This is a genomic window from Streptosporangium sp. NPDC002544, from assembly GCF_040295965.1.
GTDB lineage: Bacteria > Actinomycetota > Actinomycetes > Streptosporangiales > Streptosporangiaceae > Streptosporangium.
The window spans coordinates 1-41,014 of the sequence record NZ_JBEOWJ010000058.1 but is presented as its reverse complement, the minus strand read 5'-3'; the positions used below and the strand labels follow the sequence as shown (position 1 = coordinate 41,014).

Below are 41,014 nucleotides of genomic sequence, written 5' to 3'. Positions count from 1 at the left end.
TGTTCCGCACCGTCTTCCATGAAAGACGGTGCGGAACACGACCAGTCGGGGCCGGGCACAGTTCCGGGCTCGGCAGGGCCGCGATTGTCCGCCACATCGTGCTGCCGTCGGCGGCACCGCAGATATCTCCACAGGGCTGCGGATCGCGGTGGGCATGGCCGTGCTCGCGCCGGCCGGTGCCGGATTCGTCGCGGCGAAGGCCGGGCCGGGCTGTCCGGATGCGCCCGGGAGAGGAAGACGCGGTGGGCAACTGGATGGTCGAGTCGTCTTCATCACGGGAGCAGCACACGGGCAGGGTCCTACGACAGCGTTAAAAATCCTGACAGGAGAGTGAGACATGTCCGCCGTAGCCGCTACGCCGCTACCGGCCTTCCTTTCTGGGCCCGCCAAACAACTGTTCATCGACGGTGCGTGGCGCCCTGCGGCCTCAGGCGCCACATTCACGTCGATCAACCCCTCGACCGGGCGGCCGATCGTCGAGGTGGCGGCGGGCGACGCGGCCGACATCGACGCCGCCGTCGCGGCCGCACGACGCGCGTTCACCGGCCCCTGGAGCCGCTTCACGCCAGTGCAACGGCAGAACGTGCTGCTCAAGCTGGCCGACCTGCTGGAGCGCCACCAGCACGAGATCGGGCTGATCAACGTCGTTGACATGGGTGTGCCGGTTTCGAAGCAGCGGGGCGGCGCCGCCGTCGAGACGCTGCGCTACTTCGCGGGCTGGGCCACCAAGCTGCACGGCGAGACGATTCCGAACTCGTTCCCCGGCCGGTACTTCAGCTACACGGTGCGCGAGCCTATCGGTGTCGCGGGCGCGATCACCCCCTGGAACAGTCCGCTTCCCGCGACGATCTGGAAGATCGCACCCGCCCTCGCGACCGGCTGCACGATTGTGCTCAAGCCCGCCGAGGAGGCGTCACTGACGCCACTGCGGATCGGCGAGCTGATCGCCGAGCTCGACCTCCCGCCAGGGGTGGTCAACATCGTGACCGGATACGGCGAGACGGCCGGCGCCGCGTTGGCGGCGCACCCCGACGTTGACAAGATCGGGTTCACCGGCTCATCCGAGACCGGGCGCGCGATCCTTCGATCGTCGGCCGACAGCAACCTGAAGCGCATCTCGCTCGAGCTGGGCGGCAAGTCGCCCGACATCATCTTCGCCGACGCCGACCTGGGTGCCGCGATCCCGGCCGCGGCCGAGGCCGTGTTCGGCAACTCCGGGCAGATCTGCGTCGCGGGTACGCGGATCTTCGTCGAGCGCCCCGTGTACGACGAGGTTCTGGCGGGCGTCGCCCGCTATGCCGACGCGCTGGCCGTCGGCGACAGCCTCGACCCGACGACCGAGATCGGTCCACTGGTCTCCCAGGCCCAACTGGACAGGGTGTCGGGATATCTGGAGCTCGGTCGCGCCGAGGGCGCCGCCACTGTCGCAGGTGGCGCGCGGCTGACCGACGGCGCACTCGCCGATGGTTACTTCGTCGCGCCGACGGTGCTCGCCGACGTCCGCGACGACATGCGGGTTGTGCGCGAGGAGATCTTCGGGCCGGTCGCGTCGGTGCTGCCGTTCGACGACGTCGACGAGGTGGTCCAGCGGGCCAACAACACTTCCTACGGGCTGGCGGGCGGGCTGTGGACGCGCGACCTGGCCCGCGCACACACGGTCGCGCAGGCGCTGCAGACGGGGATGGTGTGGGTCAACGGCTACGGCGCGGTCGACCCCGCCGTGCCCTTCGGTGGTGCGAAGACCAGCGGCTGGGGCAACGAACTTTCCGGTGAGATCCTCCACGAATACCTGAACGTGAAGTCGATCTGGATCAACACAGGAGCGTGAAAGATGAAGATCAATATCGGTGCGCTGCGCCTGACCAGCCCGGATTTCGAGGCCGACGGCAGACTCCCGGACTACGCGACGGCGAACGGCGAGGGGGTCTCGCCGCCGCTGAGCTGGTCGGACGCCCCTGCGGAGACGCGCTCGTTCGCGCTGGTCGCGACGGACCCCGACGCCCCGCTCATCGACGGGTTCGACCACTGGGCGGTCTACGACATCCCCGCCGACGTGAAGGAGCTGCCCAAGGGGGGCGACCCGGAAACGGGCGTGCAGGGCGTCAACGGTCTCGGCAAGAACGGGTGGTGCCCGGCCAGCCCCCCGCCCGGGCATGGGCAGCACCGCTACTACTTCCACCTGTTCGCGTTGGACACGGTCCTGGGCCTGAAGCCAGGACTGACGAGGGCCCAGGTGCTCGCCGCGATCGACCCGCACGTTTTGGTGCAGGCCCGACTCGTCGGCACGTACGAGCGCTAGTTCGTGCGATCAGGTGACGCCGACGCCGCGTACCCGTGGCGGGTGCTGAGCATCACCTCTATCGGGGTGATGCTGGCCGCCCTGAACACGTCCACGATGGACGTCGCCCTGCCCGCGATCGCGCGGCACTTCGACGCGAGCCCGGCGCAGGCGAACTGGATCCTGCTGTCCTACCTGCTCGTCAACACCTCGTTGATCCTGGTTTTCGGCCGGGTCGCCGACATCCTTGGGCGGCGGCTGGTGTACCTGTGCGGGCTTGCCCTGTTCACCGTCGCGGGGTTGGCGTGCGGCTTCGCGCCCGATCCTGAATGGCTGGCGGCGTTGCGCGGGGTGCAGGCCGTGGGCGGTGCGGCGCTGGTCACGAACGTGACGGCGTTGCTCGCCGACGTGTTCCCGGTCGGGAAGCTCGCTACCGCGGTCGGGGTGAACGTCTCCGTGGTGTCGACGGCTCAGCTGCTGGGTCCGGTGACCGGGGGTGCGCTGGTAGAGGCCTTCGGTTGGCGGTCGGCGTTCTGGTTCAACGTCCCGATCGGCATCATCGGCCTGGTCAGCGCGGCCCTGGTACTGCGCCGGGTGCCACGCTCGGGCGCGCGGGAGCCGTTCGACGTGCCCGGTGCGCTGCTCTCCGCGCTGGCGCTGGTCGGGCTGGCGGTCGCGCTCTCGGAGGGCGGCAGCCGGGGCTGGGGGAGCCCGCCGGTCGTGGCGGGGGCGGCGGGGTTCGTCGTCTTCGCCGGGCTGTTCGTGCTGGTGGAGCGGCGTCGGCGGCATCCGCTGCTGGATCTGGGCCTGTTCGGCGACCGGCCGCGCGCGATGGCGCTCGCAGCCAACTTCCTCTCGTCGGTGGGCCGCTACGCGGTGGTCCTGCTCGTCGGGCTGTACCTGCAGGCCGCGGTCGGCATGTCGCCGTTCGAGGCGGGCCTGCACGTCATGCCGGCGGCGATCGGGCTCGCCACGGCGTCGGTGCTGGTGGGTTCGCTGGCGCGGCGCTGGGAAGCAGGGATGCTCGCGACGGGCGGGCTGATGCTGCTGGTGGCCGGGCTCGTGGCGTTGGCGCTGATCGTCGAGCCGGGGGTCGACGGTACGGCGTTGGGCGCCTGCCTCGTGGTCGTCGGGGTGGGCACGGGCCTGTTCATGGCGCCCAACACCAGCACGATCGTCGGGGGCGTGGCGACGACGCGGCGCGGCGTCGTGAACGGGCTGCGTGCGACCTTGCAGCAGAGCGGTTTCATGATCGGCGCCGCGCTGGGACCCGCGCTCGCGACAAGCCTGCTGACCGAACCGGAGCAGCGCGCCGCGTACGCGGGTACGTTCTCGTCGTTGCCGGGCGCGCGCCTCGACGCGCTCACGCACGGCTATCGGGTGGCCTTCTGGGTGCTGGCGGCGCTGTGCCTGCTGGCCGCTGCCGCGTCAGTGCTCGCAGCGGCTTATCGCCAAAGTTCAACATAACCGTTGACTGGGCGCACCGCCGCGGATAATCTCGCCTGTAATCCGGGTCTCACCTCGGCATTCCCCTTCCCGTGAGGCGGATACATCGTGATTACGCAGTCAGACGTCGCGATCCTCGACGCCACCCCCAAACGCCTGCTCATCGACGGCGAATGGGTTCCGGCGCTCGTGGAGAAGACCTTCGACACGGTGAACCCCTCCACTGGCGCGACGATCGCCTCGATCATCCCGTGGAACTCGCCGCTCGCGGCATCGGTGTGGAAGATCGCGCCCGCCGAGGAGGCGTCACTGGCGCCGCTGCGCCTCGGCGAGCTCCTTCGGGAGCTGGACCTGCCGCCAGGCGTGGTCAACATCGTCACCGGCTACGGGGAGACCGCAGGCGCGGCGCCGGCCACGCACCCGGACGTCGACAAGATCGGCTTCACCGGGTCGACCGCCACCGGCCAGGAGATCATCCGGGCGTCGGCGGTCAACATGAAGCGTGTCCACCTTGAGCTGAACGGGAAGTCGCCCGGACATCGGGCGGGCCCACCGTGTGATCTCCGCTTTACAAGCAGGAGTTGTGTGGGTTAGCACCTACGGGGCCACCGACCCCTCCATGCCGTTCGGGGGTTCGAAGATGAGCGGATTCGGTAAGGAACTCTCGGGTCACGTCCTCGACGAGTATCGAGGCACGAAAGCAGTCTGGATCCGCATGGACGACGACTGATTCCTCGTTTCCCAGTAGCGCGCACCGAGGATGTCGCCACGGTGTCGCGAACCCTCCAGAAAGTTGGTTACTGCAATGAGGCATGTTCGAGTGCTTCTGGCGCTATTCGCCGGAACATTGTTGGTGGTGACCACCGCGTGTTCGTCGGCGCCGGAGTCCGCCGAGAAAGGCGCGCCCATCACGTTGAAGGTCGGCTCGCAGCCCACTATTTCGAGCGGGAACCTGTACGTCGCGATGGCGAAGGGGTATTTCGCCGACGAGGGGATCACGGTCGAGATCGTCGAGGGCATGTCGACCGACGCCCAGACGCTCGTGGCGACCAAGCAGCTCGACGCGTATTTCGGCAGTCTCGCGGCGAGCTACTTCAACGGCGTGGCAAACGGGCTCGACGTGACCTTGGCCGGCGAGATCGGGCAGATCGCCGAGGACAAGCGCCCCAACATCGAGCTGCTTGTGCGCAAGGACGGGCCGATCAAGACGGTCGCCGACCTGCGCGGCAAGAAGATCTCCATACCGTCCGGGCCGGACTCGTCGACCGGCTGGATGGTCGACCTTCTGCTGCGGCAGGCCGGGCTCTCCCTCAACGACGTCGAGGTGCTGAAGCTCGGGCCCTCCGACGGCGTGGCCGCGCTGCTCAACGACTCGGTGGCGGCCACCATCAGCTATTACCCGCTGCTCGTGTCGCTGTTGGAGAAGGGCGACATCGTTGCGCTCGACGGTATGAGTGAGGCGTACTCGAACAGCGCGAACGCGTTCTCGATCGGCCCGAGCCTGACCATCGACAATCGGGACGCGGGTGTGCGGTTCCTGCGCGCGCTCTACCGTGCGGTCGACGACCTCAAGGGTGACTACCTGCAGGACCCGGAGATCAGCAAGATCATCTCCGACGCGACCCAGATCCCGATCGAGACGGTCAGGAAGAGTCCGTCGCCCGCCTACCACAAGAACCTGCCGCTCAACGCCAAGTCGCTCAACGCCCTGCAGGATTTCTTCCGCAGCCGCGGAGTCCTGAAATACCCGACGAACCTCTCGATCGAAGAGCTCAGCGACCAGGCGCTGATGGACGAGGCGGCTAAGTCGCTCACCCACTGACCAAATCGGCAATCAAGAGAAGGGATCGGCAATGACCACAGGAGACGGGACGTACCGCCTCGACTGGATGATCTCCGTCGACGACCACATTCTGGAACCGCCGGGCATCTGGCAGGACCGGGTACCCAGCAAGTACAAGGATGCCGCGCCCAAGGTCGTGGTCAAGGACGGCGACGAGTTCTGGCAGTACGAAGGCAAGCTGTTCCCGACGTCGGGGCTCTCGGCGGTGGCGGGCAAGAAGTACGAGGACATCACGCCGCACGCGCTGCGCTACGCCGACATGCGCCCCGGTTGTTATGACCCGGTGGAGCGGCTGAAGGACATGGATCAGGCCGGGGTCGTCGCGTCGATCAACTTTCCGAGTTTCCCTCGGTTCGCGGGCCAGACGTTCATGGAGGCCGACGACTCGGTGCTCGGCGAGTTGTGCATCAAGGCGTGGAACGACTGGCTGTTCGACGAGTGGTGCGCGGCGAATCCGGGCCGGTTCATCCCGGCCACGCTTATCCCGTTCTGGGACGTCGAGGCGTCGGTCCGAGAGGTCGAGCGTTGTGCGGCCCGCGGATCACGTGGGGTGATCTTCTCCGAGAACCCGGCGAAGCTGAGCTACAAGGGTGAGCGGATGAAGTCCATCCACTCCTCCGACGGGCATTGGGACCCGCTGTGGGCGGTGCTGCAGGAGACCGGCTTGCCGCTACTGATGCACTACGGGTCGTCGTCGAATATGACGAAGACGTCGGAGGACGCGCCCTATCTGGTCTCGTTGGCGTCCAACAGCTTCATCCTGCCGATCTCCACGACCCTCGACTGGATCTTCAGCGGCATCCTCGGCCGGTTCCCCGGGCTGAAGGTCTGCATGTCAGAGTCGCAGATCGGGTGGATCGCACCGACGCTGGAGCGGGCCGAGTACGTGCTCAAGGTCCAGGGCCACTGGAACAAGAAGTACCACCGCCAGGGCACCATGGCCGACCATCAGCGTGGCGATGGCGGCCTCGTCGAACGCGACGAGCTGCTGTACCTGGACGATCGGTCCCCGACGCAGGTGTTCAAGGAGCAGATCTTCGCCTGCTTCTTCGAGGACTTCGTCGGCATGAAAGCGGTCAAGGAACTCGGTGCTGTCGACAACGTCATGATCGAGATGGACTACCCGCACACCGACTCGACGTGGCCGAACTCGTTGCCGCGCGCGCTGGAGCAGGTGGCAGGACTCAGCGACGAGGACAAGTGGAAGGTGTTGGCGGGCAATGCGATCCGCCTGCACAACTTCGAGCCCGCCTACCCGGAGTTCGTCGCCCGATGAGTGAGCGTCAGCGAGCGAATCATCAGCGCAGGGCGTGCGATGAGTGAGGAACTGCGGTTCGACGGCCGCGTCGCGATCGTCACCGGTGCGGGGCGTGGCATCGGCCGGGCCTATGCGCTGCTGCTCGCGCAGCGGGGCGCCGCGGTCGTGGTGAACGATCTCGGCGCGGCGGTGGACGGCACCGGACACGACGCGGGGCCCGCCGCCGACGTGGTTGCGGAGATCATCGCGGCGGGCGGGTCGGCGATCGCCGACACCAGCGACGTGTCGAACGCCGACGGCGTGCGGTCCCTCGTGGCCGCCGCCGTCGCCGCCTTCGGCAAGGTCGACGTGGTCGTGCACAACGCCGGCTTCAACATCGGTGAGTTCGACCCGGTCTTCGACGTGCACGTGCGTGCCGCATGGCTGCTGGCCGACGAGGTGTGGGCGGGAATGGTCGAGCGCGGATACGGGCGTATCGTGCTCACCACGTCGTCGGCGGGGCTCTACGGCGACGGCACCGGACCCGGACCGAACCCGAAGCAGGCCTACGCGACGGCGAAGGCGGCCGTGCTGGGCCTGACGAAGGCGCTCGCGGTGCGCGGGCGCCCGGCGAACATCGTGGTCAACGCGGTGTCGCCGTCGGCTTACACCCGGCTCGTCGGGCTCAACAAGGGCATCGTCAACACGCGGCCAGGTGCCCCGCTGCCCGACGCCGCGATCGCCTTCTCGAAGGCGAACTCGCGGCCCGAGCTGGTCGCGGCGGGCGCGTTGTTCATGATGCACGAGCGCTGCCCGGTCACCGGGCGGATCTTCAACGTCGGCGCCGGCCGCGTCGGCGAGGTGTTCGTCGGGGTAACCCGCGGGTTCGTCGCGACCGACGGGTTCACGCCCGAGGACGTGCTGGAGCACTTCACCGAGGTGGGCGACCGCAGCGAGTCGAACGTGCCCGAGGATATCGGGGCGCACGGGGTGTGGGTGCGGTCGGTGCTGAGCGGGGCGGGCGAACGCGCTGCGCACAACGCCACGGCCCTGCACCAGGCGCTGCTCGGCGCGCCCGCCGTCGCGCAGGCCCAGCGGGCGCTGCGGCAGACGACGATCGCTCTCGACGCCCGTGAGACCGAGCTGGTGATCCTGCGTCACGCCGCCGTTTCCGGCAACGACTACTGCTGGCGTGAGCACGTCGATCCGGCGAAGACCGCGGGCCTGACCGACGCCGAGATCGCCGCACTCCGCACCGGTGACCTCACCGGGCTGGCCGAACGCGACGCCCAGCTCGCCGCGTTCGTCGAGGCCGCGGTGAGTGGCGACGGCACCACGAAGGCGAGGGCCGCACTGGAGACATGGCTCTCCCGCGAGCACGTCGTGAAGCTGGCGATGCTCGTGGGCTACTACTCGATGATCGGAGTGGCGCGGACGGCGCTCGGCGTCTCCTGACCACGATTCTCAAGGAAGAAAACATGTCTGAAAAGCTTACGTTGGGCGTGGTCGGCGACGTCACCGCATTTCATCGCGAGCCCGAGTCGGGTTACGCGTTCGTCGGGAGCTACCTGCAGGAGCTCGACATCGTGTTCGCGCAGAACGAGCGGCTCTACACGACGTCGGAGGACATCATCCCGGCGGTCGGCTGGACCGAGGTGACCCGGCCGGAGAACGTCGCCGGGCTCAAGCTCGGCAACTACGACGTGATCTCCTGCGCGAGCAACCACAGCGGCGACCTGGGCCCCGACATCCTGATGGAGACGATCGCGGCGCTGCGCGACAACGGATTCGCGGTGATCGGCGCGGGCGCGAACATCGCCGAGGCGCGCAAACCCGCGTTCGTCGACCGCGGCGACACCCGCGTCGGGTTCCTCGGCTACTGCTCGCTGCTGCGACCGAACTACGAGGCCGGGCCGCAGCGGCCGGGGGCCGTCCCGATGCGGGCGCACACCCACTACCAGCAGGTCGACTATCAGCCCGGTACGAAGCCGAAGATCCTCACGTTCCCGGTCGCCGAGGACCTGGCGGCGATGGTCGCCGACATCCGGGCCGCCAAGGAGCAGTGCGACGTGCTGGCCGTCTCGTTCCACTGGGGCGTCCACCTCGTGAAGGGGGTGCTGCCCGACTACGAGCACGCGGTCGCGCGCGCCGCCATCGACGCGGGCGCCGACGTGATCATCGGGCACGGTCCGCACGTCATCAAGGCGATCGAGTTCTACAACGGCAAGCCGATCTTCCACAGCCTCGGCAACTTCTGCTTCGACCTGCCCAGCAAGCTGATCGAGGAGGCCAGGGCCCGCAACAAGGAGTTCGACGAGCTCATCGCCAGCCACCAGGAGATACACGAACCGACCGAGTACGACGAGTGGTACCACCCCTACTCCGTCTCGCCGGACCAGGTGCTATCGCTGATCGGGCAGGTCGAGATCGTCGACAAGCGCGTCGGGCGGGTGTCGTTCCGGCCGGTGGTCATCAACAAGCGGGCCCAGCCCGTCGTGCAAAAGCCCGACGACCCCGGCTTCACCCAGGTGCTCGACTACCTGACCGAGGTCACGCAGAGCGAGGGCATCTCCACCAGCTACACCATCGAGGGCGACGAGGTGGTGTGCCGATGAACGTCCTCGTGACCGGCGGCGGGCTCGTCGGAGCCCAGGTGGCGCGGCTGATGCAGGAGTCCGGGCACACTCCGGTCGTGTTCGACCTCAACCCCGACCGCGCGTCACTGGCCGACCACATCGACATCGACGCCGCCGTCATCGTCCAGGGCGACCTGCTCGACCTGGCCTCCGTCGAGAAGGCGGTGAAGGACAACGAGGTCCGCCGGATCGTGCACACCGCGGCGTTCCCGGGCCTCACCGCGGGCGCGCTGGCGAACCCGATCGGCAACGTGCAGGTCAACGTGCTCGGCACCGCGCACGTGCTCGAGGCCGCACGGCGGCACGACGTGGAGCGCGTGGTGCTGTGCAGCTCCAGCGCCGCGTACAGCGTGATGGGCGGGAAGGACAACGGACAGGCCGACGCCGAGGACGCCTACCCGCGGCCGTCGTCGATCTACGCGATGTCGAAGAAGGCGGCCGAGGACCTGGGCATGGTGTACGCGAAGTCGTACGGCATGGAGGTGATCGCCGTCCGGTTCGCCCGCGTGTTCGGGCCGTTGCGCCGGGGTGGGGGCGGGATGGCCACCGTGGAGATGGAGGGCTATCTGCGCGACGCGCTCGCCGGGAAGCCCGTCGAGGTGGAGCCGTCACGCCGGGAGTGGATCTACTGCAAGGACGCCGCGGGCTCGGCGCACCATGCCTGCTGGGCCGATCTCTCGGGATTCCCCGACCGGGTCTTCAACGTCGGCATCGGGGTGGCCGACAGCGGCGACGACCTCGCGGCGGCGCTGCGTTCCGCCGTGCCTGACGCCGCGGTGACCGTGCGCGCCACCGGCATGCCCGACACCGTGCCGATGAGCCCGCACCGTACCCGCACGGTGCTCGGGTTCACCCCGCGTTATCCACTGCCTGCGGCGTTCGCCGACTACCGGCAGTGGATCGAGTCAACCGCTTCCTGAGGAGTTCCCATGCCGACTTTTAACCCTACCGCCGAGGGCATCGCCATCGGCGGCGAGATCGTCGAGCCCACCGGCGACCAGGTCGTCGACCTCGTCGCGCCGTCGACCGAGCAGACCTACGCGACAGTGCGGCGCCCGTCGGTCACCGACGCCGATCGCGCCGCCGCGGCTGCGCGCGAGACCTTCGACAGCGGGGTCTGGTCGGGGCTGCCACTCGTCGAGCGGGTCGAAGTGCTGGACCGGGCGCTGAGCCACGTCGAGGAGTCGGTCGAGGAGATCGCGCGGCTGTGCGCGTTCGAGATCGGGGCACCGCTGCGCGTGACCCGCGCCAGCGTGCACGGCTCGCTGAAGGTCATCCGCGCCATGGGCGCCATGGCGTTGGAGACCTCGGACGTCGTGCCCGCGTCACGCGGCTGGGACTACGAGGTGCAGTACGACCCGATCGGCGTCGCGCTGGAGATCGTGCCCTGGAACTCGCCCTTCACCGGCACCATGCGGCACGCGGCGCAGGCCCTGCTCGCAGGCTGCACCGTGATCGCGAAGCCACCGCCGGACACCCCGTTCTCGTCGCTGGTCTGGGCCCGTGCCCTGACCGCCGCCGGACTGCCGGCGGGCGCGTTCAACATCGTGCCCGCCGATGCCGCCGTCAGCGAACACCTTGTCACGCACCCCGCCGTCGACAAGATCGGGTTCGTGGGTGGCACCGGCATCGGACGCCGGGTCGCCGAGCTGGCCGGGCGCCACCTCAAACGCTACGTACTGGAGCTGGGCGGCAAGTCCGCCGCGGTCGTGCTCGACGACGCCGACCTCGACCTCGTCGCGGCGGCCGCCGCGAACAGCGTCTACTTCAACTCCGGGCAGATCTGCAGCGCGCTCAGCCGCATCATCGTGCCCCGCGAGCGGATCGGCGACGCGGTGGCGGCGTTGCAGAAAAAGGTCGACACCTTCGTCGTCGGCGATCCGTTCGACGACGCCACCACCATGGGGCCGATGGCATCGCGGGCGCACTACGAACGGGTGCGCACGGCCATTGGCGCCGCGGCGGCGGAGGGGGCGACGCTGGAGTACGGCGGCGACAGGCCACCCGGTCTGTCACACGGCTTCTATCTGCAGCCCACCCTGTTCAGCGGCACCAACGACATGGCGGTGGCACAGGAGGAGCTGTTCGGCCCGGTCGCGGTGCTCATCCCACACGACGGTGACGACGACGCGCTGCGGCTGGCCAACGACTCGGTGTTCGGGCTGGGCGGCAGCGTGTTCTCCGCCGATACCGACCGGGCCCGCGCCGTCGCTGCTCGGATGCGCACCGGCAGCGTGACGATCAACGCCTGGGCCACCAACCAGCTCGGCCCGCGTGACCCGCACAAGGACTCCGGCTGGGGCACCTCCACCGGCATCGAGGGCTACCAGGCCTATCGGTCGACGCGAATCGTGAACCTACGGCCGGTGAACTGACCACAGGGGTCGTACCTCCATCACGCCGAGCCGGTGACGGCGACGGTGATCGACTCGGCTGGAACGCGAGGCCAGAGGCCGAAGCGGGTCAGCTCGTCGAGCGGCGGCGTCACATACGTGCTGACCGGATGCCCAGCTGGGTGACGCCGCCAAGATACTGTGCGTGCCCTATCCGTCCGTCACGGACTTCCTTGAAGATTCGTATGCAGAATGTGGTGCTTTCCCGCTGGGCGAGCGGTGAGACGGGGTGGGGCGGCTGGTGTACCACCGGATCGCCGTACGCGGCGGAGCCGCTCGCCTTGGAGGGGTGGGGACTTCGTCGTCCTGGACGCCCAGCACGGCCTCTTCGGATACGAGACATTACTCGCCGGCATCATGGCCGGCGCGGACGAACATCGCTCCGATCGTGCGGGTGCCGCAAAATGAGCGTGGCCTCATCGGCAAGGTCCTGGACGCGGGAGCGCACGGAGTGATCGTGCCGATGGTCGAGAGCGCCGACGACGCCCAGGCTGCGGTGGCCGCAGGCCGGATCCCTCCGGCCGGTCGCCGCAGCTTCGGCCCGATCCGGGCGTCGCAGTTCCTCGGACGTGACCCGGCGGCCCTCGTCAGGGTGTCCAGGTGCCGATGCGGTTCAGGCGGCGTCGCTGCTGGGCGGCGGTCGGCAGGTCCAGGCCCTGGCCGCGGGCGGTGAGGCGTTCGGCGACCGCGGTGCGGTGCTGGATGCTCTTGTGGTCGTCGTATTTGAACTTGGCCTGGACGGCGGTGACCTCCAGGCGTAGCCCGCGGATGCCGGACAGCATGCGCCCGTACGGCGGGCGGTCCACGGCGACCTCGGCGTGGTCGCCGCTGGGCTGGAAGTGGGCGAGCTGCCGGGTCAGCAGGTCGGCCTTGGCCTGGGGGTCGTCGATGACGTGCGCGCGGCAGGTGAACTGGACGGCCGCGTAATAGCTGGTCGGGACCCCGTCCCGGGGCGGAATATCAGCGGCGGCGCGCCAGGTGCCGGGAACGAAGGCGTAGTCGCCGATGACGGTGAAGGTCACATCCTGGTTGTGCTCGATCGCCTTCCAGACCGGATTCGGGCGGGCGAGATGGACCAGCAGATCACTGCCGTCGCAGACGAAATGGGTGGGGACGACGACGGGTGGCCGGCCGGGCAGGCCGTTGACGGCGAGCTGGCCGAAGTCGTGGCCATCGGCGATCCAGGTCTGCCACTCGGCCTCGTCCAGGATTGCGTCCCAGGGCTGGATGAACATGAGGGAACTCCTTCTGAGTGATCGATGTGATGAAGGCGGTGTCGGGCGGTCAGGTGAGGGCCAGCAGGCTGACCGCGGCGGCGGCGCCCAGGCCGGCGAGCCCCGCCGCGGCCAGGGCGTTCCGAGCGAATCGCATACATTCTCCTAGGTGACGGTTCGATGAAGAACGGCTCAGATGCCGGCAGCGCGATGTCCGCGGGCCATGACTGGAATGTCATGAGCGTGTAATGGTCGCCTTCCGCCGCGGACCACTGCGCGGCGGTGCCGAGTCGCCGTTCAAGGATGCAGGCCGCGAGGCGGCCCGCGGCGTTGATACACGGCGGATACATGGCCGAGCACCCGCGGATACCCGGTCGATACAGAGCGGACGGAAAAGGGCTCCAAAGTGGCCACGGCGTCGTGAAGGACGGCGTGATCCCACCGAGAAGGAGTCCTTGATGCGTGTGTTGATGTGCGGTCTGCTCGGTCTAACGGTGTTGACCGGCTGCGGGGGAGCCTCAACCCCCGCGGCAGACAGCGGCGGTGCCACGATGGACAAGGTCCGCGAGCGGGAGACTGTCATCGCCACCTGCATGAAGCAGAAGGGTTTCTCCTACACCCCCTCGGTCAGCCGGCCCAAGCAGTCCGATGCGAACCCCGCTGACTACGCGGCGATGAAGGCGGACCGCAGCAAGAACGGCTTCGGCGTCTTCTCCGCCGTCGTCTATCCGAAGCCGCCGGAAACACAGGCGCCGGACCCCAACAAGGCGACGATCGACGGCCTCTCCGGCGCCAAGCGGGACGCCTACCTCAAGACCATGAACGAGTGCCGGGTCAACGCCCTCCAGCAGGTGGACGGCCTGAAAGTCACCTCGGTCGCCGACTATCAGGACCAGATGAGCACGGAGATCGAGAACATCGACAAGGAACTCGACGGCGACCCCAAGCTCCTGGAGCTCGCCGCGCCCTTCGCCGAGTGCCTGAAGTCCAAAGGCGAGCGGGTGACCTCCGCGAAGCCGCTCGCGCTGAGTGTTCGCGGCTGGGAGGTGTGGAGCGAGCAGGCCGACCAGCTCGGCAAGGCGGGCAAGGTCACGGCGGAGGCGGCCAGGCCGTATCTCGCCAAGGAGATCACGTCGGCGCTGGTCGACCTGGAGTGCGGCAAGGACTTCTACGCCGCCTTCGTCCCCCTGCAAAAGCGGCTCACCAACGAGGCCAGGGCGAAGTACGGGTTCCAAGAGCGGTGATGCGTACCCCTCGTGGCAAGCTGCTGCTCGTGCTGGCCGTGGTCTTGGTGGTCGCGGGGACCGGCTGGGGAGTGGGCACTCTGCTGCGTTCCCCGGCCGACGAGGCGGCGGCGCGCAAGCCGCCCAAACCGTCGCTGGTCACCGTCGCGGTCGAGCGGCGCAAGCTGGTCGCCACCGTAGTGGTCAGCGGCGCGCTGGAGTACGGCTCGCCGTATCCGGTGTCGCTGGCCGGAGTGGTGGGCGGCAGCGAAACCGCTCAGCGCGCTACCCGCGCTCCCCGGCGGGGCACCCTCGCGGAGGGCGCGGTGCTGATGGAGGTGAACGGGCGCCCGGTGTTCGTCTTCTCCGGCACGGTGCCGATGCACCGCAGCATCGTCTCCGGCGCCAAGGGGGCCGATGTCAAGCAGTTGCAGAAGGCGCTGCGCAGGCTCGGCTACCGCGCGCCCGCGACCGGCGTGTTCGACCAGGCGACCATCACCGCGGTGTCGCGCTTCTACGCCAAGCGGGGCTATGAGGCGCAGCAACCCACCTTGGAACTGCGGCAGAGGCGCGACGACCTGCGCCGGGCCGTACGGGTCGCGCGGGAAGTGTTCGCGACCGAGCGTAAGGCCCTTGACCAGGGCAAGGATGTGCTCCCGCTGAAAGTCAGGCTCGCCAACGCCCGGCAGGATCTGAAGGAGGCCGAACAGGCGCTGAAGAGCACGCGGGCACAGGAGCACACCACCGAGGACGAGGCCAAGGTCGAGGCCGCCGAGAGCGCCGTACGGGCGGCCGGGGAGAAGCTGCTGGCGGCCCAGCAGGAGCTCGCCCAGGCCACCGTGACGCCCACCCCCGCGCCCAGCCTCAGCTCCAGCCCCACCGCAGGCCCCACCGCAGGCCCCACTGCCGATGCCACGGCCGGGCCGCCTGCCGACACCCGCCTGCTCGAACTCCGGGTCGCCAACGCCAGAGCGGATCTGGCCGCCGCCAGGTCGGCGCTGGAGCGCGTACTGGAGGAGGCCGGGACCGCGCGGGCCAAACGGCTGACCGAGCTGACGAAGAACGTCCGGGTAGCGCGCGAGGTCGTCGTCACCGCCGAGCAGGCGCTCAGGCAGGCCAGGCAGCTCTCGCCCGCCAAGCTGAAGGTGGCCAACGCCCAGAGTGACCTGGCCGCGGCCCGAGCGCTGCTGGCCGAGTTCTCCCGGACCTACGGCACCACCGTCCCGCCGGGAGAGGTCGTCTTCCTGCCCAAGCTGCCCGCCCGCCTGCACAAGTCGACCGTCAAGGCGGGCGAGCCGGTGGACAAGTCGATCGCCACGGTGACCAGCTCCACCTTCGTGGTCTCAGGCTCGGTGGACGTGGCTGAGGCCGAGCGGCTGAAGACAGGTCTGAACGCGAGCATCGAAACCGAGGCCGGCAAGACCGTCCCCGGCACGGTGACCTCCCTCGGCGGACGTGACGCGAAGGGCGCCGTGCCGGTGATGATCACTCCTGCCTCGATGAGGGGCCTCAAGAAGCTCGCCGGCGCGCCCGTCACGGTTCGCGTCACCATCGGAGCCACCGACCAGGAGGTGCTCGTGGTCCCCGCCGCGGCAGTCGTCACCGCCGCGGACGGCAAGGCCCGGGTGCAGGTGGAGACCGCGCCCGACCAGACCAAGGAGGTCGAGGTACGCACCGGCCTGTCCGCCGACGGAGCCGTGGAGGTGGCCGGCGACCTCAAGCCGGGCGACATGGTGGTGATCAACAGTGCCTGAACCGGTCATCCTGCTCCACGACCTGACCAAGGAGTTCCCCACCGATCCTCCCGTCCGGGCGCTCTCCGCCGTCAACCTAAGAGTTGAAAAATCGGACTACGTGGCCATCGTCGGCCCTTCCGGATCAGGGAAGTCCACCCTGCTCAACACACTCGGCCTGCTCGACCGGCCGACCAGCGGCAGCTACCGGCTCGACGGCATCGAGACCATCTCACTGAAGGACAGCGTGCGGACCACCATCCGCGGCAGCCGTATCGGCTTCGTCTTCCAGTCCTTCCACCTGTTGCCGCACCGCAGCGTGCTGGAGAACGTCATGCTCGCCGAGGTCTACGGCGCAGCACGGCGCGGGGGGCGGCGGGAACGCGCGATGCGCGCTCTGCAGCGGGTACGGCTGTCGCACCGGGTGGACTTCCTGCCCGGCAGGCTGTCCGGCGGCGAGCGGCAGCGCGCCGCCATCGCCCGCGCCCTCATGGGCGAACCGTCGCTGCTGCTGTGCGACGAACCCACCGGCAACCTCGACAGCAAGAACACCGACGCCGTGCTCGACCTGTTCGACGAACTGCGCGCCCAGGGGATGACCATCGTGGTCATCACTCACGAGAACGACGTGAGCGACCGGGCCGGGCGCCGGGTGCGTATCACTGACGGCGTCCTCACGGAGGAGTAGATGTGCACCCGCGCGACCTGCTGAACGAGGCCATGGCGGGCCTGCTGGCCCGCCCGGTGCGCTCGGCGCTGACCACCCTGGGCACCGTGCTGGGCATCACCACGCTCGTGGTCACTCTGGGCGTCGCCGCGACGGCGGGCAACCAGATCGTCGGCCGCTTCGACGAGCTGACCGCCACCTCCGTCACGATCGAAGTCCCGGAGAACCCCTTCCCCCTGGTCGATTGGGCCGACGTCAGCCGGGTGACCCGGCTGCGCGGGGTGGTCTCCGCCGCCGCGCTCGCCGAGTCGGAACAGAGCGCCAATCTCAGCGTCCGCTCCAACGACATCGTGGATCCGACCCGGGTCACCGACCAGACTCTGACCGTGCTCTCCAGCAGCCCCGGCCTGCCCGCCGCGGTCAAAGGCAGAATGATCGAGGGCCGCTACTTCGACGCCGGGCACATCGCCCGGGGGGACAAGGTCGTCGTGCTGGGCCAGCACGCGGCCAAGCTGCTGGGCATCACCCGGCTGACACGGGCCCCGGCCGTCTTCATCGGCACCCAGGCGTACACCGTCATCGGCGTGCTCGGCGACCTGAAACGCGAAAAGAGCCTTGCGAGCGCAGTCCTGTTGCCCCCGGCCGTCGGCAAGCGCTACGGCCTGAGCACCGTGACCCGGGTCCTGGTCAACACCGGCCTCGGCGCCGCCGAACTGATCGCCAAGCAGGCGCCGGCCGCGCTCAGCCCCGGCAACGAGGTCCTCCTCCAGGTCATCTCGCCGCCCAGCCCCACCAGAGCCCGCGATGCGGTGGAAGGCGACGTCAACGCCCTCTTCCTGATCCTCGGGCTGGTCTCCCTGGTCGTCGGCGCGGTCGGCATCGCCAACGTCACCCTGGTGACCGTGATGGAGCGCATCGCCGAGATCGGCCTGCGCCGCGCCCTCGGCGCCGCCCGCCGCCACATCGCCGCGCAGTTCCTGCTGGAGTCCACCCTCACCGGGCTGACCGGCGGCATCATCGGCGCTTCCGGAGGGATCGTCGTGATCGTCGCGGTCTGCGCTGCCAAGCAGTGGACTCCGGTCCTGGACGTACGGCTGGCCGTCATGGCGCCTGCCGCCGGTGCCGTCGTCGGGCTGCTCGCGGGTCTGTACCCGGCCCTGCGTGCCGCTCGCATGGAACCGGTCAACGCACTTCGGTAGATATGGTGCATTTTCATGACATCCCTGCTGCTCGTCGAAGACGACGCGGTGATCCGCGCGTCGGTCAGCCTGGCCCTGGAGCGCTACGGCTATCGAATGACCACCGCCGCTGACGGGCTGAGCGGCCTGGAGGCGGCCCAGACAGGCGGCCACGACCTCCTGCTGCTGGATGTGATGCTGCCCAGCCTGGACGGCATCAGCCTGTGCCGCAGGATCCGGGAAACCAGTCAGGTGCCGATCCTCATGATGTCGGCCCGCGGCGACGGCCTGGACATCGTCGCCGGGCTGGAGGGCGGCGCCGACGACTATGTGGTCAAACCGGTCGACCTGCCGGTGCTGGTGGCCAGGATCCGCTCGCTGCTGCGCCGGGCCACCATCGCTCAGCCCCAGCCCACGACCGGGCAGGCCGCCGCGAGCGCGGTGCTCACCTTCGGCGAGCTGAGCATCGACACCGGTTCGCTGGAGGTACGGCGGGCCGGGCGACGCGTCGAGCTGAGCCCGACCGAGCTGCGGCTGCTGCTGGAGTTCGCCGCCCATCCCGGCATCGTGCTGGAACGGGCGACGCTGCTGCGCACCGTGTGGGACTACGGATGGGACGGCGACAGCCGCGTGGTCGACCTGTGCGTACAGCGCCTGCGCAAGAAGATCGGCGCCGAGCGCGTCGAGACGGTCCGCGGGTTCGGCTACAAATTGAGCGCCACATGAATCCGGCTTCGCTGCGATGGAAGATCGCCGCCCTCGTCACGCTCGCCTCCACCGTCGTCGCCGCCATGGTCGGGCTGCTGGTGCACCAGGCGACCTGGCAGCGTGCCCTGGACATCGGCGAGGCCCAAGCCCAGGTGGCCCTCGACAAGTCACTGGCCCCCGCTGACCGGCCCGGCGGCACGCCCGACGACGTGGTGACCGTCGAGGAGCTCCCTGACGCTCTGGCTGCCCAGCTGCGTCCCGGCCGGCCGGTGATCTGGTACGGGCTCGATCACCGGGACGAGCCGTGGATGTGGGCCGCCCAACCGTATGGCAGCGACGGCCGCCAGGCGGTGAGCGTACAGATCTCGATGGGCTCGGAGCTGCGCAGCCTGTACGCGCTGGACCGCAACATGGCCAAATCCGCACTGCTCGCCCTGTCGGGGGTGGTACCGCTGTCGGTGCTGGCGGCCGAGCTCCCCAACCGGCGGCTTCGGCGCATGGCCCGCACCGCCCGCGAGATCGCCGACGGCAACCTGGCCGCTCGCACCGATGCGGGCGGCCGGGACGAGATCGCCGAGATCGGCGCCGGGCTCAACTCCATGGCCGCCAGCCTGCAGCGGCGGCTGCTGGCCGAGCAGCGCTTCACGGCCGACGTCGCGCACGATCTGCGTACCCCACTGATGGGGCTGCTGACCGCCAGCCAGTTGCTGCCCGACGGGCAGGCCACCGACATGGTCCGCGACCGAATCGGCGTGCTGCGCGGCCTGGTCGACGATCTGCTGGAAATCTCCCACCTGGACGCCACCGGCGAACAACCGGATCGGCAGTCGGTGCCGCTGGCCGACCTGGTACGCGAGTCGCTGCACCGTGTCGACGTGCCAGCCGACCTGCATATCGTCGGCGACCAGGGCGACACGACAGCCGTCACCGATGCGCGCCGCCTGGAGCGCATCGTCGCCAACCTGCTCCTCAACGCCCGCACGCACGGCGCCGCCCCGGTAATGATCACCGTGCGCTCCCGCCGGATCGTCATCCGCGATCATGGGCCAGGTTTCCCACCTGACCTGCTTGCGAACCTGAACAAGGGACAGGCGCAGCGCTTCCACACCGGACGGACCGAGCGCGGCCGCGGGCACGGGCTCGGCCTGACCATCGTGCTCGGCCATGCCCGCATCATCGGGGCAACCCTCCAGTTCGCCAACCCGGTCAACGGTGGTGCGAGCGTCACCATCACCCTGCCCGACTGAGGTGCCCAGCGGATCGCAGAGACCCACTCAAGGTGGCCGATCCTGATGATGTCGGCACGCGGCGACTCGCTGGATGTGGTGGCCGGTGGCGACGACTAAGTGGTCAAACCGGTCGGCACCCCAGTGCTGGTGGCCCGGGTCAGGTCGCTGCACCACCGCCCCCGACGGCGGCGCCGTCGCCACCCCACCAGATGGCCGGCCCGATGCACGGTTGATACACGGTCAAGCCCGTACGGAGACACGGCCACGGCCGGACGGACACGTGGGTGGCCCACCGTGTTCGGCATGCGACGTTCCTTCGTGCTCCTCCTGCTGGCGAGCGCCCTGTCCGGCTGCGGAACCGTACCGTCCGTCTCCGGGGCCACCGTGTCCGACGTGCCCCTGCCGTGGCCGGCCGAGGGCCAGGCGGCGGTCGAGGTGGAGGGCGTGGGCAGCCTGGGCGCCAGCGGCGACCCTGACCCGCTGCCCATCGCCAGCGTGACCAAGGTCATGACCGCCTACGTGATCCTGCGCCGCCATCCGCTCCGGCTCGGCGACGACGGCCCGCCCATCACCGTGGACCGTACGGCCGCCGACGAGTCCTACGCGCCGCAGGAGTCCACCGCCCCGGTCAGGGAGGGCGAGCGGCTACGGCTGCGCCGTCTGCTGGAGCTGATGATGGTGCCCTCGGGCAACAACGTGGCCCGCCTCCTGGCCCGCTGGGACTCCGGTTCCCAGGAGCGCTTCGTCGAGCGGATGAACGCCACCGCCCACCGCCTGGGTATGGCCGCCACCACGTACACGGGCGCCAGCGGCAACGAGGACAGCACCGTCAGCACCGCGGCCGACCAGCTCAAGCTGGCCAAGGAGGCCATGCGCGACCCGGTCTTCCGTGAGGTGGTGGCACAGGCTGACACGGCCGTGCCCGGCGACGCGAGAAGGCTGCCCAACACCAACACGCTGCTGAACAAGCACGGCGTCATCGGCATCAAGACCGGCTCCGGCACCGTCGCGGGCGGCAACCTGATGTGGGCCTCCCGCGTACGAGGCCGCCTGGTGCTCGGGGTGATCCTCGGCCAGGTGGCGAACACCAACCCGGTCGCCGCCAAGGCGGCGGCGCTAGAGGCGGGCGGGAAGATGAGCGCGGCGGTCGAACGGTGGCTGCTCAAGCGGCCGGCGGCACTCCTGCCAGAGCCCCGCCCCACCACTCCTCGCCCTGCCGAAGCGATCGGCCCCGCTCACCGGTGACCCGCCCCGGCAGTTATCCGGGGTGGTCAAGCGAACTAGCCGGTCAGCCGTTTGAAGGTCGTTAAGTCACGTAAGACAAGTAGGCAAACCGCGGCCGCCGCGCCAGTGGGCCGTCGAGAGGTCCGTCAGCCGCGATCGATCCAGCGAACTCAACTCAAGAACTGTTGCTTAGCCTAATTTCTGCACTCATCCTCCCCGGAGGCCGCTTCGCGGCGAGGGCCTACATCACGCCGTCCAAGCCGTCGCCCGGATGCACGACCCATAGCCCTCGCCGCATGGCCCCAACCCGCTAACAACCCAGCTCAGTACGCCTTCCGGCGGTCTTCTGCGAAACGCTTCAGCTAAAGCCGACGGCGAGCAAGCAGCGTGGAGTCGTGAGCGTTGATAGACGTTCCGTCGCGGGTCATCTTCCGTGGCCGCTGCTCGACCACGAGGGCCTCGAAGTCTTCCGGTAGGCCGGGCAGCAACTCTTCGGCAAGAAACATGGCCCTGCGCCGGCTCGCGGTCAAGTGTGTGAGCTCCACGGAGGGGGCGTGGCCGACGACGAGGAGATATCCGCCGGGCGCGACGGCGTCGGCCAGCCGGCGGGTCACGTCCATCATCCCGCCGTCCGGCGCGTGCAGATAGTGGCTGGTCACCAGATCGTATGACCGCCCGGCCACCGCGATGGTCCGTGCGTCGACCCGCCACCAGTCAACCTGATCGGCGATTCCGGCTTGCTCGGTGTGCCGGGCGGCGCGTGCCAGGCCGTTGACGGAGAAATCCGCGCCGGTGACCGTCCAGCCCTGGCGAGCCAGCCAGATCACATCGCCGCCCTCACCGCAGCCGACGTCGAGCGCGGTACCGGGGGTCAGTCCGGCCGCCTCGGCGACGAGCTGCGGATTAGGATTTCCGCTCCAGAACCTCTCTTGGCCTGCGTACCTATCGTCCCAGCCCGACGGCTCGAACATAGCGGCCGCCTCGTCTTCGGTGAGCTGGTGGTGAGGCTCAGTCATCGGGGCGCTTTCCTTCCCGTGCGTCGGATCGCATCGTGGGGCTCGTTGAGATTTGCGTTCACGATCCTCTTAAGGCGTCAGGCCGTGCCTGCGTGCGCCGAGCACGCGCTCGGTGACTTGCCGCTCCAGTTCGGGAGGGAACGGGTATACGTCGACCGCGTTGCGCACGTCCTCATGGACCAGGTCGATGTTGATCATTGCTCCGGTCTGCCCGCCCTGCGCTGCTGCATCAATCACCTGTGCCCGGTGGCCGCGCAGGTTCCCGGCCACCCACACCCCCGGCACAGTGGTCATGCCCATCTCGTTCTCAGCGGTCACTGTCGCGCCGATGACCTGGTCGTCCATCAGCTTTTCTGCAGCACGAAGACCGAGTCCGGCGAGCAGGTCCACCTTCGCCACAGACACCGGGAACACGACGGCGACCTGGACACCGGTCACGGTCTCGCCAACCCGGATGCCACTGAGCTCGTCGTCGGTGACCTCGATACCGGTGACCCGGCCGGGCACGACGGCGATGCCGCGCGCTGCGAGTTCGGCACGGTTGGTCGGCGTCAGGTCGACGGATTCATTGGTGAACAGCGTGACCCGATCGGTCCACTGCCGCCACAGCTGCGCTTGGTGGAGCGAGGCCGCGCCACTGCCGATGAGACCGACAGCCTTGTCGCGCACTTCCCAGGCGTGGCAGTACGCGCAGTGCAGTACGTCCCGGCCCCAGCGATCGGCGAGGCCGGGGATCGCGGGCAGCTCGTCAACGACCCCCGTGGCGACGAGCACTCTCCTGGCAGCCACGGTGGACCCGTCGGCAAGGGTCACGCGGAGGGTTGAGCCATTGATGCGCTCGACGTCGACCACGGTGCCGTTGCGGACGGCGCCGCCGTACTGCTCGACCTCAGCGCGGCCGATGGCAAGCAATTCTTGCGGCTCGATTCCCTCCCGCCCAAGGTAACCGTGCACCTGTCCGGCACGCGCGTTGCGGGGAGTGCCCGCATCGATGACAAGCACGTCGCGCCGGGCACGGCACAGGTTTACGGCCGCGCCCAGACCTGCCGGGCCACCACCGATGATCACAACGTCATATGTACTCATGCCGTGATGGTGCACTCGCTCCAAGAGGAACGTCACAAAAAGGTGCCGGAATAGCAAAAGCCAAGGCCGTCACGTGGTCTCGCATCCCCTCGGGGACAGGCTGCCGGCGGCCTTAATGTCGACGGAGCAGAGCGACACGATCGGCGTCAGACGCGAGTTCGCCAAGGCGAAGGCGGGGCCGGAACACGAAGCGCCGTAGCGCCGAGCGGCCACCGCCTTCGGCTCGGATGCACACACAGGAACCGTAACGTCGAGAACCAGTTCCTTCGACGTACACGTTGATGCAGGTGGCCGATCGCGTGTTCGGCGATCGCTCAGATGAGCCGATGACGGCTCATCTGAGCACTGGTCACGCGCTCTCGTGCGCGGTGTCCGACGGCTCCGCGTGGGCCTCGGAACGGGGCCGGTACGTCGCCGCGAGGAGGCCCACAACAGCGACGACGCCGACGCCGATCGCGACGAGGGCTCCCCACCCACCCGCGACCACGATGCCCAGCGCCGCGTCGATCGACGCCACTCCGGGCCCCGCGATCGCCACCACGGCGGCCACGACGGCCAGGACCAGCACGTACTCGTAGCCGTCCTTGAAGACGAAGAAGCCGTTGCGCCGGTGCGCGACGACGACGGCGACCAGCATGACGGAGATGACCGCGGCGGACGAGAGCGGCGTGAGGAACCCGAGGATCAGGCCGGCTCCAGCGACGACCTCCACGATCGCGCTCATCGCGGCCTGGACCATCCCGTGCCGCAGGCCCAAGCTCTCGAACCAGCGTGCAGCACCGGGCAGGCGTCCGCCGCCGAAGGCATGGTTGAGCCCGTGTACGACCATGACGCCGCCGAGAACCACTCGCAGCAGCAACAACGCGACATCTATTCGATCCATTGGCAGATCTCCTTAATCGGATCCGTTGCACGAAGCACGCAGCGGTTCGACGGGCGAGTTCCATGACTCGGGAACCGCCGCGTTCCCGGTCCCACGTCCGGTGGCGCGGCGGTCACGACTTGTCACTGCCGACGACGCTCTCGGCCGCACCGGGCTCGGAGAGCAGCCGGAACTTCTGCACCTTGCCGCTAGGCGTCGTCGGCGGCTTCGCCACGGCTGTGATCCGGCGGGGCAGCTTGAACCGGGCCGGCCGGCCGCCGACGTGTGCCGGCAGCCCTTCCTCCTCGCAGTCGACCGCGCCTTCTTCGAGCCGGCCCCAGGCGCTCGTCCGGTACGCCAACGACCGCCGCGCGGACGACCGCTGGATGGGGACGATCGTCTGCGGCGGCGGTTCGGTGGGCGAAGGTATGGAGGGCGCCCTTCCTGGGTTAGCCGGCGTTGCAGGTGCGGGTCGGCAGTTCGAGTCGGAAGTCCCGGAGGGCGCTCGCGCAGCGACCCCTGGCCGGCTGCGTCACGGGTTAATGGGGCACCTCGGGGATCGCATCCGGCGCGATCTTGACGTCGATGACGACGGGGCGGTCGCTGTCCCGCATCGCGGCCAGCGCGGGAGCGAGGTCGGCCATCGTCGACACGGTCAAGCCCTTGCAACCGAGTGGCCCGGCGAGGTCGGCGAACTGCGGCCATTCGAACAACGACAGCCCCGGATCGATACCGCGATTGACGAACTGGTCGTACTCCGCCCCGTAGCTGCCGTCGTTGCAGACGACAACGGTGAGTGGAATGCCGTGCCGCACGGCGGACTGCAGCTCGGCCAGGCCACTCATCATGAACCCACCGTCGCCGGTGATGAGCACCGTCGGTTCGTCAGGTGCCGCGCACGCCGCGCCGATCGCCGCCCCCATTCCCAGGCCGACCGCGCCGAACGACGTCGACAGCACGTGCGCGGTCGGCTCGTGCGTCCCGATATAGCGGAAGCTCTCGCCCAAGAACCGGCCCCCGTCCTGCACTATCGTGCGCACGGAGGGCAGCGCCGCGTCGATCGCGCTGAGCACGGCTGCCAGGCTGAAGTCGGTCGAGGTCTCGGTCCACCACAAGGCCTCCGGGGTGAGCCGCCGACGGACGAGCTCGCGGTAGGACGACGCCGGGATCTCGGCGGCGTCGAGCCACTCGACAATCGTCCGAGCCGTCGCGGCGGCGTCGCCCAGCACGCCGGCGGTCACCGGGGCGTGCCGGCCGATTGCCGACGGATCGTCGTCCACGTGCACCACCGACTTGCCTTCGAGCAGCTCGGTCCCAGCGGTGGTCCAGGTGTTGAGGCCCGCGCCGAACGCCACGACGCAGTCCGCATCGTTGATCGTCTCCACACCGATCGCGGTCGACAGGGTGCCGAACACCCCGACCGAACCTTCCTCGGCGGTGTACAACCCACGAGCCTTCAGCGTTGTCGCGATCGGCGCCCCGAGCCGCTCGGCGAGATCGAGGACGGCATCGCGCGCCGACTTGTCCAGTACCCCCCGCCCTGCGAGCACGAGGGGCCGCCGGGATGCGGCGAGCACACCGACGGCCGCGTCCAGCGCGGACTCCTCCGGTTCCTGCACCGTGCCCAACACGAGACCGGCATCGGCGATCAGCGGCTCGCCCACCTCGTGCCACTGGAAAGAGGTCGGGCAGTTGAGCACCACGGGGCGCCGCCCGTCCCTGGCCCGGCGCGCTGCGCGGTGGAACGCGGCCGCGGCGTCCTCCGGACGTTCGACCAGCATGTAGTCCGCCCCGGTGGCGGCCACCAGCGGCGCCTGGGCCAGCGACTGGACGTTCGCCGTGTTCCCTGGGTTGGTGTCACCGCAGATCAGGACCAGCGGCGTGGCACTGCGGACCGCTTCGACGAGGGCGGTGACCGTGTTCGTCAGCCCGGGGCCCTGGGTGACGGTGGCGACCCCGAGGCGCCCGCTGCGGCATGCGTACCCGTGGGCCATCATGATGGCCCCCGCCTCGTGGACAGCGCTGACGTACCTGCCGTGCTGCTGCTCGACGAAGGCGTTGACCATGAATAGGTTCGAGTCGCCCAGCAATCCGAACAGGGTGTCGACCTCGTTCGCCGCCACGGCGGCCGCGAGCGCTTCGTGAACCCGCATCCCTAAGGAGCCTCCTCCATCGTCAAGGGCGCACGCGCCCGTCGGTCAAGCTGAGGCCGACTGCACCACCCGATGTGTCGCACTCCCGCGAGAGCGACGCGGGCCACCCATCGAGCACCTGGCCCGACAGCCACTCTAGCCCCCAGCAAGAATTTTGAACACATGTGTTGAAAAAGTGGCGCTACGATTGCATACACTGCCGCAGGCAGGCAGGTGGTCCGAAGACGTGACCGGATCCGGCGGAAGGTTCGCAGTAATGATCAGCACTATGCAGGAAACGGCCCGAAATGGATGTGGCATGGTTCCGAGGACATGTCCGGCGCGTATGAACCGGGGCCCGTCGAGGAGGACTGAGCAGCTGTGACCAAGCAGGTTCAGCAACTCGACCGCGTGATCATCCGGTTCGCCGGTGACTCCGGCGACGGCATGCAGCTGACCGGCGACCGATTCACCGCGGAGACGGCGAAATTCGGCAACGACCTGTCAACGCTGCCCAACTTCCCGGCAGAGATCCGCGCACCCGCGGGCACTCTGCCCGGCGTGTCGAGCTTCCAGCTCCACTTCGCCGACCACGACATCCTCACTCCCGGCGACGCGCCCAACGTGCTCGTCGCGATGAACCCCGCCGCGCTCAAGGCCAACCTGACCGACCTGCCGCGCGGCGCCGACATCATCGCCAACACCGACGAGTTCACCAGCCGTAACCTGCAGAAGGTCGGATACGCCGCCAACCCGCTGGAGGACGAGTCCCTCGCCGAGTGGCGGGTGCACTCCCTGCCGCTGACGTCATTGACCGTCAAGGCCCTCGAGGGCTTCGGCGTCTCCAAGAAGGACGCCGAGCGGGCCAAGAACATGTTCGCCCTCGGCCTGCTGTCATGGCTGTACCACCGGCCGACCGAGGCGACGATCCAGTTCCTGGAAGCGAAGTTCGCCGCCAAGCCCGACATCGCCAAGGCCAACGTCGCCGCCTTCCAGGCCGGCTGGAACTACGGCGAGACCACCGAGTCGTTCTCGGTTTCCTACGAGATCAAGCCGGCCACGCTCGCTCCGGGCGTGTACCGCAACATCGCCGGCAACCAGGCCCTTGCCTACGGGTTGATCGCCGCGTCGGTGCAGTCGGGGCTGCCGCTGTTCTTGGGCTCCTACCCGATCACCCCGGCCTCCGACATCCTGCACGAGCTGTCCAGGCACAAGCGGTTCGGCATCCGCACGTTCCAGGCCGAAGACGAGATCGCCGGGGTCGGCGCCGCGCTGGGGGCAGCGTTCGGCGGCGCGCTGGGCGTGACCACCACCTCCGGGCCGGGTGTCGCGCTCAAGGCCGAGACCGTCGGCCTTGCGGTGATGACCGAGCTGCCGCTGATCGTGGTGGACGTGCAGCGGGCCGGCCCCTCGACCGGTATGCCGACCAAGACCGAGCAGACCGACCTGCTGATGGCGTTGTTCGGCCGTAACGGCGAGTCCCCGGTGCCGGTGATCGCCCCGGCCACGCCGTCGGACTGCTTCGACGCCGCGATCGAGGCCGCGCGGATCGCGCTGAAGTACCGCACGCCGGTGATGCTGCTGTCGGACGGCTACCTGGCCAACGGCTCCGAGCCGTGGCGGGTGCCGGACGTGGAGCAGCTGCCCGACATCTCGGTGGAGTTCACCACCACGCCCAACGGGGAGGACGGCACCACCTATCTGTCGTTCAAGCGCGACCCCGAGACGCTGGCCCGGCCGTGGGCGGTGCCGGGGACGGCGGGTCTGGAGCACCGCATCGGCGGCATCGAGAAGGCCGACGGCACCGGAAACATCTCCTACGACCCCGACAACCACGACACGATGGTGCGGCTGCGCCAGGCCAAGATCGACGGCATCGACGTTCCCGCTCTGGAGGTCGACGACCCCGACGGTGACGCCAGGACCCTGGTGCTGGGCTGGGGGTCGACGTTCGGACCGATCGCGGCAGCGGTGCGGCGGGTGCGCAAGGCCGGCGGCAAGGTCGCCCAAGCCCACCTGCGCCACCTCAACCCGCTGCCTGCCAACACCGGTGAGGTGTTGCGCTCCTACGACAAGGTGCTGCTTCCCGAGATCAACCTCGGCCAGCTCGCGCTGCTGCTGCGTGCGCGGTTCCTGGTCGACGTGATCAGCTACAACCGCGTGCGCGGGCTTCCGTTCAAGGCCGAGGAGTTGGCCGGAGTCATCCAGGACGTGATCGACAGTGACTGAGAGCCTCAACGGCAAGGGCCTGGCCCTGGTGCCCAAGAGCGAGGGCAAGCAGACCCTCAAGGATTTCAAGTCCGACCAGGAGGTCCGCTGGTGCCCCGGCTGCGGTGACTACGCCATCCTCGCGGCCGTGCAGAGCTTCATGCCCGAACTGGGGCTGCGCCGGGAGAACATCGTGTTCGTCTCCGGGATCGGCTGCTCGTCCCGGTTCCCGTACTACATGAACACCTACGGGTTCCACTCGATCCACGGGCGGGCTCCGGCGATCGCGACCGGGCTCGCGGCCTCGCGTCCGGATCTGTCGGTGTGGGTGATCACCGGTGACGGCGACTCGCTGTCCATCGGCGGCAACCACCTGATCCACGCGTTGCGCCGTAACGTCAACCTCAACATCCTGCTGTTCAACAACAGGATCTACGGGTTGACCAAGGGCCAGTACTCCCCGACCTCGGAGATCGGGAAGGTCACGAAGTCGACGCCGATGGGGTCGCTGGACAGGCCGTTCAACCCGATCTCGCTGGCGATCGGCGCCGAGGCGGGGTTCGTCGCGCGGACGGTCGACTCCGACCGCAAGCACCTGCAGAGCGTGTTGCGGGAGGCGGCGGCGCATCGGGGCACGTCACTGGTGGAGATCTACCAGAACTGCAACATCTTCAACGACGGCGCCTTCGACGCGTTGAAGGACCCGGCGGCGCGTGATGAGATCACGATCCGGTTGGAGCACGGGCAGCCGATCGTGTTCGGCTCGGGTGAGAACGCCAAGGCGGTGCGGCTGTCGTCGTACGGCGGCGTCGAGGTCGTCCCACGTTCGAAGGTGGCCGAGAGCGAGATCCTCGTCCACGACGCGCACCGGCCGGACCCGTCGTTGGCGTTCGCGCTGTCCAGGCTGGACGAGCCGGCGTTCCAGCAGGTGCCGATCGGGATCTTCCGTTCGGTGGACCGGCCGTCCTACGACCAGCTGATGAACGAGCAGCTGGAGCAGGCCACCGCGGACAAGGGCAGAGGCGACCTCGGCGAACTGCTCCTCGCCGGCGACACATGGCAGATCAACTGATCAAATGGCTCCCGGCATCGGCCTTCGCTCGGCCGGCCGTCAGGTGATGTGGGCTGCTGTGAGCGTTGACTCTGCGATGACTGCGGTCGGCAGGCGGCGGATTGTGCTGACGGCTGCTCGATACGGACAGCCCCCACGGCATCCTGCGCCGAGACGACCTCTCGGCACGCACCGAACGCACCCTCTGGGCCGCGTGCCGCACCTGACCCTCACCTCACGCGGATTGCCCGCCGGGCAGCGCCGGCACCCATCTCAAGAGCTGCGAGGGCGTTTGGTCGAGACGGTCGAGCCGGGCTGACCAGCCGGCGTGTTCTGTCGTTCAGGCCGGATTTTTACCGGTTGGCAGGGGGGCCTCCCGAGAGGGGGGTACCCCTGCCGCGTTCTTGGCGGCCAATCCAATATGAGGCCGTTCCGAAACTTTCATTTCGTTGATTACGCATTCCCAGGTCAGCTAGGTGCGGTCTTTGCGGCGCTTGGTGATCGAAATATTTCTGTAATGCTCAGAATATTTCGCGAAGAGGAGAGCAGATGAAACGACTCCTGGGCATCGTGGCGGCGTTGCTCGTCGCCGTCGGCCTGATGGCGGCGCCGCCCGCCGGGGCCGCCTCGCTCGTCGAGGTGACAGGCTTCGGCACGAACCCGACCAACCTCCGCATGCACCTGTACGTCCCGAACAACGTCACCGCGCGTCCCGCGATCCTGGTGGCCGTGCACTACTGCACCGGGTCGGGGCCGGCGTTCCACTCCGGCACCGAGTTCGCGTCGCTGGCCGATCGGTACGGCTTCATCGTCATCTACCCGTCTGCCACCCGCAGCGGCTCCTGTTTCGACGTCTACTCGCCCGGAGCCCTCACCCGCAACGGCAACAGCGACCCCGTCGGCATCGTGTCGATGGTCAACTACGTGACGTCCCGCTACAACGCCGACACCGGCCGGGTGTTCGTCACGGGCGCCTCCTCCGGGGGCATGATGACCAACGTCCTGCTGGGCGACTACCCCGACGTGTTCAAGGCCGGGGCGGCGTTCATGGGCGTGCCGTTCGGCTGCTTCGCCACGACCGACGGCTCGACGTGGAACAGTGCCTGCGCCAACGGGCAGGTGACGAAGACGCCGCAGCAGTGGGGAGACCTGGTCCGCGGCGCCTATCCGGGCTACACGGGGGCGCGCCCGAGGATGCAGGTCTGGCACGGCACCGAGGACACGACGCTGCGCTACCCGAACTTCACCGAGGAGATCAAGCAGTGGACCAACGTCCACGGCCTCTCCCAGACCCCCACCTCCACCGACAAGCCCCAGCCGACCTGGACCCGCACCCGGTACGGCTCCGCCGTCGAGGCCATCAGCCTCCAGGGAGTGGGGCACAACCTGCCGCTGGGCGGCCAGGCCGCGATGGTCATCTCGTTCTTCGGCCTGGACGGCACGACCCCCACGCCTACCCCCACCCCTACCTCCACGCCGACCCCGACTCCCACCCCGGGCGCGTCCTGCCGGGTCGCCTACACCACCAACGCGTGGAACACCGGCCTCACGGCCTCGGTGACCGTCACCAACACCGGCACCTCCGCGATCAACGGCTGGACCCTGGCCTTCACGCTTCCTTCGGGCCAGACCGTCACCTCGGCGTGGAACGCCACGATCACGCCCGCGAGCGGCGCCGTGACCGCGAGGAACATGAGCTACAACGCGGCCATCCCGGCGGGCGGCTCGACCTCGTTCGGCTTCCAGGCCGGCCACACCGGCAACACCGGCACACCGGCGTCGTTCACCCTCAACGGTGCGAACTGCACCAGCTGATATCCGGCGGACCGCCGCCGGCGAGTGCTCCGCGTACGGACCGGATCGGTTGTCGCGGTCCCTCAAGGTTCTACGGCCCACCGCGACGTCCGCGCGCCGCGGAACATCCCCGTTCCGGTCGATGCCCCAGCGGAGGAACAGAGGTGACGTCCTTCCACGGCTTGAAAAGCCGTGGAAGGACGTCACCTTCCCGCACGGCGGCACCTGGACCTGGCCGACGGTCTCCTGCCGTGTCGGCGGAGGCCGGCGCGCCCCGGTGCCGCGGGCGGAACCTCAGGTTGTCTGAGGCACCGGGGCGCCCCCCTCAGGAGAGAACGCGCCGGAGGGCGTCGATCCGCCCGGCCCAGATCCGCCGGGAGAGCTCCGCCTCGGGCGCGAACGTCTCCGAGGCGTGGTAGCTGCCCGGGTTGACGCGCAACTCGGTCGGGACGCCCGCCTGCATGAGCCGCTGAGCGAACGCGATGTCCTCGTCCCGGAACAGGTCGACGGTGCCGACGTCGATGAAGGCCGGGGGGAGACCGGACAGGTCCTCGGCACGCGCCGGGGCCGCGTACCGGTCGGCCTCCTTACCGCCGAGGTACCAGTTCCAGGCTTCGATGTTGCCCGCGCGGTCCCAGATCCCGATGTCGGTGATCTCGTGGCTCGACGGCGTCTCGTTCCGGTCGTCGACCATCGGGTAGATCGGCATCATGAACGAGAGGGCCGGGCCGCCGCGGTCCCGCGCCAGGAGCGCCGTGCCGATGGTCAGCCCGCCACCGGCGCTGGCGCCGTAGATCGCCAGGCGTTCCGGATCGATGCCCAGCTCGCCGGCGTTCTTCGCCGTCCACACCAGGCCCGCGTAGCAGTCCTCGACCGGGGCGGGATGGGGGTGTTCCGGGGCGAGGCGATACTCGACGGAGACCACGACGGCGCCGACCTGGTCACAGATCATCGTCGCGGCGGCGTCCTCGCCCGCGACGTTGCCGAGGATCATGCCGCCACCGTGGATGTAGTAGATGCCGGGCAGCGTGCCGGACGCGTTGACCGGCCGGTAGATCCGCACGGTGATGTCGGGCTCCCCGTCGGGGCCGGGGACGGTCCGATCCTCCTTGGTGACGTTGGGGTTCTCGGGCACTTCGAGGGCGCCCATCATGCCTGCGACGGCGGCTCGGCGCTGGACGATGTCGGGGATGGCGTTGAAGCCGCCGGGCAACATGCCGAGCAGCCCGTCCAGGGGAACGCGAGATTCGGGATCGATCAGGTCACGACGGGACATTGGCCCTCCAACGGGTCACGAATCTGGTGGACGTGAATGTAGAACGGTTGGGAGTCGGTGTCATCGCCCGGCGGACGGGCGGGGGTTTTCCGGTGGCGAGGGCCGTACGGCCGCTGTTCCCCGATCACGGCGCGACCATTTCGCCGCGCCGCTCCCGGCCGGTCAGGTGGAGAGGGCGAAGCCCTCGTAGCCCAGGGCGGCGATCTCGTCGCACTTCCTGCGGTACTCCCCGACACCGCCGGCATAGGGCATGAAGACCCTCGGCTTGCCCGGCACGTTGGCTCCCATGTACCAGGAGTTCGCCCTGGGGTAGAGGGTGGAGTCGGCGATGAGGTTGACGTGGTCCACCCAGGCGTCCTGGGCCTCCACGGTGGGCTCGATCGTCCGCAGACCCCGGTGGTCGAGATGCCCGATCGCATCGGCCACCCAGTCGACGTGCTGCTCGATGGAGACGACCATGTTCGAGAGCACCGACGGGCTGCCCGGTCCGGTGATCATGAACAGGTTCGGGAAGCCCGCGGAGCCGATCCCGAGATACGTGCGGGGGCCCGCGCTCCACGCCGCCTTGAGTGAGGCACCGCCCCGGCCGCGGATGTCGACGTTCGTCAGCGCCCCCGTCATCGCGTCGAACCCGGTCGCGTAGACGATCGCGTCGAACTCGTACTCCCTGTCGGAGGTGCGGATGCCCTTGTCGGTGACCTCCACGAGCGGTGTGCGCCGCAGATTGACCAGGTGCACGTTCTCGCGGTTGTACGTCTCGTAGTAGCCGGTGTCCAGGCAGGGGCGCTTGGTGCCCACGGGGTACTCCGGGCAGAGGTCCGCGGCGGTCCGCAGGTCCTCGACGATCTGGTGGATCTTGCCGTGGATGAACCGCTTCGCCGTGTCGTTGGCCTCCTGGTCGACGCTGAGATCGGCGTACGCGGTCAGGAGGTTGACCAGGCTGCCACTCTCCCAGGCCCCCTCGAAGGTGGCGTCGCGCTCCTCGTCGGAGACCTCCAGGGCGGATTTCGTCGGGATCGGCGTGGGGACCCCGAATCCGGACTCCTTCTGGGCCTGGCGGAAGGCCCGGTAGTTCGCCTTCATGTCGGCGATCTCGTCCGGGCGCAGCCTGCGGTTACGGGCCGGGAGGCTGTAGGCGGGGGTGCGCTGGAAGACGGTGAGGTCGGTGGCCTGCTCGGCGATGACCGGGATCGACTGCACGCCGGAGGACCCGGTGCCGATGATCCCGACTCGCATGCCGGTGAAGTCCACACCCTCGTGTGGCCAGTGCGCAGTGTGGTAGGTGGCGCCGCCGAAGCCGTCGAGGCCGGGGATCTCCGGCAGCTTCGAAGACGACAGGCAGCCGGTGGCCATGACGAGGAAGCGGGCGGTGACGGTTTCCCCGGCCTCGGTGCGCACCAGCCAGGTCCTGCCGGGCTCGTCGTAGCTGGCCGCCGCCACGCGTGTCTCGAAGAGGATGTCCCTGCGCAGGTCGAACCGGTCGGCGACGTGTCGCGCGTACCGGAGGATCTCCGGTTGGGTCGGGTAGCGCTCCTGCCACTCGTACTCCTGCTCAAGGTCTGGGGAGAACGAGTAGGAGTAGGCCAGGCTCTCCACGTCCACCCGGGCTCCGGGATAGCGGTTCCAGTACCAGGTGCCGCCGACGTCGGTGCCGGTCTCGAACACGACCGCGGACAGGTTCATCTCGCGGAGCTTGTGCAGCAGGTACATGCCCGAGAAGCCGGCGCCGACGACGACGTCGACAGAGGCGGGAACGGTGCGCGGGCCGGAGTCGGGTGCGGACATTCGTCCTCCTGAGGTGCGAGGGGTGTGACGAATCGGTGTGCGCGGCGCGGAGATCGCGACCTCACGACGCCATCCGGCCATGAGGGCGTGCGTCATCGCCTCAGGGCCATGCTCATCTGGCCGGGGTGGTGGGGGACCCGCTCGCAACCGGGGCGTCACGGCGGACGGGTCGGTGGCGCGGGCCGGGACTCCGCGAGGGAGTGACGGGTGGCGGCGTCAGACGGACCGCCCGGCCAGGCTCCCGCCGATCGCCGGGATGACGTGGTCCAGGCCGGCGGTGCCGTCCGGCAGGAGGTCGACCATGGTGAGGAACTCGTGCGTGTGGCTGGGAGTCGCGGGTGATATGGGGATACGGCCGCGCCGGCGGGTCGTGGGGCGTAGACCTGTCCGGCGGTGCGGAGATCTCTGGTGGCCGGCCGGGCGTCAGCTCGTGCGGCGGTGTCCCGCCATCGGGCGCCCTCTGGCTCGGGAACGGTTGCCCTGTCGCGATCAGGGAGAGCATCACGTACGTAATATCTGGAAGTTACATCAATGTAAAATGCATTCTGTGAGGAGTCAACAGCTCTGAGGGGTTTGTGTGCTGACCTAAACCCATGGCTCCAGGGCGTGTGCCGCGCTGCCGCTGTGCCTCGGCCGCTTCGGGATCCGCTTGATCAGTCTCCGAGCGGGGATCGTAGGATGGCGGCGTCGGCTTCCTATTGACCGAGAGCATCCCCATGTCCTTTGCGGTACCGCTGACGCGGAAAGAAGCGGTCCTGCGCCGGTTGCGCGAGGAGATCATCACCGGCCTGCTGAAACCGGGCGCGTTGATCAAGGACGCGGAGATAGCGGCTCGGCTGGGCGTGAGTATCACCCCGGTACGTGAGGCGATCACCCAGCTCGCCGCCGAGGGGCTGATCGACATCTCGCCCAACCGGACGCGGCAGGTCACCCGGGTGACCCAGAAGAGCGCGCTCGAGCTGATCGACGTGATGATGGTGCTGGCCTGCGCCGGTTTCGAGTGGGGCATGGAGAACATCACCGACGAGCACGTCGCCACCCTGCGCGTCAAGCTCGGCGAGTTCGCCGAGGGCCTCCGGCAGGGCAACGTGACGGCCGCCGCCGCCGCGGGGGCGGACTTCAGCACGGTGGTCATCCTGGCGAGCGGCAACCGGGAACTGCAGACCCACGTCGACCTGGTGGTCACGCGCACCCTGCGGGTGCTGGCCCTCACCGCCGAGAGCGACGTGTGGAGCGTGTGGCTGAACGGCTACCGGCAGACCCTTGAGCTGATCGAACGGGGCGATCGCGCCGGGGCCGTCGAGCGGTACCGGCAGATCTACCGCGACTACCGGCAGCGAGTGGAGACCTTGCTGTTCGACGAGGATCGCTGACACGTTTTTCTGGAGGCCCACATGAGTGTTACCCGCATCGCCTACCTCGTCTCCGGGGTCCGCACCCCCGTCGGCAGGTACGCCGGCGCTCTCGCCGAGGTGCGTCCCGACGACCTCGCGGCCCATGTCGTCCGCGAGCTGACCACCCGGTACGGCGGTGTCGACTGGGAGGCGACCGACGAGGTCGTCCTCGGCTGCGCCAACCAGGCGGGGGAGGACAACCGCAACGTCGCCCGGATGGCCGCTCTGCTGGCCGGCCTGCCGGTGGCGGTGCCCGGGGTGACGGTGAACCGGCTCTGCGGGTCCGGCCTCGACGCCGTGGCGTACGGAGCCCGCGCCATCGTCGCGGGCGACGCCGACCTCGTCATCGCGGGCGGCGTGGAGAGCATGAGCCGGGCACCGTTCGTGCAGCCGAAGGCGGCCACCGCCTTCGGCCGTACCGCGGAGATCCACGACACGACGATCGGCTGGCGCTTCGTCAACCCCGAGATGCAGCGGACGTACGGCACGGACGCCATGCCGCGCACCGCACAGAACGTCGCCGACGACCACGGCATCAGCCGCGAGGACCAGGACGCCTTCGCGCTGCGCTCCCAGGAACGGGCGGCGAAGGCACAGGCGAGCGGCCGCCTGGAACGCGAGATCGTCCCCGTGCCGGTGCCCCGGCGCAAGGGCGACCCCACGCTCGTCACCGCCGACGAGCATCCCCGTGAGACCTCGCCGGAGCGGCTCGCCGCGCTGCGGCCCCTCTTCGAGGGGGGCTCCGTCACCGCCGGCAACTCCTCAGGGGTCAACGACGGCGCCGCGGCCCTGCTCCTGGCCTCGGAGGAGGCGGTGTCGCGCTACGGCCTCGAACCCCTGGCGCGGATCGTCGCGACGACGAGCGTCGGCGTCGAGCCGCGGGTCATGGGCGTCGGCCCGGCACCCGCGGTGCGGCGGCTCACCGAGCGGACCGGCATCGGCCTCGACCGGGTCGGGACCATCGAGCTCAACGAGGCCTTCGCCGCACAGTCCCTGGCGGTGCTGCGCCTGCTCGGGCTGCCCGATGACGCCGAGCACGTCAACCCGCACGGCGGCGCCATCGCGCTCGGCCACCCGCTCGGCATGAGCGGCGCCCGCCTGGCGCTGACCGCCGCGATGACCATGGCCGACGAGGGACACGAGCACGCCGTCGCCACGATGTGCATCGGCGTGGGACAGGGGATCGCGACCCTTCTCGCACGCCCGTGACACGAGGTGGCCGCCGGATCGGGCGGCGCGGCCCGATCCGGCGGCCACCCCGCGCGACCGTCGAATCCCGGGGTCTCCGCTCCCGGCCGCCGGCCGGCACGCGGGCGTGCCGGGAGCGGCGTCATGCGTAGAGGAACCAGAACCCGGACTGGGGGGTGCAGGTGTACGAGGTCCACCACCCCTCCTGGATGCCGAGGTTTCCGACCCGGTGGCAGTCCCAGTCGTAGTAGTAGACGTTTCTGAGTGTGGCGGCCTGCGCGGGCAGCACACCGACGGACAGCGCCAGGCCGGTGGCAAGAAAGGCCGAAACGAGTAAAGCTCGCATTCTGCGCATCAATTCTCCTGCGGCATGAACGAAGTGTGTTTCCGGAGAAACGCGCGGGGCGCTCGAATCGGGCTTCCCGGCACCGGAAGTATCACATTGGCGGCCGTCCGAAGGTAGGCGGCCACCGGCTCCGGCCTCCAGAGCGGGGATGACCTGGTCAAAGCTGTGAAAAGGCGTGCGCCGAGCGTGAAACGTTCATCCGGCGGGCGTTCGGCGCCCTGCCACCCGGCAGTCGCCGCCAGGCGGCCTCGGCCGGTCCTCCGGCGATGACATCGGCGCGGACCTCACCCGCGCCGGGGCCGTGCGCGCCCTCGCCTCGGATGGGGGCGTGGCACGCCTCCGGAGATCGCAGGTGAGCCGACGCTGCCGCTAGATAGATTCCGACTCTAGATTTCGACAGCTGTCCGGCCTGTAGGTGAGATGCATCATCAGCGCAGGTAACGACTCGATTCACGCTCACTCAAGATGATCTGGCTATTGACAGTAGTAGAATCTAATTTCACTATAGCTCCACGGAGTCTCGCCTGCCGTGCCGACCGCCCTCCGGGCTGGTCACCGCGGCCGGCGTGCCCCAGGTACTGATCGTCCGGGCTACCGCCCGCATGCGACAGGGAGCGGAGAATGAGCCTCATCACCGGGACCGAGGGCGGTTCGTCATCGCGCTTGGACAACGACGCCTCTGGGGGGCATCCACTCGATTCGATGTTCGCGCCGCGCGGGATCGCGATCGTCGGGGCGAGTGATCGTTCGGGCTGGTCCCGTTACACCTATGCCAACCTCGTGCAGGCGGGATACCCCCACCCCATCCATCTCGTCAATCACAAGGGTGATCAGGTCCATGGTCAGCCGACCGTCAGGTCCCTTGAGGACATCGACGGTCATGTCGATCTGGCCTATGTGCTGACCGGTCCCGACTCGCTGCCGGGCATCATGGAGGGCGCGGCGGCGAAGGGGGTCGTCAATCTCGTCGTCATCGCCGCCGGTTTCGGGGAGATGGGCGAGGAGGGGGCCGAACGCGAGCGGGCTCTGGCCGCCCGCGCGAACGAACTCGGCCTGCGCATCCTGGGACCGAACAATCTCGGTTTCATCAACGCGGCCGCCGCGACGATGCCGTGGAGTCAGATGCTGCCGTGGCCGATGGAGACCGGTGGTGTCGGGGTCCTCTCGCAGAGCGGCGCGCTCGGTATCTTCCTGCTCAACTATCTGCAGAGCCGGGATGTGGGCATCAGCCATCTGGTCACGCTGGGCAACGAGGCGATGATCACGATCGCCGAGGGCATCGACTACCTGCTGGCGCAGGAGTCCACGAAGGTCATCGCGTTGTACCTGGAATCGGTACGCCACCCCGAGGCGTTCGTCGACGCCGCACGGCGGGCCCTGGCAGCCGGCGTGCCCATCGTCGCGTACAAGGCGGGGCGCGGTGAGGTGGGCGCCAAGGTGACGGCTGCGCACACCGGAGCGCTCGCCGGTGACGACAAGGTGTTCGACGCCGCCTTCCGGCAGCTCGGGGTCATCCGTGTCGACTCCATCGAGGACCTGGTGGCCACGTCCGGACTGCTCGCCGAGTACGGGGAGATCCCCGGGCGCAGGGCCGCCTTCGTGACAGGCTCCGGAGCGATGTGCGGGGTGATCGGCGATGTCGCCGAGGTGAACGGCGTGCAGCTGCCCGACCTCGCCGACTCCACGGTGACGGCGCTGCGGGAGAGCGGGTTGCCGGACTTCGCGACGGCGCAGAATCCGCTCGACACCACCGGGTACGTCGTGATCAAGCCCGACCTGCTGCCGCTGTGTGAGAAGGTCGTCTCGAAGGACCCGGGCATCGACGTCCTGGTGATCAACGGGTCGGCCCCGGCCACCCCCGAGGCGGCCGCGTTCATGGCCGGGAGCGTCGAGTGGCGCAAGGAACTGGCGGACACGAGCCCGGTTCCCGTCATCCCCATGGAGTTCCTGCCCACCGAGCGCACCCTGTTCGCGCGTGAGTTCCGCCGGTCGTCGGGCAGTTCATACGTGCTGGAGTCCTTCGCCCGGGGCATCCCCGCCCTCGCCAAGGCGATGTGGTGGTCCGAGAAGCGCAGGGAGATCGCGCAGCCGCGGGCCGGCTCCTCGACGGCCGTGGAGATCGAGGGCGGCGCCGGCGGTCGCTGGTCCGAGCGCCAGGTCGTCGGGCTGCTGGCCGGCGCGGGAGTGCCCGTCGTTCCCCAGCGCCTGGTGCGGACCGCCGAGGAGGCCGGGAGCGCGGCCGGGGAGATGCCGCTTCCCCTGGTGATGAAGGTCTCGTCCGCCGATATCGCGCACAAGACGGATGTCGGCGGGGTCGTCCTCGGCCTGAACTCGCCGGGTGAGGTGCGCGAGGCGTTCGAGCGGATGATGGACACGGTGCGGTCGCACGCGCCGGACGCCGACATCGAGGGCGCGGTCCTCAGCCCGATGCGCCCCGACGGCGTCGACCTGCTGGTGGGCTTCGTCCGTGACTCCGTATGGGGCCTCACGCTCGTCGTCGGTCTCGGCGGCGTCTGGGTGGAGGTTCTCAAGGACACCGCGATCAGGCTGCTGCCCGTCGATCGTGACGAGGTCAAGGCCATGCTCGCGGAGTTGAAGAGCTATCCCCTGCTCACGGGTGCTCGTGGCGGAGCGGTGGTGGACCTGGAGAAGCTGGCCGACGTCGTCTGCCGGCTCGCCGACGTCGCGCTGGCGCTCGGCGACCGGATAACGGAGATGGAGGTCAATCCGCTGCGGGTCTCCGGCGAGGGCGTCGAGGTCCTGGACGCGATGGTCGTCTGGGACGAGGGCTGAGGTTCCGGCGGACCGGACGCACCCCACGAGCCGGTGGGGCGGCACCGCCCCACGCGACGTTGCCCCCGGCGTCCGGCCGATGAAACGGCCCCCCTGCGAAGCAGGGGGGCCGTTTCCGGTCTGCCCTGGCTCACTGCCGGTCGACGTCCTGCCATGCCTGAAGGACCGCGACGCCGGTCGACGGCTCGTACGGCATGCGCACGGCCTGCGTGCTCCCGTCCTCCAGGTCGCCGGGGGTGAGCTCGGGGGAGCCGAACATGACGTGGTCGACTCCCAGTCCGTGGGCGAGCCACAGGCCCGCGCCGCCCGGTGTCTCCGCACGCTCGCGGACGAGCAGGTTATGGCCGGTACCCCAGCTGACGAGGAACCAGCCCCGGCCCCCGTGGCGGACGTGGCCGCTCAGCTGGTCCGCGAACAGTGTCCTGGCGGTGTCGAGCGACGCCACGGTCAGGCCGACCCAGGAGATGCCGAGCGGTTTCCCCGCGGACTCGGGGAAGCCCTCGGGAGCGGGGGAGGTGAACCCGCCCACCAGGTCCTTGTCCGCCTCGGCAAGCTGTATCAGGGTCCCCATGCCCGCCTGTTTCGGATGGAGGAACGCCTCTTTCCAGTAGGTCTCATTCCTGCCGCCCAGGGTGTCGATCCCGATCGCCCGTAACCGATCCAGGGCGTCGACCAGGGAGGGGACCTGGAAGGTGAGATGGTGCGGGCTGGGGCCGTTCCTGTCGATGAACCGCCGCATGAAGCCGCCCGGCCGGGCGCCGGGGGCGATGAACTCCAGCCTCATGTCATGGGCGTAGACCAGCTGGTAGGGCGCGAACTCGCCCGTGTCACCTCCGTGTGACCATGCGCCGCCCAGTCGAACGGCGAAACGAGGGTAGGCGTCCTCCCATGACTCGACCCCGATGGCGAGGTGGTCGAAGATGACGACGTCTGACATGTGCGTCCTCTCCCGTGCGGGAATCTCTGGAAACGGCCGCGGGGGGGGGGGGGGGGGGGGGGGGGGCCCCCCCCCCCCCGGCGGCGGGGGGCGGGGGGGGGGCGCCGCCGGGGGGGGGGGGTGACGGAGTGACGCCG

35 protein-coding genes are annotated in these 41,014 nt (G+C 69.1%); 25 read left to right on the top strand and 10 right to left on the bottom strand.

The features are described 5' to 3' along the window. The first annotated feature begins 337 nt into the window (after positions 1–337). The 12 genes from ABT061_RS46330 to ABT061_RS46275 all read left to right on the top strand — a co-directional run bounded on the left by ABT061_RS46330 (position 338) and on the right by ABT061_RS46275 (position 12,506). Entirely contained in the window at positions 338–1,828 is a 1,491-nt protein-coding gene (locus ABT061_RS46330; protein ID WP_350930090.1) for an aldehyde dehydrogenase family protein, read from the top strand. Positions 1,829–1,831: 3 nt separating this feature from the next. After that, a complete protein-coding gene (locus ABT061_RS46325; protein ID WP_350930089.1) occupies positions 1,832–2,299 on the top strand; it encodes a YbhB/YbcL family Raf kinase inhibitor-like protein in 468 nt (155 codons plus the stop codon). A gap of 3 nt (positions 2,300–2,302) precedes the next feature. Continuing rightward, positions 2,303–3,745 (top strand): DHA2 family efflux MFS transporter permease subunit, encoded by a 1,443-nt coding sequence (locus tag ABT061_RS46320; RefSeq protein ID WP_350930088.1) that lies wholly within the window; start codon positions 2,303–2,305, stop codon positions 3,743–3,745. Positions 3,746–3,832: 87 nt separating this feature from the next. Then, on the top strand, positions 3,833–4,318 hold the full coding sequence (locus ABT061_RS46315; protein ID WP_350930087.1) for an aldehyde dehydrogenase family protein: 486 nt from the start codon (positions 3,833–3,835) through the stop codon (positions 4,316–4,318). Next, positions 4,281–4,454: an aldehyde dehydrogenase family protein gene (locus tag ABT061_RS46310; protein WP_350930086.1), complete on the top strand. Its 174-nt coding sequence runs from the start codon at positions 4,281–4,283 to the stop codon at positions 4,452–4,454. The genes ABT061_RS46315 and ABT061_RS46310 overlap by 38 nt, the downstream gene beginning before the upstream one ends. Before the next feature lie 90 nt (positions 4,455–4,544). Then, complete coding sequence (locus ABT061_RS46305) at positions 4,545–5,546, top strand: ABC transporter substrate-binding protein (RefSeq protein ID WP_350930085.1); 1,002 nt, start codon at positions 4,545–4,547, stop codon at positions 5,544–5,546. Positions 5,547–5,577: 31 nt separating this feature from the next. Beyond that, a complete protein-coding gene (locus tag ABT061_RS46300; RefSeq protein WP_350930084.1) occupies positions 5,578–6,843 on the top strand; it encodes an amidohydrolase family protein in 1,266 nt (421 codons plus the stop codon). Positions 6,844–6,882: 39 nt separating this feature from the next. Continuing rightward, the gene (locus tag ABT061_RS46295; RefSeq protein WP_350930083.1) at positions 6,883–8,259 is read left to right on the top strand and encodes an SDR family NAD(P)-dependent oxidoreductase; all 1,377 of its coding nucleotides are present in this window, start codon (positions 6,883–6,885) and stop codon (positions 8,257–8,259) included. Between the two features lie 23 nt (positions 8,260–8,282). Further along, positions 8,283–9,419, top strand: a complete 1,137-nt coding sequence (locus tag ABT061_RS46290; protein WP_350930082.1) for a CapA family protein — start codon at positions 8,283–8,285, stop codon at positions 9,417–9,419. Next, entirely contained in the window at positions 9,416–10,360 is a 945-nt protein-coding gene (locus tag ABT061_RS46285; RefSeq protein ID WP_350930081.1) for an NAD-dependent epimerase/dehydratase family protein, read from the top strand. Before ABT061_RS46290 ends, ABT061_RS46285 begins: the two co-directional genes overlap by 4 nt. 9 nt (positions 10,361–10,369) lie before the next feature. Further along, positions 10,370–11,815: an aldehyde dehydrogenase family protein gene (locus tag ABT061_RS46280; RefSeq protein ID WP_350930080.1), complete on the top strand. Its 1,446-nt coding sequence runs from the start codon at positions 10,370–10,372 to the stop codon at positions 11,813–11,815. 247 nt (positions 11,816–12,062) lie between these two features. Next, the gene (locus tag ABT061_RS46275; protein ID WP_350930079.1) at positions 12,063–12,506 is read left to right on the top strand and encodes an aldolase/citrate lyase family protein; all 444 of its coding nucleotides are present in this window, start codon (positions 12,063–12,065) and stop codon (positions 12,504–12,506) included. Here the strand turns inward: ABT061_RS46275 and ABT061_RS46270 are convergent. After that, the gene (locus ABT061_RS46270; protein ID WP_350930078.1) at positions 12,421–13,068 is read right to left on the bottom strand and encodes an FMN-binding negative transcriptional regulator; all 648 of its coding nucleotides are present in this window, start codon (positions 13,066–13,068) and stop codon (positions 12,421–12,423) included. The genes ABT061_RS46275 and ABT061_RS46270 overlap by 86 nt on opposite strands. 437 nt (positions 13,069–13,505) lie before the next feature. Here ABT061_RS46270 and ABT061_RS46265 point away from each other — a divergent pair, with 437 nt between their 5' ends. From ABT061_RS46265 to ABT061_RS46235, 7 genes are all read left to right on the top strand, one after another. Further along, positions 13,506–14,291 carry a hypothetical protein gene (locus tag ABT061_RS46265; RefSeq protein WP_350930077.1) on the top strand — a complete coding sequence of 262 codons (786 nt, stop codon included), beginning with the start codon at positions 13,506–13,508 and terminating at the stop codon, positions 14,289–14,291. Further along, a complete protein-coding gene (locus tag ABT061_RS46260; protein WP_350930076.1) occupies positions 14,291–16,024 on the top strand; it encodes a peptidoglycan-binding protein in 1,734 nt (577 codons plus the stop codon). Before ABT061_RS46265 ends, ABT061_RS46260 begins: the two co-directional genes overlap by 1 nt. Continuing rightward, positions 16,017–16,691, top strand: a complete 675-nt coding sequence (locus ABT061_RS46255; protein WP_350930075.1) for an ABC transporter ATP-binding protein — start codon at positions 16,017–16,019, stop codon at positions 16,689–16,691. Before ABT061_RS46260 ends, ABT061_RS46255 begins: the two co-directional genes overlap by 8 nt. A 2-nt stretch (positions 16,692–16,693) precedes the next feature. Next, positions 16,694–17,869, top strand: a complete 1,176-nt coding sequence (locus tag ABT061_RS46250; RefSeq protein ID WP_350930074.1) for an ABC transporter permease — start codon at positions 16,694–16,696, stop codon at positions 17,867–17,869. Positions 17,870–17,884: 15 nt separating this feature from the next. Continuing rightward, a complete protein-coding gene (cseB, locus tag ABT061_RS46245) occupies positions 17,885–18,574 on the top strand; it encodes a two-component system response regulator CseB (protein ID WP_350930073.1) in 690 nt (229 codons plus the stop codon). Next, positions 18,571–19,803 carry a sensor histidine kinase gene (locus ABT061_RS46240; RefSeq protein ID WP_350930072.1) on the top strand — a complete coding sequence of 411 codons (1,233 nt, stop codon included), beginning with the start codon at positions 18,571–18,573 and terminating at the stop codon, positions 19,801–19,803. Before cseB ends, ABT061_RS46240 begins: the two co-directional genes overlap by 4 nt. Positions 19,804–20,088: 285 nt before the next feature. Beyond that, complete coding sequence (locus tag ABT061_RS46235; RefSeq protein ID WP_350930071.1) at positions 20,089–21,030, top strand: D-alanyl-D-alanine carboxypeptidase family protein; 942 nt, start codon at positions 20,089–20,091, stop codon at positions 21,028–21,030. Positions 21,031–21,371: 341 nt separating this feature from the next. On the opposite strand, the gene ABT061_RS46230 is transcribed toward ABT061_RS46235, so the two are convergent. The 5 genes from ABT061_RS46230 to ABT061_RS46210 form a co-directional block, all read right to left on the bottom strand. Next, the gene (locus ABT061_RS46230; protein WP_350930070.1) at positions 21,372–22,025 is read right to left on the bottom strand and encodes a class I SAM-dependent methyltransferase; all 654 of its coding nucleotides are present in this window, start codon (positions 22,023–22,025) and stop codon (positions 21,372–21,374) included. A gap of 69 nt (positions 22,026–22,094) precedes the next feature. Then, positions 22,095–23,111, bottom strand: a complete 1,017-nt coding sequence (locus ABT061_RS46225) for an NAD(P)/FAD-dependent oxidoreductase (protein WP_350930069.1) — start codon at positions 23,109–23,111, stop codon at positions 22,095–22,097. A 349-nt stretch (positions 23,112–23,460) separates the two neighbouring features. After that, positions 23,461–23,994 (bottom strand): DoxX family protein, encoded by a 534-nt coding sequence (locus ABT061_RS46220; RefSeq protein WP_350930068.1) that lies wholly within the window; start codon positions 23,992–23,994, stop codon positions 23,461–23,463. A 112-nt stretch (positions 23,995–24,106) separates the two neighbouring features. Next, entirely contained in the window at positions 24,107–24,334 is a 228-nt protein-coding gene (locus ABT061_RS46215; RefSeq protein WP_350930067.1) for a hypothetical protein, read from the bottom strand. A gap of 178 nt (positions 24,335–24,512) precedes the next feature. Further along, complete coding sequence (locus ABT061_RS46210; RefSeq protein ID WP_350930066.1) at positions 24,513–26,126, bottom strand: thiamine pyrophosphate-binding protein; 1,614 nt, start codon at positions 26,124–26,126, stop codon at positions 24,513–24,515. Between the two features lie 360 nt (positions 26,127–26,486). Between ABT061_RS46210 and ABT061_RS46205 the strand changes: the two genes are divergently transcribed. From ABT061_RS46205 to ABT061_RS46195, 3 genes are all read left to right on the top strand, one after another. Beyond that, a complete protein-coding gene (locus ABT061_RS46205) occupies positions 26,487–28,334 on the top strand; it encodes a 2-oxoacid:acceptor oxidoreductase subunit alpha (RefSeq protein ID WP_350930065.1) in 1,848 nt (615 codons plus the stop codon). Beyond that, positions 28,327–29,385 carry a 2-oxoacid:ferredoxin oxidoreductase subunit beta gene (locus ABT061_RS46200; protein ID WP_350930064.1) on the top strand — a complete coding sequence of 353 codons (1,059 nt, stop codon included), beginning with the start codon at positions 28,327–28,329 and terminating at the stop codon, positions 29,383–29,385. Before ABT061_RS46205 ends, ABT061_RS46200 begins: the two co-directional genes overlap by 8 nt. Positions 29,386–29,913: 528 nt before the next feature. Beyond that, positions 29,914–31,179, top strand: a complete 1,266-nt coding sequence (locus ABT061_RS46195) for an extracellular catalytic domain type 1 short-chain-length polyhydroxyalkanoate depolymerase (protein ID WP_350930063.1) — start codon at positions 29,914–29,916, stop codon at positions 31,177–31,179. A gap of 304 nt (positions 31,180–31,483) precedes the next feature. Here ABT061_RS46195 and ABT061_RS46190 read toward each other — a convergent pair whose 3' ends face one another. Beyond that, positions 31,484–32,434 carry an alpha/beta hydrolase gene (locus ABT061_RS46190; protein ID WP_350930062.1) on the bottom strand — a complete coding sequence of 317 codons (951 nt, stop codon included), beginning with the start codon at positions 32,432–32,434 and terminating at the stop codon, positions 31,484–31,486. Positions 32,435–32,596: 162 nt separating this feature from the next. Beyond that, the gene (locus ABT061_RS46185) at positions 32,597–34,219 is read right to left on the bottom strand and encodes a flavin-containing monooxygenase (RefSeq protein ID WP_350930061.1); all 1,623 of its coding nucleotides are present in this window, start codon (positions 34,217–34,219) and stop codon (positions 32,597–32,599) included. 716 nt (positions 34,220–34,935) lie between these two features. On the opposite strand from ABT061_RS46185, the gene ABT061_RS46180 reads away from it, so the two are divergent. Beyond that, positions 34,936–35,592 carry a GntR family transcriptional regulator gene (locus ABT061_RS46180; RefSeq protein ID WP_350930060.1) on the top strand — a complete coding sequence of 219 codons (657 nt, stop codon included), beginning with the start codon at positions 34,936–34,938 and terminating at the stop codon, positions 35,590–35,592. A gap of 21 nt (positions 35,593–35,613) precedes the next feature. After that, positions 35,614–36,822: a 3-oxoadipyl-CoA thiolase gene (gene pcaF / locus ABT061_RS46175; RefSeq protein WP_350930059.1), complete on the top strand. Its 1,209-nt coding sequence runs from the start codon at positions 35,614–35,616 to the stop codon at positions 36,820–36,822. Between the two features lie 121 nt (positions 36,823–36,943). On the opposite strand, the gene ABT061_RS46170 is transcribed toward pcaF, so the two are convergent. Next, the gene (locus ABT061_RS46170; protein WP_350930058.1) at positions 36,944–37,156 is read right to left on the bottom strand and encodes a hypothetical protein; all 213 of its coding nucleotides are present in this window, start codon (positions 37,154–37,156) and stop codon (positions 36,944–36,946) included. A gap of 693 nt (positions 37,157–37,849) precedes the next feature. On the opposite strand from ABT061_RS46170, the gene ABT061_RS46165 reads away from it, so the two are divergent. Further along, the gene (locus tag ABT061_RS46165) at positions 37,850–39,940 is read left to right on the top strand and encodes an acetate--CoA ligase family protein (protein ID WP_350930057.1); all 2,091 of its coding nucleotides are present in this window, start codon (positions 37,850–37,852) and stop codon (positions 39,938–39,940) included. A 130-nt stretch (positions 39,941–40,070) separates the two neighbouring features. Here ABT061_RS46165 and ABT061_RS46160 read toward each other — a convergent pair whose 3' ends face one another. After that, a complete protein-coding gene (locus ABT061_RS46160) occupies positions 40,071–40,877 on the bottom strand; it encodes a VOC family protein (protein ID WP_350930056.1) in 807 nt (268 codons plus the stop codon). Between the last annotated feature and the right edge of the window lie 137 nt (positions 40,878–41,014).

Excerpts from the sequence above, each read along its gene's own strand:
- ABT061_RS46330 (WP_350930090.1), top strand. The coding sequence starts at position 338 with ATGTCCGCCGTAGCCGCTACGCCGCTACCGGCCTTCCTTTCTGGGCCC.
- ABT061_RS46325 (WP_350930089.1), top strand. The coding sequence starts at position 1,832 with ATGAAGATCAATATCGGTGCGCTGCGCCTGACCAGCCCGGATTTCGAG.
- ABT061_RS46300 (WP_350930084.1), top strand. The coding sequence starts at position 5,578 with ATGACCACAGGAGACGGGACGTACCGCCTCGACTGGATGATCTCCGTC.
- ABT061_RS46295 (WP_350930083.1), top strand. The coding sequence starts at position 6,883 with ATGAGTGAGGAACTGCGGTTCGACGGCCGCGTCGCGATCGTCACCGGT.
- ABT061_RS46290 (WP_350930082.1), top strand. The coding sequence starts at position 8,283 with ATGTCTGAAAAGCTTACGTTGGGCGTGGTCGGCGACGTCACCGCATTT.
- ABT061_RS46285 (WP_350930081.1), top strand. The coding sequence starts at position 9,416 with ATGAACGTCCTCGTGACCGGCGGCGGGCTCGTCGGAGCCCAGGTGGCG.
- ABT061_RS46280 (WP_350930080.1), top strand. The coding sequence starts at position 10,370 with ATGCCGACTTTTAACCCTACCGCCGAGGGCATCGCCATCGGCGGCGAG.
- ABT061_RS46270 (WP_350930078.1), bottom strand. The coding sequence starts at position 13,068 with ATGTTCATCCAGCCCTGGGACGCAATCCTGGACGAGGCCGAGTGGCAG.
- ABT061_RS46265 (WP_350930077.1), top strand. The coding sequence starts at position 13,506 with ATGCGTGTGTTGATGTGCGGTCTGCTCGGTCTAACGGTGTTGACCGGC.
- ABT061_RS46260 (WP_350930076.1), top strand. The coding sequence starts at position 14,291 with ATGCGTACCCCTCGTGGCAAGCTGCTGCTCGTGCTGGCCGTGGTCTTG.
- cseB (WP_350930073.1), top strand. The coding sequence starts at position 17,885 with ATGACATCCCTGCTGCTCGTCGAAGACGACGCGGTGATCCGCGCGTCG.
- ABT061_RS46240 (WP_350930072.1), top strand. The coding sequence starts at position 18,571 with ATGAATCCGGCTTCGCTGCGATGGAAGATCGCCGCCCTCGTCACGCTC.
- ABT061_RS46235 (WP_350930071.1), top strand. The coding sequence starts at position 20,089 with ATGCGACGTTCCTTCGTGCTCCTCCTGCTGGCGAGCGCCCTGTCCGGC.
- ABT061_RS46230 (WP_350930070.1), bottom strand. The coding sequence starts at position 22,025 with ATGACTGAGCCTCACCACCAGCTCACCGAAGACGAGGCGGCCGCTATG.
- ABT061_RS46225 (WP_350930069.1), bottom strand. The coding sequence starts at position 23,111 with ATGAGTACATATGACGTTGTGATCATCGGTGGTGGCCCGGCAGGTCTG.
- ABT061_RS46220 (WP_350930068.1), bottom strand. The coding sequence starts at position 23,994 with ATGGATCGAATAGATGTCGCGTTGTTGCTGCTGCGAGTGGTTCTCGGC.
- ABT061_RS46210 (WP_350930066.1), bottom strand. The coding sequence starts at position 26,126 with ATGCGGGTTCACGAAGCGCTCGCGGCCGCCGTGGCGGCGAACGAGGTC.
- ABT061_RS46195 (WP_350930063.1), top strand. The coding sequence starts at position 29,914 with ATGAAACGACTCCTGGGCATCGTGGCGGCGTTGCTCGTCGCCGTCGGC.
- ABT061_RS46190 (WP_350930062.1), bottom strand. The coding sequence starts at position 32,434 with ATGTCCCGTCGTGACCTGATCGATCCCGAATCTCGCGTTCCCCTGGAC.
- ABT061_RS46185 (WP_350930061.1), bottom strand. The coding sequence starts at position 34,219 with ATGTCCGCACCCGACTCCGGCCCGCGCACCGTTCCCGCCTCTGTCGAC.
- ABT061_RS46180 (WP_350930060.1), top strand. The coding sequence starts at position 34,936 with ATGTCCTTTGCGGTACCGCTGACGCGGAAAGAAGCGGTCCTGCGCCGG.
- pcaF (WP_350930059.1), top strand. The coding sequence starts at position 35,614 with ATGAGTGTTACCCGCATCGCCTACCTCGTCTCCGGGGTCCGCACCCCC.
- ABT061_RS46170 (WP_350930058.1), bottom strand. The coding sequence starts at position 37,156 with ATGCGCAGAATGCGAGCTTTACTCGTTTCGGCCTTTCTTGCCACCGGC.
- ABT061_RS46165 (WP_350930057.1), top strand. The coding sequence starts at position 37,850 with ATGTTCGCGCCGCGCGGGATCGCGATCGTCGGGGCGAGTGATCGTTCG.
- ABT061_RS46160 (WP_350930056.1), bottom strand. The coding sequence starts at position 40,877 with ATGTCAGACGTCGTCATCTTCGACCACCTCGCCATCGGGGTCGAGTCA.